We start from the raw sequence: 48691 nt of genomic DNA on the forward strand, positions 1-48691 counted from the left end.
AAGTTTCTATTGAAAAAGGATAAAGATACATCATTTAAAAATTTTGGTAAATTAGCATACATTTGATTAATGAGAGCATCTGCTTGTTCTTTCGGTACACCGTAAGGGGACTCTTGATTTTTAACGAAAGAGGGGGAGACAGCGTCAATTAATGCGAGCCTAGAAATGCGGCGCCCATTATAGCGAGACATATAGCGAATAGAAAGAGCACCACCAACTGAGAAACCGACTAATGTAGCGTTCTCTACTTGGAGTGCTTCTAGAACAATTGCGATATCATCGGCTAATCGATCATAGGTGTAACCAGTCCATGGCTTATCAGATTGCCCATTCCCTCGTATATCCATGGCAATACAGCGAAAGCCATGCTCTGGTAAAACATTGAGTTGATATTGATACATTTGATGATTTAAAGGCCATCCGTGAACGAAGAAAACAGTCTTACTACCTGGACCAGGATTAACATCTTGCACAAAAATATGCACATCTTTCTCGACAGTAACAAACATAAATGTCCCCCTATTTTATGAATATGCTCTATCCCAAAATCGTTGTTTTGTCATAGCTTTAATAAATTCATTTGCTAGTCGCGTAGGGTCTTGTTCTATTAAAACACCAGGCTTTCCTTTGATATTTAAAGATTGAATAATAGAAGAGCCGTTTTGGAAGAAGCCAATCGGCTTAAAGTGATTATATGATTCTACGACAAATGAACTTGCTTTGTTAAGAAAATGATCATCCATCTTTCCGCCGATAAGAAGTAATCCATCATAAAGGAGTGGTGAGCCTGTTAAGAAGGTATCATTTACTTCCCAATGTCCATTTGACGTTCCCTGCACTATGCCTAATCGTTCGGAAACGATCACTGGTTGAAGACCTACTTGTTTGAACTGATTTATTATATATTGTGCGCTTGGCCCATCATATCCATTTGCAACAATGACACCTACTCGTAATGTATTAGGACTAAAGGTCGTATTTGCCATACTGAGTGCTGGAGATGATTTTGTAACGTTGGATTCTTGCACATTTAGGACTTTTGCTCCCAGAGCTTCTGCAACTAAAGTAGCCAATTCTGTACTAATATGTCCAATCATATCAACGACTTGTTGGCGGACAGATTTACTTTTGACTTTTCCTAATTCAAAGGAGAAAGCCTGTATAATGTGGATTTTTTCGACGTGACTCATACTATTCCAAAATAAACGAGCTTGAGAGAAGTGGTCTTTGAAGCTAGCAGCAGTTTCCCTTGTTTTATGACCAGATACAGTAGAAGGATATGTAACGAATCCCCCCTTTGTCCCAGGTACAGTATAAGGAGAATTATTTGCTAAGGAATTGTTATGGTAGGCAACTTTTCCTTTGTCAATTATATATTTAGACGCACCATCTCTTTGGTTGTTATGAAATGGGCATATTGGACGGTTAATCGGTAGTTCTTGATAATTTGTACCAACGCGTGCTAATTGTGTGTCTGTATAAGAAAAGAGTCTACCTTGTAAGAGAGGGTCATTGGTAAAGTCAATACCACGAACGATACTTCCAGGGTGTAGTGCCACTTGTTCAGTTTCAGCGAATACATTATCTACATTGCGATTTAAGGTCATTTTCCCAATGATTTTAACGGGGAAATCTTCTTCAGGCCAAATTTTCGTTGCATCTAATATATCGAATCCGTATTTAAATTCGTCCTCTTCTTCTAAAATTTGAATGCCAAGTTCGTACTCAGGATAGTTTCCAGCATTAATATTTTCCCACAAATCACGGCGATGGTAATCTGGATCAGCACCACCTATTTTTTATGCTTCATCCCAAATTAACGAATGAACGCCGAGCTTTGGCTTCCAGTGGAATTTCACGAATCGTGACTTTCCATTTTTATTAACTAAACGAAATGTATGAACGCCAAATCCTTGCATCATTCGAAAGCTTCTTGGAATTGTACGATCGGACATAATCCACATCATCATTGCAGCTGATTCTTGATTATTGGCGATAAAGTCCCAAAAAGTATCATGTGCTGTTTGTCCCTGTGGAATTTCATTATGCGGCTCTGGTTTAAGGGCGTGAATAAGATCAGGAAATTTAATGCCATCTTGAATAAAGAAAATGGGAATATTGTTTCCTACTAAATCAAAATTTCCTTCTTCTGTATAAAATTTAACGGCGAATCCTCTTACATCTCGATTCGTTTCATTTGCTCCTTTTGATCCAGCTACTTCAGAGAAACGAATGAAAAGCGGTGTTTTTTTTGAAGGGTCTTGTAGAAAGTGGGCCATTGTTAGCTCTTCTAAAGATTCATATAACTCAAAAATGCCATGTGCTCCGTATCCTCGTGCGTGAACGACTCGTTCTGGAATTCGTTCACGGTCAAAGTGAGAAAGTTTTTCTCGCATAAGGAAATCTTCTAGAAGGGTAGGGCCACGATCACTGGCAGTTAAAGAGTTTTCATCATTTGAAATTTTAACACCTGTATTTGTTGTCATCTCCTTTCCTTCATTTTCACGCGTGAAAGATTGGAGTTGTTCTGTCTTTTTATTTTTTTTGCCGTCCATAAAAAACACCTCCCATAATATACGTATTATTGTTTATGTTTTTTATGCTTGTATATAGCATGAAGATATTGCATGGTTGGGAGGATTTTCCTCAAATGTTCGATTTATCTTTGTTTGTCTATGAAAATCATTTATTATAATAAATGGTATTCTTCGAGATATTATTTTGAAGGGGTGTTGAAGTGAAAGAAAGTTTTCTATCATATAAAGAAGAAGAAAGAAATGCAAAAATCCTTTTATGGGTGTTATATGTCATTGTTATTGTATATCAAATTTTCTATGCAATCGTATTAGAAGATAAATCAATAATGGATAAGGGATACAACATAATATGGCAAGTTATTTGCGGAGTAGCAATACTGTGCGTGAATATATATCTAGTGAAAAAAGAGAAGGCAAACCTTGTTAAATATGCATGGATATTTGCATACATAGGGATAGAAATCGCTAATATATTTTCGTATATTTTTTATAATAAGGCGGCGTTTGATGCGACAAATATAATAGAAATTATTCTCATTTTCTTTGTACCCATATTTTTAAATAAAAAATTTTATGTAATCTTACTTTCTTCTATTGTAGGAAAATATTTAATTTATTTATTTGTATTAGAGGAAATAAAAGCATTTATGTTCCTTATTATGTGTACACTTATGTTAATAGCTGCATATATCATTTTAAACCGATTTTTACAATATCTTTCAGCTGTAAAGGAAAGTATTGCGATTGCTAGTGAATCACAGAAATTAGCAGTAATCGGAAAAATGGCAGCGACGGTTGGACATGAAATTAAAAATCCACTCGCTTCATTAAAAGGATTTACGCAATTACAAAGAGAGAAGCATGAAGAGGATCCTGTTTATAAACGTATGATCTTTGAAATAGAAAATATGAATAATATGATAAGTGAGTTGATGGAAGTTGCTACATGCAAGCCTTCTATTTATAAGAAACATGATCTAGGAAAAATTGTATTACAAGCAACAACAACTCTTCGCGAAAAAATGAATGAATTAAATGTGCAGCTTATTTCTAATGTGGGAGAACAAACAATAGAAGTTGAATGTGATGAACGAAGAATAAGAGGAGTCTTTCTATATACGATAAAAAATGCTTTAGAAGCAATGGAGCAAGGTGGCATATTACATTTACGGTTAGAAAATAAAGGGAAAGAGTATGTGATGATCAGCTTAATTGATAATGGTCATGGTATTAAGCAAGAAAACTTAGCCCGTGTTACAGAGGCCTTTTATACAACGAAACAAGATAAAATTGGTCTGGGACTTACGGTAGCGAATCGAATTGTCGCCGAGCACCTTGGTGAGCTGCATATTTCAAGTGAAAGAGATACTGGAACGAGAATAGACATCATTCTCCCAAGGAAGTGTGGAAATACTGAAATCCAAGTGGAAGAAAAGCTAGGAGTTACCATATGAATAAAGGCTATATATTTAAAAATGAAGAAATAAAGGCGTTGAAAGTATTTTTAAGTTTATTTTTTATTATATTTTTTGTGTATGATCTTGCCTATGAATTTATCGTACCTTTAATCGCGGGAGAGCAAGAAGGCGTAGGAAAGTTTGAAGATGGTTTAGGTTTATGGCTTTACTTTTTGACGGTAGTATTGTTTTGCATTGGAATATACTTTATGAAATGGAAGAATGTTTTTGTGGTAAAGTATATTATTCTAATTGGCTATAATGTATTAGATTGTATCCATAACATTATGATTTATTATGGTAGCGATGCGGAATTTGACGGTGGAAATATAGTAGAAGTATTTTTTATTTTGTTCGCACCAATCTTTGTGAACAAAAGATATTTCTGGCTAGTTCCAGCGATACTTGTCGGGAAGTACGCTCTTACAGGAATCATTATTCAATCTTCTCTCGTTTTAATCCCAATGGCATTATATAGTGTATTTACTATCATATGTTGGATTATATTTTTGAGGGTTCAGTCTTACGTTCGTACGCTTGAGATGATGGACAAAGAAATAAAACAGACAGAAAAACTAGCAGCTGTTGGAAAAATGGCGACGGTTATTGGTTATAAGATTAGAAGACCTTTAGCAAACTTAAAAAAACTTGTGAATAAACAAGCAGACAAGCATCCAGAGGATAAAATTTATAGTGATATTATGAAACAAGAAGTAGATCGGATTCATATAATTGCTACAGAACTTAGTGGATTTGAGAAATCTAAATCACTAGAATCAGAAACTCATAACATACAAGAAATTATCTCTTATGTTATTCGAGTTATGGAAAAGCCAGCTTTAAAACAAGGAGTCCACATACAAGGTATTTACAGTAAAGACTTACCATCAATTACATGTGATGAAAAACGATTAAAACAGGTCTTTTTTAATTTAATTAAAAATGCAATTGAAGCAATGTCAGTTGGCGGAACAATTACGATTAAAGTTACTGTAAAAGATGGAATCATCATTCAAGTGAAAGATGAGGGATGCGGCATTCCGAAAGATAAAATTCCAAAGTTAAATGAAGCCTTTTATACAACGAAAGAAACAGGAACTGGTCTAGGTTTAGTAGTTACAGAAAAAATTATTAAAGACCACAACGGTAAAATGAGTTTTGAAAGTGAAGTTGGGGTTGGAACGACGGTTGAGGTTATGTTACCACTGCATTAAATAGAAAAAACATCACTTCCAAATAAGTGATGTTTTTCTATTTTATCTTGCTATTTGTGGATAGTAAAAATCTCATTTTATCGATAAAGAATGTATGATGTATTTCTAAGATCAAAATGTTTTTTTTAGTTTTTATTATGGATTTTCCAGTGGAAAATTTAGACTATAAAAATTAATTGTTTTTTTCTAAAAAAACTATTTTCTTTTTTGGGTTTTAATGGTATATTCAAAACACGATAAATAAATACCTATTTTTGGCACACTATTCGAAAGGATAGGTCGCAAAGCTAAGAGTCTAAAGTAATGAAAATTACTATGATAGTCTGGTTGCAGTTTGGATTTTCACACATAGTTGTATGTATGAAAATCGAAGAGGCAACCGGATTTTTTATTGTCTCAAAAAGAAAAAATAAATGGGCACACTATTCGAAAGGATAGGTCGCAAAGCTAAGAGTCTAAGGTAATGAAAATTACTATGATAGTCTGGTTGCAGTTTGGATTTTCACACATAGTTGTATGTATGAAAATCGAAAAGGCAACCAGGCTTTTTATTTTTTAGGAATACACATTATGATTGTAAACTTAGTCGATTAATACATTTAATGTTCGGAATATTCGGTAAATAGAAAGCGAGGGAGGGAAGTACATTGCAAAATCAAATAGGGAAATTTGGGCGTATACTTCTCGCTGGAGGAATATTATTTACACAAGTTGGTGTGCTAGACTACTCTGCAACGAAAGTTTATGCGGTTACAAACGACGAGCAAGGACGTTTTATCGTTCATATGGATAAACAAGAAATAAAAGTTGATGAAAATGTAGTATTAAAGATTACAAATACAAATAAACAAGATGCTAATATCGAGCTGAAATTATCTAATGAACAGCTCTTTAATGAAGAAGAAACGAAAAAAAAGAATGAAAATAATAAAGCGATTCAAAACATTTCAGTAACAGAAGATCACATTGTAAAAATTGAAAAGAATGAACAAAGTAATTCTATCGGTGACGTATATGTAGTCATTCAAATGAAAAAAGCTGGAGAGTACAAATTTGAACCGATAGTGAAGTTTGAAGGGAATGAAAAGAAAATTGAATCTCCTTCTTTGCATGTTGTAGAGAAACAAGAGGCTTTAAATGTAGCTATTTCTGATAAAAATCCAAAGGCTTCAGAGGAAGTTGTGAAACAAGAAATAAGTGAAAAAGTGAAAGTATCGGAAGAAAATAAAAAACAAGAAATAAATCCTACTAATGCTGAAGTTCCAAAAGAAACGAAGATTTTAGAGAAAGAAAAGGTTAATGAAGAACTCGTATCAAAGGAAAATGAATTAAAAGAAAGCAATAAGGTAAACGAAAATAATCAGGAATTACCTGCTATTCAAGCTGAGAAGGTATTAAAGAGCCAATCTCTACTAGCTGCTAGTCCTGTTACAAGTATTCTTAAATATCCAAATGTAAAGGTAATAAATAATAGAACAGGTGAAGGGCCTTCTATCTCGGGTAAATATGCTTTTAGATTTGTTTGGAGCCCACAAGTAACATATGAGGTAAAGGGTAGTAGCAATGATAGAAATGGTCAAAGTCAATATACATTTAGAAATTCAAATAGAGAACAGTATGTATTAGTCAAAAAAGCTGGTGAATATCAAGGGAAATGGATCGATGTCCGTATTAATATTCACTCTATGACAGCTTCATCTGTAGATGTTAAAACACCAATAACTAAAGCTGATGCAAAAAACTTCTTACAATTATATGGGAACGGAAGATCAGGGCAAACTTATAATGCTTCCTTTGAATTTTATGAGCACGGAACAAGTAAAAAAGTACCATTAACAGCAATGTGGAATTTCAAAAGGATAAACAGTTATAAAAATGTTACTTTACGTAATGATGGTAGTCATTTAACGAATTTATACGTGTATGATACGAGTTCAATTAGGTATCAAGACAAAGGGAATAATAAAATAGAGTTTTCTGGAACAGCAGGCCCAGTAGCTACTCCAGAAGCAGATATGACAATTACATTTGATAATTTAACAGAATTACCGCTAGAAGTTAGATTAAATGCTTCAGGTGTTAATGTATCATACGACCAATTAGCGATTGCACAAATTGAAATTCCAGCTCCAAGTGTAATAGGAGATATCGTGGAAGATAATTCCCGTCAACTTTCTTATAAGGTATATCAAAATATGCCTGCTCAATCGAAAGAGATTCACTATGCGAAATCTTTCGTATTAGAAAGTGAAGTGAATAAGGATTTTACTGTGAATGATGTTTCCATTCAAGATGTGGAGAGTGGAGATGATGTAAGTAGCTTCTTTGATATTAGCAGGAAAAACAATAAAGTCACTGCGGTTGCGAAAGCAAATGCGCTAAAAACAGAAGAATTCAACGGGAAAATTTACGAGATGACAATTACAGGTTCTCCTGTAAAAGGTGCTGATGTAATGAAATATTACAAAAATGGTTATCTTGAAATACCGGTGTCAGCTAAAAATTATTTAGATGGCGATAAGAATGGGCAAGATAGTAATCGAGATGGAGTCGCAAAAATAAGCTATAAAGGTATTCCAACTGGGAAACCAGTCCCACAAAAAGTAGTGCAAGGAACAGATTTAACAAAAATGGATATTTCTAAATTTGTGACAGATTTATCTGTAGATACGAATTTGGATGTAGATAAACCAATATCAGTAGTGAAGTTAATCAATATTCCGGATACCAAAATAATAGGGAATCATACTGTAACGGTTGTAATTGAAACGAAGCAAGGTGTACAAGCGGAGATTCAAGTGCCGGTTACTGTCGTTGATGGGACTTTAAAGTTAGTAGACGTACCAAAAGAAATTACATTTGGAGATGTAACAATTCCATCGAAAACAACGACATACGCACCGAAGGCGATTTCAAATCCTTTAAAGGTAACCGATGATCGTGTTAAAAAGCAAAAATGGAGTGTATATGTAAAGGAAATCACACCATTAACTTCAGCGCAAAATGACACATTGACAGGAGCATTGATTTACAAACGAAATGGAAAGGATACAACTTTAAGTACTTCTAGTATAGAAGCATTCTCGTATACTTCTAAAAACGACGAGGAGGTTTCATTAAATTGGAAGGAAAACGAGGGAATCCATTTACAAGTAAAACCAGGGCCGAATGTCAAAGCAAATACAAAATATGCTGGACAGCTAGAATGGACATTAACCGATGCTCCTCTCTAAAAATATATGAAATATATAAATTTTAGAAAGGAGAGAGTAATGAAAAAAATAGTTGGTATTATCGTTTCCGCAGTTATATGTGTGCCGTTTCTTATGGCAAATGTAGTAACGGCTACAAGTACGAATTCAAAAGCGGGTATTACATTTTCGAATAGCTATACACCAAATACCTCAACTGACCCGACAAAGATAAATACAAAAAAAGAGACAGTTGATAAAAATAAAAATGGAGATAAATATTTACCGAAAACAGGAGGCCAGACACGGGACTTCAAACAATATATAGGATTGTTTTCGATTGTTTTATCTCTATATGTATTCAAAAGAATTAGGGGAAAGCAAGTGTATTCAAAATAAAAAATAGATGAAAACAGAGAAAAGGGGAAGGTACATATGAAACTAGCAAAATTAGCATTAATCGGTGCAGTATCATTAACATCAGTTGCAGCAGTAGGAACTTCAGCATTTGCGGAAGAGAAAGCAAATATGAAATCTAAAACAGATGTAACGTTTATTGAAGATACAAGCACAACAGATCCAAACAATCCAGAAAATCCAAATGAAAAAGTTACACCAGAAAACCCTGATGACCATGAAAAAGGAACAAAAGGTCCATTAAGTATTAACTATGTTTCTAACTTACACTTCGGCGAGCAAGTTATCTCTGGTAATGATCAAACGTACTTTGCAAAATTGGATAAAGTAAAACAAGGGAGCAAAACAGTTGAAGTACCTAACTTCGTATCTGTAACAGATAATCGTGGTACAAATGCAGGATGGAAATTGAAAGTAAAGCAAAATGCACAATTTAAAAGTGGTAATAGTGAGTTAACAAATGCAGCTTTAAGCTTAAGTAACCCAGCTGTAAATTCTGTAACTGATGCACAATATGCACCTACAACATTTAAAAATAAAGTAACGCTAGCTCCAGGTGGAGATGCGGTGGAAATTACTACTGCCGCAAAGAATAAAGGTATGGGTGATTGGACGACTGCATTCGGTAAAGGAACAGAACAAGGTAAACAGAGTGTGAGCTTATTCGTACCAGGTACGACAGCGAAAGAAAAAGGTGCGAAATATTCAGCTGAGTTAACTTGGACTTTAGAAGATACACCAAACTAAGTTTATAAAAGATTTAAAATTAAGAATGACTGAATTTTAAAAATGATTATAAAGGGGTATAAAATTATGAAACTAGCAAAAATAGCATTAATTGGAGCGGTAACATTATCATCAGTATCAGTAGGGACGTCTGCATTTGCAGCTGAGAAAGATGGCGGGAAATTAGACTCAAAAGCATTCATTAAATTCGAGAAAAATACAGATACAATTGATGTTGTTAATCCAGAAAATCCAGATGAAACTGTAGATCCAGTTGATCCAGATAAAAAAGGTACAGATGGTCCACTAAGTATTGATTATGTATCTAACTTCAACTTTAAAACACAAAAAGCATCAGGTAATAACGAAATCTACTTTGCAGAATTAGATAAAGTAAAGAAAAAAGCAGACGGTTCTGTAATTGACGTGCCAAACTACGTTCAAGTAACAGATAATCGTGGTACAAATGCTGGATGGCATTTAACAGTAAAACAAAATGGTCAATTCAAAACTGCAGATGATAAAGCGTTGGATGGCGCGGCATTAACATTAAAAAATTCAGCTTTGAAATCAAACGCAGGTAGCGACGCACCAACAGCAGAACAATCTATCACATTAAATCCAAGTGGTGCATCATCTGATTTAATCGATGCAAAAGAAAACCAAGGTATGGGTACATGGGTAAATACGTTCGGTAAAGATGCAGCAGAAGCGAAACAAAGCGTAGAGTTATCTGTACCAGGTAAAACGAAAAAAGAACAAACACAATACACAACTTCACTAACTTGGGAACTAACAGATGCTCCTATGTAAGTAAGAGGGATTTTAAGATAAAAGAGGAAAATGAGAAGAGATAAGGGAATGGCTTTAACCTTATCTCTTTCTTGTCTATAAAATGGATATGAAGGGGACTATATAAGAGATGGTAAAAAAACTATTTACTAGCTTACTATTAATTACATTCTTCATGATAAACGCTTTTTCAGTATATGCAGCTGAAATGAAATTTGCTGTGACAGCAGTTATACCAGAAAATCAAATTGATAAAAATCAAACGTACTTTGATTTGAAAATGCAACCTGGACAAAAGCAAACAATTCAAGTCCAAATGAAAAATGATACGAATAAAGAAGTTGTGGTAGAATCGTTTGCTAATACAGCAATTACGAATAGCAATGGTATTACAGATTATAGTACAGTAGAACCAAAAACGGATTCTACTTTGAAATATCCGTTTTCTAAAATTGCTAAAATGCCAAAAGAAACGAAAGTCCCAGCTAACAGCATAGTAACGGTTGATATAAACCTAGAAATGCCAAGTGAGTCGTTTGATGGTGTTATTCTAGGTGGTTTATACTTTAAAGAAAAAGAAGATGAGAATGCAAAGAAAAAAGATGAAGGTGTGCAAATTGAAAATAAATATGCATACGCAATTGGTGTTGTTTTAAAAGAGACAGATGCTGAAGTAAAACCAGACATGAAATTAAACGAAGTAAAGCCAACACAAATTAACGGGCGTAACGTTGCTACTGCAAATTTACAAAACGTAAAGCCAGCAATGTTAAAAAATTTAAGTGTTGATGCAAAAGTATATAAAGAAAAAGGTAGAGACGTTTTATTTGAAGCGAAAAAAGAAAATTTAAGAATGGCGCCAAACTCAAACTTTGATTATGCTATTAGCTGGGAAAACAAAGCATTTGATCCAGGAACGTACCGAGTAGAAGTGAAAGCCACTGATGGCGATCAAAAATGGGAATGGACGAAGAAATTTACAATTGAAGGAAAGACAGCCGATAAGTTAAATGATACAGCGGTAGAAACGAAAAAAGACTACAAGCTATATTACATTATCGGCGGAGTACTACTGGTAATTATATTATTAGTTCTTGTGTTCTTCTTAGGTAGACGTTCTAAAAAAGAGGACGATAACAAAAAATAATATATTGATAGTGTAAAAAGAAAATAATGGATGTTTTACTATGAAAAATATATAATGGCTTTGTCTGTTATTTGTTGTAGTTCATTTATATTTCTATTTGTTGACCCGAATATCGGGTCTTTTTTTATGGAATGAATTGCTATATGTTAGTAATTAGAAAAATAGAATATACAGCACTCGCAGTAATTCCAGGGGTAATATAAAGGGATATAGCATCTCCTCTTGCAACTGGGTTTCCAGTTGTAATGCTATTCCGAGTTACAGTAGCGGGACCTACTGCTGGAGTAGGATTAAATACTTGAATTTGTCCTGCTCCGCTATCCGTTGGTTTAATGGAAAATACCATAGTTCCGGTAATTTTGTCAGTAGTAGTTAATGTAATAGTAGATAGGATGTAGCTAGAAGTAGGGGTTGTGAGGTTTGTTGGGACATTTCTGCAAATATTAATCGTATAAACAGCAGCAGGTAAATTATTTATATTTATAGACGCAGAAAAGCCAACAATACTACCGGCTCCAGCAGTGACATATGGAATAACATTGGAGTCAATTCCAGGAGAACCCGCTATACGTTGAAAACCAGCATTTGTTCCTTGAAAAACAATACTTTTTGCTGAAGCACTATCGGCAGATTCCGTAGGCCCAGTAATGCCGGTAGGCCCAGTGTTCCCCATAGGACCAGTGATGCCGGTAGGCCCAGTGTTCCCCATAGGACCAGTGATGCCGGTAGGCCCAGTGTTCCCCGTAGGCCCAGTGATACCGGTAGGAGAATTAAGTAGCGTTAGAGCCACCATTTCTCCTGCGGAAGCAAAATAACATCCACATCAAAATTCTCTTTAAACCAATCATACATCAATGTCTCTTTCACTAAATATTCAGAGGCAGAGTGTGACACGCCAATTAGAGACATATTCGTTTCTTTTACATAATCCATAATGAGCGAGTATTTATGTCGGCCGTAATTATTGTCGATATGGCAATGGATTTCTCCTGTAATATATGCTTCAGCACCTTTTTCTTCTGCTTCCTTCATTAAAGATACAACATCGCCACATCCAGCGATAATTGCGATTTTTTTGATGGAATCATGTCGTTTACCTTCGAAGTCTGTGTAAGGAATCTGGAAGAGTTGTTTTAGATGTTTTTGGAGTGCTTTTGTTGATGTTTCATCTATTTCACAAATAAGGCCAACTGGTTCTTGTTCTGGACCTCCATATGCAAAGTCGTCCACTACAGTAGCGTTTAATGCTTTTGCAATTGAAATACTCGTTCCATGCGTTTGATGAAAATCCATTGGTACGTGACATGTATATATAGAAAGTTGTTTTTCTTTTATTCCTTGCAAATATTTTTCAGGAATTGGTATGAAACCGCGGCCTGATCTTCCAATTGGATCACCGCACTCCATTACAAGGGGATGGTGCATAAAGAGTAAATCACCGGGTGTGGATTGTGAAATGAATGTTTCAAGAACGTCATCTGTAGGGAATACAGCTAAAAATACTTTGTTTACATTTTCAGATCCGTGTATCATAAGACCGTTAAATAAATCTACAAAAGTTGCTTCGAAAAATTGTTGCCAAGGAAATTTGATAGGATCATATACGGCTGGGATAAATCGACTAAAAGCACTATCTTTTCCGTATTTTTCAATTTGAAATAAGTGATCGAGTGATTGCTCTATTTTTTTTAAGGCTGGCATGTTTGATAATCCTCCTTAAGATGATTCTTGCTTTATGAGTTGTTTGTATTCTTCGTAGCAAAATAAGAAGCGGATAGGAAACAAGTAAAACCTAGAATCCAGCCGATAGAAGGAGAATAGGGAAGTACATGCTGTAATAGCATTCCGCTAGAAATGAAGAAAATACTAAATAGACCTAATAACATAGGATAGCGTTGTAGTTTGAACACAGATAGTAAACATCCTTTCACCTGCATGAACTACTCATAAAAGCTCGATTGCTGAAACTTTATCACATACATTGTATATTAGTCTTAATTTTCTGTATATAACTTTTAAGAAAAATGGTGATACAATATATGAATGATAAGAGAAGAGAGGATGAAGATTAACATATGTACGTTACTGTAACAGAAGCAGCATATAAAAAGATTATGGATACGATTCCAAGTGAAGCGAAATATATAAAGTTATTTTACGATAATGAGGGTTGCGGTTGTGTCATGAGCGGAATCATCGATTTAGTAGCTGTAGCAGAGAAAGATGAGCGCGATGTGGATATTGAATCAAGCACAATGAACTTTATCGCTGATCGTACAAAGCTTGTATTTATGGACGATAAGTTAACGGTTGATTGGCATGAAGGTGGAGGAACTTTTCAGTTAAAGAGCCCAAGCCAGTTTTATAATCCAAATATGAAGTTACACGTTCGAATATAGTAAAGGAAAGGTGATTCCAAAATGTATTTTGGAATCACCTTTTTTATTTTATAAGTCGCTATTATTGTCGATTTTTGTTGATAAGTCGATATATTTGGGAAATCGCTGATATAAATGGAGTTGCGCTGATATATTTGGGAAATCGCCGATATAAATGGAGTTGCGCCGATATATTCAGAAAATCGCCGATATAATTTCATTTACCAAAACGTTTCAATAGTAAAAAGATTTTTTCACATAATGAAATGTACATGTGATTGAATTTTCTGTATAATCTTCTTTGCGGAGGGGATACGCATGAGAAGATGGGGAATTGAGTTGTTAATTTTAAGTGTTGTTATTATTTGGGGGATTAACTATACAATTGCGAAGTATGGACTTTTAGAATTTACAGCAATTGAGTTTACTGCACTTCGCATGATGGCGGCGGCACCGCTTCTGTTACTCCTTACCTTTTTTATTGAAAAGTCGGTTTATATGGAGCGAAAGGATATACCTAGATTAATTATCGTTAGCATTGTAGGTATTGTACTGTATCAAACGTTATTTATGGAAACTGTCAAATATACATCTGCTACAAATGCCTCTTTACTCATTTCTATTTCACCTATTTTTACAACTGCATTTGCGATTTTCTTGAAACAAGAAAAGTTTTCTTCTCGAAAGTTAATCGGTTCTATGACTGCCTTTGTTGGTGCAGCATTAGTTTTAGTAGCAGGACATTCGCTTACTAGTTCTTTTTATGGCAATGGAATTGGACTTATTACATCAATATGCTGGGGGATTTATCCTGTTTTAGCAGGACCATTAATTAAAAAATATTCAGCATTACGTGTTACAGCATGGTCTGCATTAGTGGGTGCGATTCCGCTATTATTGTTAAGTGGTCCACATGTGTTTGTCATGCTATTTCACATTACTCACGAAATGACACTATTTGCTTTACTATATTCTATTTTCTTTGTAACAGTATTTGGTCTAGTAATGTGGTATGTTGGTGTTCAAAAAATTGGGGCGTCACATACGATGGTATATATGTATATAACGCCGCTTGTAGCTGTTTTATTTGCAGCTGTCTGGGCAAATGAATATGTATCGTTTCAACAGATCATCGGTGGAATTATCATTTTTGTCGGTCTATGGTTTGTGAAATCGGAGAAAGTAAAAGTTCATTCTATTGCAGGGGAACCTATATCAAAATAGGAAAACAGATCACCTATGATCTGCTTTCCTATTTTTTTATTTTTGGTAAGAAGATGAGAAATAAGATAGCAGTAATAAGTGGAATTAAGTTTAAAAATGGAATACGGAAGAGTGTAATAAGAATAATACCTGGAAGAAGAACACCGAGGACAGCGTAAAAAATGCTATGGTTTTTCGTGTACCAATACAATGAAAGTCCGATAAGTGCAGGGATAATGAGGTGAATGAGAGCCATTAAAAAATAAATCATTAGACGCCCCCTTTATTTGTGTGCTTATTACATCATATCCGTATGTTCATAAATTGATATCATTTTTTTCATAAATGGACGAAAAAAGTTTGAAAAACCGTCACAAAATATGAGAATATGATGTTTGAAATCTTGTATAATATTATTTTCTAAAAGCATTTAAACAACATAAACATACTGTTTATGTTGTTTTTAATTTGAGTGAAATGGATGTAAGGAATATGAATTTGAAAGAAATTTTTTGTTGGATAGATAAGAACGAATGAAGAGAGGTACAGCATGATTAGTATGTCACTAAGATCATTTAAAATCCAATCGTATTATATACTAGGTATTTTGTTACTAGGTTGGATGTTAACACCGTTTTCAGCACACTTTTTAGGCGCTGGAATTGGGCTTATTGTAAGTATGTATTGCGTTTGGCTTCTAGGGAGAAGAATTGAGAAGCTTGGAGATAGTATTGTAAAGAAGACGAAAGCACCGACACTCGGTATGTTTAACCGTTTTGCAGCTGCCATTTTGGGTGCTATTATTATGTACGAAATTGAGCACCACATGGTTATGTGGGCATTTGCAGTAGGGATTATGGGTGGTTATTTCTTAATCGTTGTGAATTTAGGATACTATAGCATGAAAGATGAGAAAGAACTAACAAAGAGCTAAAAGAGATAAAAAGATAAAAGACTTCTTTTTAGATGGAATAGATGATCCAGCCACGAATAGAAGCGGTCAGGGCCTTTTTTAACCCCATACGATGTGAAACTCGAGAGATGTAGCGAGTAGTGATATAATGTATATATTCGAAGCTGTAATTTTATAATCTAAGTCACAGATGAAGAGATTAGCGTTTCACTTTATATAAGATATAGAAAGAAGCTTGCGTTTTCACGTAAGCTTCTTTTTTATGTAAGTGTGTGTAACCGTTAAGCCGCATTGGGTTTTGTCGGTGAGTACGCGAAACTTTACGGTTACACGACACTTATTCATATGAGTAAAGGGTCATTCCAACAGAAAGTTTTAATTTAAGCGATTGGACCGCCTAAGTTAATAATATCTTCAGAAACGCTTTCGAACTTTTTGAAGTTCTCTTTGAATTCATTTGCAAGCTCGATTGCTTTTGCTTTGTAAGCAGCTTTATCAGCCCAAGTTTGTTCAGGCATTAACACTTCGTCAGGTACACCTGGTACGTGAAGTGGAACTTCAAGACCGAAGATGTCATGTTTAGCTGTTTCAGTTTTTGCAAGTTCGCCGCTTAATGCTGCTTGAATCATTGCACGAGTATAACCTAAGTTCATACGTTTACCAACGCCGTATTCGCCGCCAGTCCAGCCAGTATTTACTAGGAATACTTTTGCATCGTGTTTCTCGATTTTTTCACCAAGCATTTCAGCGTAGCGAGATGCATCAAGTGGTAAGAATGGTGAACCGAAGCAAGTTGAGAATGTAGCTTGCGGAGATGTAACGCCGCGCTCTGTTCCTGCTAGTTTACTAGTGTAACCACTTAAGAAATGATACATAGCTTGCTCTTTTGATAACTTACTGATTGGAGGCAATACGCCAGATGCATCAGCAGTTAAGAAAATGATTGTATTTGGGTGTCCAGCAACACTTGGTAGTACGATATTGTCGATCGCATGCATAGGGTATGCAGCACGAGTATTTTCTGTTAAAGTAGTATCGTTGTAGTCTGCGATACGCGTTTGGTTATTAATGATAACGTTTTCTAAAACAGATCCAAATTTGATTGCATCGAAAATTTGTGGTTCTTTCTCGTGAGAAAGGTTTACACATTTTGCATAGCAACCGCCTTCAATATTGAATACACCGTTATCAGACCAACCGTGCTCATCATCACCGATTAATTTACGGTTCGGATCAGCAGATAAAGTTGTTTTACCTGTTCCAGATAAACCGAAGAATAGTGCTACGTCACCTTCTTCACCTACGTTTGCAGAGCAATGCATAGAAAGAATATCTTGTTCAGGTAGTAAGAAGTTCATAATAGAGAAGATTGATTTTTTCATTTCTCCAGCGTATTCTGTACCACCAATTAGTACAATACGTTTTTCGAATGAAACCATAATGAATGCTTCAGAGTTTGTACCGTCAACAGCTGGATCAGCTTTGAAGTTCGGTGCAGAAACAATTGTGAACCCTGACTCATGAGTTGTTAATTCTTCTTCAGTTGGACGAATGAATAATTGATGTACAAATAAATTGTGCCATGCATATTCATTAATAACTTGAATTGGTAGGCGGTAATTGCGGTCAGCGCCTGCAAATCCTTTGAAGACGAATAACTCTTCTTTTTCTTTTAAGTATTCTAAAACTTTAGTATATAATTTATTAAAATGTTCTTCAGAAATCGGTTGGTTCACAGCTCCCCAAGCAATTTTGTCAGCAACCGATGCTTCTTTCACAATAAATTTATCTTTAGGAGAACGTCCTGTATATTTTCCTGTTGAAGCAGAAACGGCACCAGTAGAAGTTAATTTCCCTTCATTTCGCATTAATACTTTTTCCACTAATTGCGGAACACTTAGTTGAATCTGTGCATTGCTTCCGTTCAATAATTCGTGTAAACCAATTTGGACATTCACAGTACTCATATTTATATACCATCCTTTTCATTTAATGAAATATTTCTCGTAATCCCCAACAAGAGTATAACACAATTATATAAATAATGTATACTATTTATTTCTTTTTGTTTGTGTGAATGCATTATTTCCCTATTAATATTTCATTTCAGGCGTATTGAGAAAAACTTTCAGGAAAATGTGAATATTAATTGACAAATGAATATCATTTCTTTAGTATAGGTTGGGACGGATACTCTCTTATCCCGAGCTGGCGGAGGGACAGGCCCGATGAAGCCCAGCAACCTCACTTGTATTGATAAATGCAGGTGAATAGGTGCTAAAACCTGTGCGAGGCTACAGGTCTCGAACGATAAGAGCGAAGGGCAAAAAGCAGTATGCAAGTAGCAAATTAAACCTTTCCTCTATGTAAAGTAGGAAAGGTTTTTCTGTATGCTTGTGTGGGAGAATAAATGTATGTCGCAGTTTGTGGCAAATTAAGGATGAGTTCCGTACAATATATACAATTACTGTAGGGAGGTTTACCACATGACAAAAAAACGTCATCTGTTCACATCTGAGTCTGTAACTGAAGGACATCCAGATAAAATTTGTGACCAAATTTCTGATTCAATTTTAGATGCGATCTTATCAAAAGACGCAAATGCACGTGTAGCTTGTGAAACAACTGTAACAACTGGTTTAGTATTGGTAGCGGGGGAAATTACGACTTCTACTTACGTAGATATTCCGAAAATCGTTCGTGAAACAATTCAAGGCATTGGTTACACACGCGCAAAATACGGATTCGATGCAGAAACTTGTGCTGTTTTAACATCTATCGATGAGCAGTCTGCTGACATCGCTATGGGTGTTGACCAAGCGCTAGAAGCACGCGAAGGTCAAATGACTGACGCTGAGATTGAGGCAATTGGTGCAGGAGACCAAGGTTTAATGTTTGGTTTTGCATGTAATGAAACACAAGAATTAATGCCACTTCCAATCTCGCTTGCTCACAAATTAGCTCGCCGTTTAACTGAAGTACGTAAAGATGATACATTATCATACTTACGTCCAGATGGAAAAACGCAAGTTACAGTTGAGTATGATGAAAATGGTAAACCAGTACGTGTTGATACTATCGTAATTTCTACACAACATCACCCAGATGTTACATGGGAAGAAATCGATCGCGACTTAAAAGAGCACGTAATTAAAGCTGTAGTACCAGCAGAATTAATGGATGGAGAAACAAAATTCTTCATTAATCCAACTGGCCGCTTCGTAATTGGTGGACCACAAGGTGATGCTGGTTTAACAGGACGTAAAATCATCGTTGATACTTACGGTGGATACGCTCGCCACGGTGGCGGTGCATTCTCTGGTAAAGATGCAACAAAAGTTGACCGTTCTGCAGCATATGCAGCTCGTTATGTTGCGAAAAACATCGTAGCAGCTGGTCTTGCTGACAAAGCAGAAGTACAACTTGCATACGCAATCGGTGTAGCACAACCAGTATCAATTTCAGTTGATACATTCGGCACAGGTAAAGTATCTGAAGACGTATTAGTAGAACTAGTTCGTAACAACTTCGATCTTCGCCCAGCTGGTATTATTAAAATGCTAGACTTACGTCGCCCAATTTACAAACAAACAGCAGCTTACGGCCACTTCGGACGTACTGATGTAGATCTATCATGGGAACGTACAGACAAAGCTGCAGCTTTAAAAGAGCAAGCTGGTCTATAATATATGAAAAAAAGCTTTGCGCGGTGAGCGCAAAGCTTTTTTTATTTTGTTTTACTTACAATTTGAATACATGAACTACAATATACTCCTCCATCTAGCTCAATATATTTTTTCATATTAGTCATGCCACTTGTTGGAAATGGCATATGAATCCAAGCCTTTTCATACGTTTGTATTTCCTTTTTACATGATTTACAAAGGGTGGGTTTCTTCTGGAACATATGTAATCAACCGTTCATTTGACGTGCTTTACCTGCGCAAAAGGCACTGCTTAGTAAAAATAGTGTGGCGAATATAATGCTTACTAATGTAGCGTATGGAATTGCGCCTTTTAAGGAAAAGCCGACAGTGATTGAAGCGATGAATAAGAGGATAAATGTTGTTGTTAATTTTTTATATAGTTCCATAATATGTAGACCTCCAATTTAATTTTTAGTACAAGTTTTAAAATTGAATTCTATTATGTAGAAAATATAAGGAGTAGCTAAAGATGTGTAGTCTAGGAGTATAAGAAAGTGTACTTTCCTTTTTGTGGGTTAGTATACTTATATTGTATCATGGCGCATGATTGGCTTCATACATAATTGTGTAAAGATATGTATGATAAAATGAAGAAAAGTCTTTAAGAAAGGAAAGATAAAAAATGAGTGTAACTGAACATAAAAAACAAGCTCCAAAAGAAGTGCGTTGCAAGATTGTTACGATTTCCGATACACGTACGGAGGAAACGGATAAGAGCGGACAACTATTACATGAATTGTTAAAAGAAGCGGGCCATACAGTGACCTCTTATGAAATTGTAAAAGATGATAAAGAAAGTATTCAGCAAGCAGTGTTAGCTGGTTATCATAAGGAAGATGTAGATGTTGTATTAACAAATGGCGGTACTGGTATTACGAAACGCGATGTCACAATTGAAGCAGTATCAGCGTTATTAGATAAAGAAATTGTTGGATTTGGTGAGCTGTTCCGTATGATTAGTTATTTAGAAGACATCGGAAGCAGCGCAATGTTAAGTAGAGCGATCGGCGGTACAATTGGGCGCAAAGTAGTTTTCTCGATGCCAGGATCGAGCGGAGCAGTTCGCCTTGCGATGAATAAATTAATTTTACCGGAATTAGGCCATATTACATTTGAGCTGCATCGCCAATGAGTAAGTGGGCTGGAATTGTATTAGCAGGTGGTATGTCGAGTAGATTCGGTGAGCCGAAAGCGTTAGCAATTTGGAAGGGAACTACTTTTGTTGAGCATATTGTGAAAGTGATGGGAAATACCTTGCAAGACATTGTAGTAATCAGCCATACTGATATAAAAGAGCGAGTAGAGCAATTCGTACAAGTTCCTGTTATAGAAGACATTCCGCACTATAAAGGAAATGGACCGCTTGCCGGTATTGTATCAGGTATGGAATACATAGAAGCAGATTGGTACGCTATTATGCCTTGCGATGCACCAAACGTTTCGCATGAATGGTTTGCCATTTTACTAGAGCAAACGAGCAATGAATATGATGCGGTTGTACCTATTATTAATGGAAGAAAACAACCGCTACTTGCGGCGTATCATAACCGCGTGAAAGAAAAGATTTATGCTTTACTTCAGGAAGAAAAAAGAAGTATGGGCCAGCTTTTATCACAATGTAATGTGAAGTATGTTTCTGGAGAAGATGTACAAGCGAATGCGGATTGGTTTATAAATGTAAATACGAAAGAAGAATATGTGCAGGCTCAAAAAGACCTTTCAAATGAATGAAAGGTTTTTTGATATACAGAATTGGGGAACAATTGCTGTATAAAGGTATGTGAGTAAGTTGATTTTAAGGGGAATTCTTAAAATCATTATACAGTTTAAAATACTGTATAACCATATATTAATTTTTATGGGTTTTTATTACAAGTCTGTTTAGTTATGTTTATTTTTGATATAATTAATATAGAAATAAAACAATGTTTAACCTTATGTATCATTTATTAAACTAAAATTTATGACCATGTAATAAACTCCCTTCGTTTTTTGAAGGGAGTTTTTCTATTTAAGCAAGCAACTCTGATGCGTTATGCTGCAGGACTTCTTCATATTGGTTAAGCAAACCGCGAAAGATCTCATCCCAGCTCTTTGATTTCGCAAAAGATGAAGCTGCTATTCCCATCTGCTCAAGTTTTTCTTCATTTTGTAATAAAAAATAAATGGATGATAGAAATGCATCTTCATTTTTAGGCGGACAAAGAACTCCCGTTTTTCCATCTGTAATAATATTTTTAACCCCGCCACTATTTGCACCAATGACAGGTGTACCGCATGCGAGTGATTCAAGTACGGCATTTCCGAATGTTTCAGTAGCTGATGGAAACACCATTATGTTAGAACAAGCATATGCTTCAGCTAAATCTGCACTTTGTAAATAGCCAGTAAAAGTGATATTTGTTTTCGGAACAGCTTCACGTAAACTTGTTGCTAGAGGACCGTCTCCTGCGATGAGCCAATGAATATCGTTTCGAGTATGTGCTGTTTTAACGATAAGGTATTGCAGTGTATCAATATCTTTTTCAGGAGCAATTCGTCCAACATAGGAAAGGACATACTTCGCTGTAATATTATATTTTTTTCGGAATAGGTCTGTATTGTAAGCAGGATGAAAGAGTGTGCAATCTACACCACGTCCCCATATAGAGAGGGTCTGAAAGCCTTTGTTTTTTAATTGATGTAATGTTTCAAAGGAAGGTACAAAATTTTTTTGCATATGACTATGAAACCATTTTAAATAGTTCCACAGCATATTGGAGAGGAATTCGATTTTGTAATAACGTAAATAGGCATCGAAATCAGTATGATAAGAACCGACAACTGGGATGTTTAACTTTTTTGCATAATACAATCCACAAAGTCCCATGTTGAAAGGTGTGGCAATGTGAATAATGTCAGGTTTAAAGGAAAGTAGTTCCCGTTTAATGCGCGGAGTAGGAAAAGAAAAACGACATTCTGGATATAATATTGTTAACGGGATACTTCTCATCTTATTCACATTCGCTACAAAATTATCTTCAGCTGTATGCTGAGGGGCGAAAACAGAATAGGCGATCTGTTCTTTCTGAAAATATTGTGTTAATCGCTCTAACGTTTTCGCAACCCCATTAATTTGTGGCGTAAAAGTATCGGTAAAAATGGCGACTCTCATCATATCACTCCTTTATGTGAAAAGTGGGATGAATTGATAAAAAGAGATGATGCCAGAGCAAGTGCCAAGGCACATACCGACGAATACATCTGACGGATAGTGAAGCCCTAAATAAATACGTGAAATACCGACGCATAATGCTAACGGTAATAGGAAAGCAAGTAAGCTTGGATTATAGCAAATAAATGGAATGAAGACAGAGAAAACGGCTGTTGTATGACCAGACGGGAAAGAGTGGTCTTTTAATGGATGGACTGGATATTTTGCATCCTGAATTGTTAAATAAGGACGTTTTCGCGGATACCACCTTTTTAATATTTGCACAGGAATATGGCTAATTGCTAACGAAATAGCAGTTGCAATTGCAGCTTGATGCAAAGTTCCCTTTGCGAAAATTAAAAAGAAAAGTGTGAGTGCGATGGAGAAAGTCGCGCCACCGATATGAGTAATATTGCTGAAAAAGATATTTAATGTTTTTTGATCAAAGTAGCGGTTAATTCCTCTGAAAATGTAACATTCTATTTTATATAATCCACTGACCTTCATGAAAATTCTCCTCCCTCATCTACATATATATGGAGATATTAGCTTTTATTTTAATAAGATTTTGTTGAGGGAGTAATAATGTTTTGTAAAGAAAAAGTTAGATTTTATATAAAAAAAGCTGCCAATCTTATGGCAGCGGAAATTTACTTCTGTAATGATTTATAATATTGACCTTTTTCAACGTATTGCGTGCGAATACGCTCCATATCTTTACGGTCTTCTTCTGTTAATTCACGAATGACTTTCGCGGGACGACCGAAAGCTAACGTGTTCGGCGGAATTTTCTTTCCTTGTGAAACGAGGCTTCCAGCGCCGATAAAAGCTCCTTCGCCAATTTCAGCACCATCTAATATAATAGATCCCATTCCAATTAAAGCATCTTTCTTAATATGGCAACTATGTAAAATGACTTGATGCCCAATTGTTACGTCGTTTTCTAAAATAAGAGGATACTGCGGGCTTTGGTGAAGTGTACATTGGTCTTGTACATTTACTCGGTCTCCAATGATTGTCGGTGACACATCACCACGGATGACTGTATTAAACCAAATACTTGATTCCTCGCCAACGGAAACATCGCCTGTAATCGTAACATAGTCAGCGATAAAAGCACTACTCGCAATTTTCGGTTTTTTTTCTTTGTAAGGATATATCATGTAAAGTCTTCCTTTCCTAGAGACTAGTTTTAGTGTATCAAATTATGAGAAAGAGTGAAATGGAGGAGAGCCGTATGTGGAATTATGAAGCGGAGGAAGCAAAAGCTGTCATTGTTATTGTGCACGGCGCAATGGAATATCACGGACGTTACGAAGCAGTTGCGGAAATGTGGAATCATATCGGCTACCACGTCGTGATGGGGGATCTTCCGTCACATGGAACGACTTCAAGAAATAGAGGACATATTGATTCATTTGATGAATACATAGAGGAAGTTAAATTATGGGTGAAAGAAGCAAGAAAGTATAGGTTACCTATTTTTCTATTCGGTCATAGTATGGGTGGTCTTATTGTCATTCGTATGATGCAAGAAACGAAGAGAGAAGATGTAGAAGGTATTATTTTGAGTTCGCCTTGTTTAGGGGTAGTGACTGGACCCTCTGCTCCGCTTCAATTTGCTTCAAGAATATTAAATGTTGTGGCTCCAAAATTGCAATTTGCAACGAATCTTACGGTGGAAATGTCAACACGTAACCATGAAGTGAGAGATGCAATGGAGAATGATTCTTTGTTCTTGCGCAAAGTATCAGTACGTTGGTATAGTGAATTGATTAAGTCTATCGAAATTGCTCATAAAAAAATAGATGATTTTCCAGATGTTCCGCTCTTGCTAATGCAAGCTTGTGAGGATAAACTTGTAGATAAAACACGTGTCCGCACTTGGTTTGATAATGTTAAAATAAGTGATAAGGCTTTTAAAGAATGGCGGAATTGTTATCACGAGCTATTAAATGAGTATGAGCGTGATGAAATTTTGAGTTATATTCAGTCATTTACTGAAATGCATGTCAATAATATAGTAAAAACAAACAAATAAATCATTATTTGTACATTTAATAGAGGAGATGAAGGAAGAAGTGAACGTACCGAGTAATCCCATAACGCTCATGGCGAAAGTATACCGTGATGTGTTTCCGGTTGTACACCATGAGCTAGCGATGTGGAAAGAGCGTGCCTACCATATTCCGAATGATGAGCTTCATAGTCAGGCAATCGCAAGTATTGAGCATAAAACGTTTCATTGTGAGGGCGGTGGCATTTTAGCTCTGCTAGCAAATGAACACCGAGAAGAATGTATTCGTTTTATCGTAGCGTATCAAACGATCAGCGACTATTTAGATAATTTATGTGATCGCAGTACATCACTTGATCCAAATGATTTTGCCGCACTGCATGAATCGATGTTAATGGCATTATCACCTGAAGTAGAAGGTGGCGGTAATTATTATCGTTATCGTGATGATCAAGATGATGGTGGTTATTTAGATGAACTTGTTGAAACATGCCAAGATGTTTTAAAGAAAACGAAGCACTATGACAAAATTGCTCCTGTTCTGCATGAACTTGCTTGTTATTATTGTGATTTGCAAATTCATAAACACGTGAAGTTAGAAGAAAGAGAGCCGCGCCTGAAAACTTGGTTTGAAGCACATAAAGAAAACTTACCTGAGATGAGTTGGTTTGAATTTTCAGCATGTGCCGGTTCTACACTTGGAATTTTCTGTCTTGTAGCATATGCATTTCATGATGAATTACATGATGAAGATATTGCGAAAATTAGACAAGGGTACTTCCCTTACGTACAAGGACTTCATATCTTACTTGATTATTTCATCGATCAAGAAGAAGACCGCATAGGCGGGGATTTGAATTTCTGTAGTTATTATGAAAACGAGCAAGCTATATTAGATCGTATGAAACACTTTGTAGAAGAAGCAGAGAAGAGCATTGGTGATTTGCCTCATGCGAAGTTTCATCGTCTCATAAGCCGAGGATTACTTGGTATTTATTTATCAGATCAAAAAGTATCAGCACAAAAGAATATGCACAAAATGGCACGGCGCATTGTAAAATACGGAGGCCTCACTTCACGATTCTTCTATTGGAACGGGAAGATGTACCGAAAGAAAATGGCGCAGTGACGAAGAAAACCACTCATGTAGAGTGGTTTTCTTTTCATTATGATCGTATTTTTGAAAATACATATATAAGAAGTTCAATTGCGAAAATAACTAAAACAGATAGTCCGAATAAAGGCATGACAGCGCCTAGTATAACCATCAGGATAAAGAAAACGAGTACGCTTTTCTTATCTCTTTGCTTTGGAGGTGCTGCTAATTTTCCTTTCGGCTTTCTTGCTAACCACATTTTTACTCCGTAATAAATAAGAAGTAGTAGAGATAATGTCGTTAGTAAGCATAATATTTTATTTGGCCATCCAAATAAATGTCCTTCGTGAAGTGGGATACCGTAAGTGAACCATTGTGCAAGTAATCCATAATCACGATAGTCCGTTTTTGAAATGAGTTTCCCGCTATATTGATCAAAGTAAGCTGTTATCTCTTCATTTGGTGCAACATGCATACCTGTAATACCAGAACCGCTCGATTTCGAAATAGTAAATACACCTTTCGTATCAGCTGGTAGTGAGATCACATATGGCTTCTTTATTTCAATTCCTTTTTGTAATTCATCGATAGAAATTGCTTTCGGTTCATTTGAATTCGATTCAGGTGGAGCTTCTTTTCTTGTTGCCCACGGCAATTCTTTTACCTTTGATTCAGGCGGTGCCATGTACAATTTTGGATATCCCAGTGATTCATTAGAAGATGCAATTTTATAAATTTGGTTCCCCATAAATCCTGACCACGGCAATCCAGATGCGACTAGCAGAAAGAGAGGAATTGTAAATATAATACCGATAATAGAATGACGTCTTTTTGCTTTTTCTCGCTTATTGGATGATGGTGTATTTTTGAATTGGCGTATACTCATGTACAATCCGGTTACGATTAAAAAGATTGTCCAGCATGCCGCAAGTTCTACAGTATAGTTGACGACAGTGCCACCAACTAAAAGAGAACTATGTAATTCCCGCATGATATTGGCAAACGTTTCACTTGCGTTTTGATCCCCAACAATTTGATTATTACTATCTAAATACACATATTTTTGTTGCCCAGTATACTCATTTGCAATCGTAAGTCTTGTATTATAATCCCCATTAAATTCACTAATTTTCGCCACGCTATAATGGGGATATTTTTTCTCTGTTAAGAGAAGCGAATCAGCCATCGAAATAGACTCTGTTTGGGCACTCTTCCCAAAATATAAATCTTTATAGATGAAATCTTCAACCTCTTCCCGAAATAAATACCCAATTCCGCTCAGTGACAAAGTAATAAGAAGCGGTGTAATAAAAAGCCCTGCATAAAAATGCCAACGCCAAAAAATGTAATGAAGCGAACGATTTACTTTCATACTTTCAGTTCCCCTAACCTTCCCTATATGAATAACTACTTATTTAATATAGCGAGATTAAGTGTGGATACTTTGAAAGAATTGTGAAGAATGTTAAAAGTTTTTAGGGGTTTCAACAAACATAAAACACATTTCAAAAGGAAGGTGTTCAATGTTTATAAATGTTTCTTCTTATTTGATAAATACATTTCAACAACCGCATCAGCAAGACATTGAGCAGAATCAACAAAATCCTCATCCGCCACAACGTTCAAATCAGTACATGCGATAATAGCGGTATCTACTTCAGCTTTTAACTGTACAACGAGCACACTCCATAATTTTCGAGCTTCTTCAATTTCTCCGCCTTTAATACAAGTAATAATTTGATTAATGCTTTCCTGCCATTGTTCGTTATGAATGTACTCTATATTACGCTTTGCAATCCCGTCTTGATAAATACCAGCTTGGATTGTCGCTTCTGTTGCGAGAAGCGTGACTCTTTTTATATTTTCAGGAATTGTTTGTAACGTCTCATCGACGATATTTAAAATCGGAATGGAAAGAGAATGTTGTAATTCCTCAAAATAAAGATGCGCCGTATTGCACGGCATAGCAATAAATTCTACGCCAGTACTTTCAAGTTTTTGTGCTCCTTCAATAATCGCTTTTTTCATCGCTTCGTGATCAATAGGGCGATCCATGTAAAACGGTGTTGGGCACGAATAGATCATCATATGAGGAAAGTCCATATCATGTTTTGCTCCGTATATTGTTTGACACTTTGCTACAACTGTATCGACGAATGGCCCAGTCGATTTTGGTCCCATTCCTGCTAGTATTCCGATCATTGTTTTGTCTCCTTTAATATGTAATTAAAAACGTTTTTTGCGAACGATAAAAAGAAATAAAGTAAGTAATAAAAATGAATATAGGATAGCCCAAGCTGTGAGCCATAGTGTGTGAGTCAGTATATTAAATTTGTATTGTCCAAGCATTAGAAAGCTTTCGACAGGTGGTAAAAACCATAGTAACTCTTTTTTAAACCGGATGGAGGCGATCGTTATAAGTAATATAAATGTCAGGCTAAGCCAAGCTGTGCTTGCTTTTTGAATCATATTTCTAGTAAATAAAGTTGCAATTGAAATTCCTAGTATAGAGAAAGACATGTGAGCGAGAAATCCGACTAGAAATAAAGAAACTGTCATTTCTTCATTAAACATTTGCAAAATAATTGGGTAGATTATGGATATAAAAGATAAAACAGTACAAATGAGAAGAGCCGTAATGTATTTACCAACATATAGTGCAGAAATATTATTTGTGTGAGAAATAGTAATTTGTTCTTGTACAGGGTCTTCCGTATGAAAAATTGTGACTGTAATCCAAGCAGATAATAAATAAAGTGCGAGTGCCGTTTCTAAGTATGTCGGTACAATAGGAGTCGGTTTATATGTATATACAAAAAGTAAGCTCACAAAGTACATCGCAATAGGAGGGACGTACTTATACGATTTTGTATAGTCGAGAAAATGGTAACGAATAAGCGCGAACATAATAAACCTTCTTTCGATTTAAAAGTTAGGTTGTAGCAGTGTGATAGATGCTTTTTTATGTAATAAAAACTGAAGCATTTCGTTTGTATATTCTTTTTCGATTTGTAATTGAATAAGGTTTTGATTTGAATTGTATGCAACGTGTATAAAACCAGATTGCTTTTGTAGTTCTATCGCTGAAAATGTGTCGTGAACGATTGCCTCAATATAGATTTGTTCCGTTAATTTTTGTACAAAAGTATCTGCTGTGATTGTATGATTTGCTAACATCACAATTCTATCGGCGAAGTTTTCTAATAGTTGTTTTTCATGACATGTGAAGAGTATAGATATACCTTGTTGTTTTAATGATAGTAAAATATGTTCTAATTCTTGCTGAGAGTTAGGATCGAGCCCAGAAAGCGGTTCGTCTAAAATTAATAAATGTACGTCCGTAAGTAATGCTTGCATAATGCCTGTTTTTTGTTTCATACCTTTTGATAAGTTTCGTACAACGGAATGCCTTGCATGATGTAAGTGAAAAGACTCAAGGAGCATCGGAATTTTATTTCTTACATATGTTGTTGATAAACCGTGAATGCAGCCGAGATGATATAAATAATCTTCTAATGTAAAACGAATACCTTCAGGAAAATATTCAGGTACATAACCGATTTGTATATGTTCTTTCCTTTGAATTGTCCCTGTTGTAGGTGAAATAAAGCCTGCAATTATTTTGAGTAGAGTACTTTTTCCAGTCCCGTTCCCGCCAACAATGGCGAGTGCTTCTCCTTCTGGAATGGATAAATCAATGTTGTCTAGTATAAGTGATTTGCCATACTTCTTTTGAATTCCCCGTAGTTCTACTAGCAAAGTTCTACCCTTCTTTCTTCGGATATTGTATATATCCATTATATAGGAGGATAACAAAAAGACGTGCGGTGAATGCACGTCTTTTTTTGTTACGTTTTGTCGAACAATCGATATATCCGAGAAATCGTTGATATATTGTAAGTTATGATAGATATATCGAAAAAATCGTTGATATATTATCGCTTTTCAATCGCCACAATAAATGGCGGGTTATTTTGCTGGTTAATGAAGCCATATCGTAGTACGTGAGCTTGTTTTTGGTCTAGTTTTTCAGCAAATGTAAGTACAGCGTCGCGTTCTAATTGTCCTTCTGGATGTCCGTGGTAAATGACAAGAACGATGATACCTTCAGGTGCCATTACTTCTAATAGTTGTTCGATCGCTGAGATTGTTGAGTTCGGTTTTGTAACGATATGCTTGTCTCCGCCTGGAAGGTAACCTAAGTTGAAAATTGCGCCTGTTACTTTTCCTTTTGCATCTTCTGGTAATACGGATAGAAGAGTATCGTGACTATCGTGAACTAAAACAGTACGTTCAAAAAGTTCTTTTTCTTTTAGACGAGTTGTTGAGCTTTCGATTGCCTCTTTTTGAATATCAAATCCAAATACTTTTCCGCTATCTCCAACGATTTCAGCTAGGAAGCAAGTGTCATGGCCGTTTCCTAAAGTTGCATCTACAGCGTAATCGCCTTCTTTTACTGCCGTTTGCAGAAGCGAGCGAGCAAACGGTAATACACGTTCTAATTTCATTTTTGTTTCTCCTCATTTGCATATTTTCCTTGCCAGCTTCCGCGGCGTACAAATTCTGCATCGATGGAATTTAATACTTCCCATTTATTTAAGCTCCACATTGGACCGATCATTAAATCAGGTGGACCGTCACCTGTGATACGGTGCACAATTACGTCTTTTGGAATAATTTCAAGTTGATCAACAACGAGACTTACGTAATCCTCAAGAGAAAGGAATTCTAGTTGTCCTTTTTCATATTGCTTCACCATTGGCGTTCCTTTTAATAAGTGAAGTAAGTGGATTTTAATTCCTTGAACATCAAGCTTGGCTACTTCACGAGCTGTTTCCATCATCATGTCGTAATCTTCAAGTGGAAGACCGTTAATAATATGAGAGCAAACTTTAATGCCGTGCTTACGTAATTTATTTACACCTTCCACATAAGACGGATAATCGTGAGCGCGATTAATAAGATTTGCAGTACGTTCATGAACGGTTTGTAGTCCGAGTTCAACCCAAAGGTACGTACGTTTATTTAAGTCCGCTAAATATTCAACAACATCGTCCGGTAAACAATCTGGACGAGTTGCGATAGAAAGACCGACAACGTCTTTTTCTGCTAGAAGCGGTTCGAATTTTTCTTTTAACACTTCAAGTGGAGCATGTGTATTTGTGTACGCCTGGAAATAAGCTATACATTTTCCGTCTTTCCACTTTGAGCGCATTTTTTCTTTCATTTCATGATATTGCGTTATAACATCATCGCGGCGATCGCCAGCGAAGTCACCAGATCCAGCAGCACTGCAAAATGTACAACCGCCATAAGCAACTGTACCGTCACGGTTCGGGCAATCGAAGCCAGCATCTAATGAAACTTTAAAGATTTTTTCACCAAATTCATTTCGTAAATGATAATTCCATGTATGATAACGTTTATTATCGTTTGTATATGGAAAAGGGTTTTGAACCTTCATTACTTTCCCTCCTAAGCCGAGTCAAAATAACACAAAATCCATTATAACATACTCATAAGGTTCATAAGGAAGGGACACACTAAAGGGGAATTGAAGCAAGGAGGGACAATTATGGCAGAGCGTCAATCACTTGAATCGTATATTACACAAGCGGAACAAGCGGTGGAATATGCGAAAGAACAATTAGACCAAGGTATGAGACAAGAGCATTATAATACGATGGAGTATTCGGATGCGCAGTTGCAATTAGAACAAGCATATAATGATTTACAAACGATGCAACAACATGCAAATGATGAGCAACGTGAGCAGCTAAATAGAGCACGCATGGCAATTCGCCAACTGCAACATCAAATGATTATTACACCGCACTAATAAGGAGTGAATGTAATGGCGAAACGTTCAGATCAAAATAATCCAGAGCAAAAAACGCAAAATGGACATAACGCTGAATTTTCGAATGAACTTGATCCGATTGTTCAAGTAAAACAGCGTAATAGTAAAAAAGGACAACCGCAAAAATCGAAGCAATCAGAGTAAACCAGGTCGCAATATGACCTGGTTTTATTTTGTTATATGACAATAATGTAAGATTACCGTAAGGTTTGTCGATAGTTGTGAGCAACTTTCTTCAGTAGAGTAAGGAAGGATTAAATTTTATACAAGGAGTTGCTTTATGGGGAACAATATTACAAACAAGCGAATTGATGAGTTAGATTACATTCGTGGCTTTGCACTACTAGGGATTATTTTAGTAAATATTCTCGCACTACTTAACATTAAAATTCCAGATCCTAATACAGTGAATGCTAGCTATCAAAGATTTTTATACTTATTTGTAGAAGGTCGTTTCTTCTCAATCTTCTCATTCTTATTTGGAGTGGGATTCTATATCTTTATTTCAAGAGCGATTGCGAAAGGGAAGAATGGCTATGTTTTATTTTTACGTCGCTTAGTAGCATTATTTATTTTTGGTCTAATTCATCAAATGTTTCAGCCTGGAGAAGCATTAGCATTATACGCAATTTGCGGGTTAATCGTTTTACCGTTTTATAAAGCGAAAAAAGAAGTGAACTTAGTACTAGGACTTATTTTGACAATTGCCTTCAGTGTAATGGGAGTTAAAGAGTTATTACCACTTGGCTTAATTTTATTGGGGCTTGCTGCAGGACAATATCGTGTATTTGAAAATCTCACGCAAAATATAAAGAAAGTCGCTATTTTTACAGGTATTATGTTTGTTTTAAGTGTCATAGCTGTATGGTATCAATATGGGCACGTTCCTGCTGAACCATTTATAAATATGATACTTGAGAATGAGGATGGAACAATGAATGCTGCAAGCCAATTTTTAAAAATTGGTGTTACAGTTGGACCGATTATTTCAGCTTTCTATGTTGGAGCATTAATTTTATTACTTCAATTAAAACCAATTCAAACATTGTTAGCACCACTGAAATATTATGGCCGAATGGCTTTAACGAATTATATTGGACAAACTGCAATGATTTTAATCGCAGGAAGTGTATTTAACTTTGCAGAAAACTTAACGTACATGCAGACGTTATATGTGTGTATTGCAATTTATGCAATTCAAATTGTATTTAGTGTAATTTGGATGAAGGTCTTTAAAATGGGGCCATTAGAATGGATTTGGCGAGTTGTTACGTATTGGACGGTAACACCTTTAAAGAAATAAAGAGAAAAGTGGGCTGTTCCTTTTGTGGAGCAGCCTATTTTTTATTGTCATCTTATTCGGTAAGGCGATATTCCTTCGCGAATCGCTGATAAAAGTGGGGAAATCGCTAATAAAATTTTCATTTATCAACGAACCTTACACACTCATCTTTTTTATATTACAAAAGTGTAAGGTAAATGTAATGTTAACAAATAGCAGTTCACTTCCAAAAAGCGCAAAATAGGTAATGGAAAAACAAGCGTAGGAGGATATATATGACGAAACCAGTTGTAGACGTGAAAAACGTCCAAAAAGTGTACGGTAAAAAAGGTGAGAACCAATCACATGCGTTAAAAGGTGTTTCATTCTCAATTCAAGAGGGTGAGTTTGTAGGGATTATGGGACCATCTGGTTCTGGTAAAACGACATTATTAAACGTAATTTCAACACTTGATAAAGCAACGGGCGGCGTTGTTGAAATTGCGGGCACGGATATTACGAAAATGAAACAAGGTGAGCTTTCTGATTTTCGTTCACAAAAGTTAGGATTCATTTTCCAAGACTTCAACTTATTAGAGAACTTATCTATTTATGAAAATATTGCACTTCCACTTTCACTTCAAGGTGTTTCATCACGTAACATTGGACCAAAAGTAGAAAAAGTAGCGGGTATGTTAGGGATTACAGAAATTCTTCAAAAGTATCCATCTGAAGTATCTGGTGGGCAGAAACAACGTTCAGCAGCAGCGCGCGCACTTGTGCATGAGCCAGCAATTATTTTAGGGGATGAGCCAACAGGAGCTCTTGATTCTAAAAATGCAGCGAGCTTACTTGATGCGATGACAAACTTAAACGAAGAACAAGGCGTATCTATTATGATGGTTACACATGATCCGTATAGTGCAAGTTATTGTCAGCGAATTTTATTCATTCAAGATGGTGAGCTGTATAAAGAAATTCATCGCGGTGGTACACGTGAAGAGTTTTATAAAGAAATTCTAGATGTGCTTGCGGACCTAGGCACACAAAAAGCGTAAGAAAGGAGGTTCTAGAGCATGTTATTCAAACTTTCCATGTCGGGGCTGAAGAGTAAGCTGAAAGATTATATCGTCTTACTTGTTGGTCTTGTCATGTCTATCTCAATTTTTTATATGTTCCAAACGTTAGCGCTGAATAAAGCGTTTATCGAATCTAACTCAGTTATTCAATCAATTGGATTCGTATTCCAAGCAGGTTCATTTTTACTAGCTATTATAACGTTCTTCTATATTTTATATGCGAACTCGTTTCTACTATCTCTTCGTCAAAAAGAGTTTGGTATGTATATGATGTTAGGAGCAAAAAAGCATAAAGTTACATTACTTATGTTTATTGAAACGATTGTATTAGGTGCTGCGTCTCTTGCAATCGGAATTGCGGTTGGTGTAGGACTTGCAGAAGGTATTGGTCAATTATTAATGAAACAATTGGAATTTGCTGGTGAAGGCTATAAAGCATTTTACCTTCCATCTATGACTGTTACTTGCATCTTCTTCTTTGCGCTATTTGTATTATCAGCAATTATGAACAGTATTAAATTATCACGTATTTCTGTACTGCAACTTGTACATGCGGATGCACAAACAGAGCGTGTTGCGGTAAAAGGAAAAATGACAGGTGTCGTTGCAATCCTTGCTGTTATTTTATTAGGAATTGGCTATGCATCAATGATTTACATGGAAAAACTAAGAGAAATGGGAATCCTTATTGCATTAATTACAACAACAGCTGGTACTTACATGCTATTTGGATCACTTCTTCCAGTTATTATGAAAAAGTTAAAAAGTAATAAAAAGCGTAGTGAAAAAGGGCTTAACGCTTTTACATTTGCTCAATTAAATTTCCGCATTAATAGTTTAACGAAAGTACTTGCGACAGTAGCGATGTTAGTAGCGCTTGGAGCTGGTGCGATTTCAGGTGGTATGGCGTTTAAAAATAACGTTATAAAAATGGTTGATGGTTTAGTAATATATGATTCAGTAGTTCATAATCCAACAGCTGAAGAGAAGAAAATTTTAGATGGTATATCATTTAAAAATAAAGCTGAGTACCGTTATAAAGTAGACGACAAATATATTTATTATGTAAAAGAAGATTTAGAGAAACATAAGCCATTTATTCGAGATGGTGTAGGTAAAGAAAGTTTCGGTAAATATAAAGAAATTTCAGGAGAAGCTCCAGTAGGTACAGTAGCAGGAGTGAGATCAGAACAAGATAAAAATGAAAAAGCAATGCCTGAAGAATGGGATGAGGCATTTAGAACAATCCAACCATATTATATATACCAAGATCGTGCCATTAAAGTTGTAGATCAAAAAATGTACGATACTGTAAATGGTAAAGAAGGAATCGTATTTACTGGAAAAACAGACGATTTCGTAGCATACACAAAAGAATGGAAAAAAATTGACGAGTTGCAGCTAGCTAAATATAAAAATGTAAAAGCTGAACAAATGGATAGTAAATATCAAGCTTATAGTGGGTTCTATGGCATTGCGAGTGGAACAGTATTTATGGGATTCTTCCTTGGAATTGCGTTCTTAGCAATGATGGCAAGCTGTCTTATGTTTAAAATTCTTTCTGGTGCATCAAAAGATATTACGCGTTATCAAATGCTTCGTAAAATCGGTGTGCGCCGTGAGTTATTAACGAAATCGATTTATAAAGAGTTATTCTTAGTATTCTTATTCCCAGCAATTGTGGGTATCGCTCACGTATTAGTTGGTATGAATATTTTCGGATTTATTTTAATCGATCCGTACTTCCGTATTTGGGTACCAATCGTAATTTTCGTAGTTATTTATGCGATTTATTACTTCATTACAGTTCAATTGTATAAAGGAATTGTTCTTCCGAAAGAAGATTAATAATAAAAACCGAGCAAAAACGCTCGGTTTTTATTATTTTCAGAAAAAACACTTTAATGTTACTGAAATATATAATATAATGTAAATAAGTAACGTAATATGAAAGTGGAAGCAGCTGGATAAGGAAAGGAGGAATCCAATCTATAGAAAGAAGCTGAACTTTTATCCCCTATTTCTTTTCTAACCACAACGTATTTGTACAATCGTAAATTTCCAAATTGAAAATTGCTTGGATTACAAAAGTATATTGTGAAAATAATGGATAATACATGGAAATCTCATAGCATGATAAGGTAAAATGGACAACATGATGAGAAAATTACCGTTCATAAGATGAGGAGAATACATGTATGGAAGTTGTAGAGGCATTAAAAGATATAAGCCAAATTGAGGCTATGAAAAAATATTTAAAAGAGCACTCCCAGCGAGACTATCTTTTATTTGTTATTGGAATTAACACAGGATTAAAAATTACAGAACTACTTAGCATGAAATTTGAAGATGTATTAAATGAAGACGGGACTGTTAAAGAGTTTTATTCTCTTCCTGTGAAAGATGAAAAATTTAAACAAGATATTTATTTAAATACAAAAGTAAAAGAAGCGCTTTTAGATTACGTACAATCTATTGGCGTTAAAAGAGAAAATTACGTATTTCAATCTAATAAAACGCCAAATTCAATTACGCGCCAACAAGCGTATCGTGTAATTCATAATGCTGCAGAAGCAGTTGGAGTTGTTGGTAAGATCGGAACGAATTCAATGCGAAAAACGTTTGGATTTCATGCGTACAAAAGAGGGATAGCGATTGCGCTATTGCAAAAACATTTTCATCACGCGACTCCATCAGAGACGCTAAAGTATTTAGGTATCTCAAAGGATGAGACCTTTAAAACGGAGATTGATGTCGATTTATAAAAGCCGTAACTAAAAAAATTAGGAGGCGGAAAATATGAATATTAGAGAGAGTGAACTGCCGGGTATTGGATGTAAGTTTGAAGTGATTACAAAAGGTAATGAAAAGATGGTTATCGTTATTCATGATGATGGCCGAAGAGAAATGTACCATTTTGATGCTGATCATGAGGAGAGTATTTCAAGCGTCTCGCTTCGAGATTCCGAAGCGAGACAAATTGCAGCTATATTGGGCGGAATGGTATATAGACCACAAGCTTTAGATACGATTGAAATGGCTTTTGAAGGGTTATCAATTGAGTGGTTTAAGGTGGAAAATAATGCACCAGTCGTACAAAAAACAATTGGTAGTTTACATGTCCGAAACGCATATAACGTAACAATTATTGCCATTTTGAAAAAGAATATGAAGAAGTTCTTTAATCCAGGCCCAGATTCTATCATTGAAGCTGGCGATATGCTCGTATTATCAGGCGAAAGACATGAAGTAAAAAGAATTATTAATGAGTTGCTTTCAGTAGGAGGGGATTCATAATCGATGGATACTTTAATCTTTGAAGTTGGAACTGCGTTAGTATTAGTCGCTTTTGCAGCTATTCTCGCTGCAAAGTTAAAGTTCTCGATTATTCCGTTTCTCATTATACTCGGTATGTTAGTGGGGCCTCATGCCCCAGATTTAGGGCTTATCGATTTAAGATTTATTGAAAGCGGAGAAGTTATTTCCTTCCTCGGCCGTGTTGGCGTTATATTCCTCTTATTCTATTTAGGCTTAGAATTCTCAATTAAAAAATTAATTAAATCAGGAAAATCAATTGCTTTTGGGGGAACTGTTCATATATCGCTTAATTTTATATTAGGTTTACTTTACGGATATATAATGGGTTTCCCCTTATTAGAAACATTAATTATTGCTGGGATCATAACAATTTCATCGAGTGCAATTGTTGCGAAAGTAATTGTTGATTTAAGAAGATCTGGTAATAAAGAGACGGAGCTAATTTTAGGAATCATTATGTTTGATGATATCTTTTTAGCGGTATATTTATCAGTCGTTTCAGGATTAGTACTCGGAGGGGCAACGTCATTTGTAGGTGCTCTTCCATCTATTTTAATCGCGGTAGGGTATATGCTACTATTCTTTGTAGTTGCTAGAAAAGCTACGCGATTTTTAAATAAAATGTTAGATATTTCATCCAATGAAATTTTTATTATTGTAATATTCGCTATTTTGTTCTTTGTAGCAGGATTTTCAGAAACGATTCATGTTGCAGAGGCGATTGGAGCATTATTACTAGGACTCGTCTTTTCAGAAACGGAGCATAGTGATCGGATTGAACAGCTCGTTGTTCCGTTTCGTGATTTCTTTGGAGCTATATTCTTTTTCAGCTTCGGTTTAAGTATAGATCCATTTTCACTTGGAGGAGCAGTGTGGTTGGCATTAGGAGCAGTTTTCATTACTCTTATCGGTAATTTTACCGCTGGAATGGCTGCAGGGCGTAAAGCGGGATTATCGCATAAGGCTTCTACGAATATTGGTTTAACACTTGTATCACGCGGAGAGTTTTCCATTATCGTCGCGAATATTGGAATTGCGGGCGGCTTAATGGCAACGATTAAACCATTCTCAGCCCTGTATGTTTTAATATTGGCATCGTTAGGACCTTTGTTAACGAAAGAATCTGGGAGAATATATTCAGTATTAGATAAAATATTTAAATGGAGCGCTAAAGAACGTGCGAAGCGAGAAAAAGAAGTTGGATAATATAAATAAGGGAGACTGCATGAAGTTCATGCAGTCTCCCTTATTTATATATTGTTACTGATGTCGTTTTTTGTCAGTAAGTCGATATAATTGAAAAATCGCTGATATATTTTCATGCAGCAACCAATATAATTTCATTTACCGACGAACCATTATCTGAATTTCATCAACTATTAATCAGTTGCCTTCCTATTTAAAAACGACTACAATTTTACTGTTATATATATGAACGAAAAAAATAGAATAGGAGGGGAAACTATGCCAAGGAAAGTATGGCTATTAGTAGCTGGGATGATTATTAATGTCACGGGTGCTTCTTTTTTATGGCCTTTTAATACAATTTATTTGCATGATCACCTAGGAAAATCTTTATCTGTGGCCGGAATGGTATTAATGATCAACTCGCTTACTGGTGTAATCGGAAACTTGCTCGGTGGTGTTTTATTTGATAAATGGGGCGGCTATAAATCAATTTTAGTAGGGATTGTGATTACACTTGTATCAATTTTAGGTCTTGTGTTCTTCCACGGTTGGCCGTTATATGTTGTGTGGCTAGCGTTAATCGGCTTCGGTTCTGGAATGGTCTTCCCATCGATGTATGCGATGGTCGGTACGGTTTGGCCAGAAGGCGGCAGACGAGCATTTAATGCGATGTACGTTGGACAAAACGTTGGTATTGCGATCGGAACAGCATGTGGTGGATTAGTTGCTTCGTATCGTTTTGATTATATTTTCTTAGCGAACTTTATTTTATACTTTGTTTTCTTCTTAATTGCTTTTATTGGATTCCGTGGTATGGAAGACAAGAAGGATCCAGGAGTGCAAAAAGAAGTCGAAATGAAAAAAGGTTGGTCACTTACACCTGGATTTAAAGCACTTCTTATCGTGTGTGTAGCATATGCTTTATGCTGGGTTACATACGTACAGTGGCAAGGGGCGATTGCAACACATATGCAAGAATTGAATATTAGCCTTCGTCACTATAGTTTATTATGGACGATAAACGGAGCAATGATCGTTTGTGCGCAGCCGCTAGTTAGTATGCTAATTCGCTGGATGAAGCGTTCTTTAAAACAGCAAATTACGATTGGAATTATCATTTTTGCGGCGTCATTCGTTGTATTAAGTCAAGCGCAGCAATTTACGATGTTCCTCGTTGCGATGGTAACATTAACTATTGGTGAGTTATTTGTATGGCCTGCGGTTCCAACGATTGCAAATATACTTGCACCAAAAGATAAATTAGGGTTTTATCAAGGGATCGTAAATAGCGCGGCGACTGTAGGGAAAATGTTCGGGCCGGTCGTTGGCGGAGCGATTGTGGATTTATACAATATGGAAGTATTGTTTATAGCAATCATGGTAATGCTTGTAGTAGCGCTTATAGCAACGAGCATTTATGATAAACGAGTAAAAGTAGAAGAAACAGTTGAAGAAAAAATTGCAGTTTAGTTTGACGGAACATGTAACATGTTTTAGAATATATTTAAATAAAATAACCTTTTGAACAAGGGAGATAGCTCGGCTGTCTTAAGACGAATTCGTTAGTTATTAAAAGTAACGAATAACCGAGAAGCCCGCTTTAAGTAAGCTTTTTAGAGATACTAAGTGGAGGGTAGTTCACATTAACTCATATGTGTAATAACAGTGAGAAGGAGTAGTAGTAATAGAAGCGGGTTTAGAGAGTTGACGGTCGGTGCAAGTCAATCCACGTTTCGTTATGAACTCGCCTTTGAGTTGCAGTTGTGAAACTAATAGTAGCAATTGCCGTTAATCCACGTTACGGATCTAAGCGAATGTATATTTTTACATTAATTTAGGGTGGTACCGCGGGAATCTATAACCTCTCGTCCCTTTCTAGGGATGAGAGGTTTTTTGTATTTTGGGCGGTGAAAATAAATAGAATTTCAAGGAGGGTATCTCATGAGCTTTAATCATCAAGATATTGAGAAGAAGTGGCAAGGGTACTGGGAAGAGAATAAAACATTCCGTACGCCAGATGAAACAGAAAAACCAAAATTTTATGCACTAGATATGTTCCCATATCCATCAGGTGCAGGCCTACACGTAGGACATCCAGAAGGTTATACAGCGACAGATATTTTATCTCGTATGAAGCGTATGCAAGGATATAACGTTCTTCATCCAATGGGATGGGATGCATTCGGTCTTCCAGCAGAGCAATATGCACTTGATACTGGAAACAGCCCAGCTGAATTTACAGAGCATAATATTAATACGTTCCGTAACCAAATTAAATCACTAGGTTTCTCTTATGATTGGGACCGTGAAGTAAATACAACAGATCCAAACTACTATAAGTGGACACAATGGATCTTCTTAAAACTATTTGAAAAAGGCTTAGCTTACGTTGATGAAGTACCTGTAAACTGGTGTCCAGCACTTGGTACAGTACTTGCAAACGAAGAAATCATTGATGGTAAGAGTGAGCGTGGTGGACATCCAGTTGAGCGTCGTCCGATGAGACAGTGGATGTTAAAAATTACAGCTTACGGAGATCGTCTATTAGAAGATCTAGATGAACTTGATTGGCCAGAAAGTTTAAAAGATATGCAACGTAACTGGATCGGTCGTTCTGAAGGTGCAGAAGTACACTTCAATATCGATGGTACAGACGAGAAGTTCACAGTATTCACAACGCGCCCTGATACACTATTTGGTGCAACATACTGTGTACTAGCTCCGGAACATGCACTTGTTGCAGAAATTACAACAGCAGAACAAAAAGAAGCGGTAGAAGCTTACATTAACGCTGTAAAAATGAAGAGTGACCTAGAGCGTACAGAACTTGCGAAAGAGAAAACTGGTGTATTCACTGGTGCTTACGCAGTTAACCCAGTAAACGGTGAGAAATTACCAATCTGGATTGCTGACTATGTTCTTGCAACTTACGGAACAGGTGCTGTAATGGCAGTTCCAGCTCATGATGAGCGTGACTATGAATTCGCATCAGTATTCAATCTTCCGATGAAGGAAGTTGTAAAAGGCGGAGATATTACGAAAGAAGTGTACACAGGTGATGGTGCACACGTAAACTCAGCATTCCTTGATGGATTAAATAAAGAAGAGGCAATCGCAAAAATGATTGAATGGCTTGAAGTAACGAGCGCAGGAAATCAAAAAGTAACGTACCGTCTACGTGACTGGTTATTCAGCCGTCAACGTTACTGGGGTGAGCCAATTCCGGTAATTCACTGGGAAGATGGGACAATGACAGCTGTGAAGGAAGAAGAATTACCATTAGTTCTTCCGAAAACAGAAAACATCCGTCCTTCAGGTACAGGTGAATCACCACTTGCTAACATTGACGAGTGGGTAAATGTTGTAGATCCTGAAACGGGTAAAAAAGGTCGTCGTGAAACAAATACAATGCCGCAATGGGCTGGTAGCTGCTGGTATTACCTACGCTACATCGATCCAAACAATAGCGAAGCACTTGTAGATCCTGAAAAAGTAAAACAATGGCTTCCAGTTGATATTTATATCGGCGGTGCAGAGCACGCTGTACTTCACTTACTATATGCTCGTTTCTGGCATAAAGTATTATACGATATCGGTGTAGTTCCAACGAAAGAACCGTTCCAACAATTATTTAACCAAGGTATGATTCTAGGTGAAAACAACGAGAAAATGAGTAAATCAAAAGGTAACGTTGTAAATCCTGATGATATCGTAGCAAGCCACGGTGCAGATACACTTCGTCTATACGAAATGTTTATGGGACCATTAGACGCTTCAATCGCTTGGTCTGAAAATGGTCTTGATGGAGCTCGTCGTTTCCTAGACCGCGTATGGCGTCTATTCATTCAAGATAACGGTGAATTAAGCGAGAAAATTACTGATGCACCAAATAAAGAGCTTGAAAAAGCTTATCACCAAACAGTGAAGAAAGTAACAGAAGACTATGCAGAGCTTCGCTTCAATACAGCGATTTCTCAAATGATGGTATTCATCAACGATGCATACAAAGCTGAAACACTTCCGAAAGAATATGTAGAAGGTTTCGTAAAAATGATCGCACCAGTTGCACCTCATATCGGGGAAGAGCTATGGAGCAAACTTGGATACAATGAGACAATCACATATGCAAGCTGGCCAACATTTGATGAGTCTAAACTTGTAGAAGATGAAGTTGAAATCGTTGTTCAAGTTATGGGTAAAGTTCGCACAAAACTAACAATGAGTAAAGACGCATCAAAAGAAGAAATGGAACAACTTGCACTTGAAGCAATTCAAGACCAAATTGAAGGGAAAACAGTTCGTAAAGTAATTGTTGTTCCTGGAAAACTTGTTAACGTTGTTGCAAACTAATTAACGCTAAATAAAAGCTCAGAGCATTTAGGCTCTGAGCTTTTTTGTGTAGAAAATCATCTATGGATTAGATTAGTCTAAGTTTTTAATTATTCCATTACGTACAAATAAAAGAGCGGAATTCCCATACAGACAAACACCTATTTTTCTATAGGAAATATGATAAAAAAGGTAGGCTAAATTGAGTAGAAGAGGTGAAAGGAATGAAAGGGATGGACAATAATGCACCACATGGCTTCTTCGGAGGTGGATCGGATAGTTATGAACAAATGATGTTAATGGGAGAAGGACAACAAGGATACGGTGGAATTCCGAGCTGGATGGGGGGAGGCGCGGGCGGATTTCCAACATCGGTAGCTGGCATGCAAACTGAAATGCCTACATCAATGGGAGGCTTTTCGACATCAGGGGCTGGAATGCCTACAATAACAGGGGGATTTCCAACATCAGTAGCTGGTGTACAGACAGGAATTCCAGTAGGAGCACCAACTACATTTCCTTCTTTCGTTGGAGGAGTGCAGACAGGATTTCCGGTACCAGGAATAGGTGTTGTAGCTGGAGGAATAGGTGGGTATCCGCAAGTTGTTCACGGACATCATGGACATCACCACCATCAAGGTCAACATGGACATCATGGACACCATCAGCACCAAGGGCACCAAGGACACCAAGGACATCATGGACACCATCATCATCAAGGCCAACACGGTCACCATGGACACTATCATCACCAAGACCACCAGGGTCATCAGCAACAAGTACACCACCATGGACACCACCACATTCATCCGCAAGCTGTTCTTTATCAAACGCACCAAGGCCAGCACGCTCATCATGGTCACCAAGGGCAACACGGTCATCAAGGGCAACACGGTCACCATGGTCACCAAGGGCAACACGGTCATCAAGGACAACACGGTCATCAAGGGCAACATGGTCACCATGGTCAACATGGTCAACAGCACCAACAATACCAACAATATCAACAATATCAACAGCAACAATCTTCTCCTTGGACAGGTGGAATTGGAGCAGGAGGAGCAGGGGCAGCAGCAGGAGCGGCTAGCATTAGTGGAGCAGCAGGACACGCGGGACACGTGGGTCATTAATAAATTGCAGAAAAAAAGAAATAATAAAAAACTGCTAGGAAATCCTAGCAGTTTTTTTCAGCTTCTTGGCGTTGACGTTCGATTTCAGCACGAAGTTGTGGCTCTGGCGCTTGCCAGCCTTCTGGTTTTAGAATTTTGCCATCGCCTTCGCGGAATCGAGGTTTCCCATCAGGGAATAATTTTGCCATGTTTGCGTTATTTACAATTTCGAATCCTTTATCTGGACGTACGCCCATTTCGGCAAACGTTCCAAATGCAAAGTAAATAAGGTCAATCAGTGCATCATATTGATCTTCAACAGTCGTTGCTTCTAGAAATTCTTCTAGCTCTTCTTGCATAAAACTCGCACGGATTTTTGCGCGCTCTTCTGTTAATTTTGTTGGGGTATTTGTTACAGGATGTCCGAATACTTCATGCATTTTCGCAACGAGTTCGTATCCTTTATCTAAACCTTTTTCGTTTGTCATGTTGTTTCATCCTTTCTTACGTTATGCCGAAGTTTATTGTAACATAAGGTGATTATGAAATGAAAAGAACATCTTATAGAAATAAGATGTTCGCTCGTTATTCTTCTTTCTTAATTAAAATAGATAAAATAAGATCAATGCCGAATATACCGATCAGTAACATTGGTATAACGGCAAGCAAGTAACGTGTGAAGGAAACATTTTTCAAGTATGTATGAGCAAATAAAAAGACGCCGAGAAATAAAATACCATTTAAAATAGGCTTTACTAATTTTTTAGACATAAGCTCCCCCATAAATATCTTCTCTCTCTATTTGATAATAAAAAACTCCTCTCTCCGTTGTATCATGCTGGAGAGAGGAGTTCAATCATTTCTCATTCAATTACACCAGAATTTGTAATATCAACGGTGTACTTTACTTTAATTGGCACATCTTTGTACATTTTTCGCCACTCTTCTAATTTAAATGGGCGATAATGTTGTCTATATTTTGCTCCAAGTCCAAGGGGATCAACATTTAAGGATTTAAACTGTTTAATTAGTTTTGTAGCTTTTGCATCTAACTGTTTCTCAACCGCTTTCGCTATTTTTTGCGTGTTCTTTTTATTTTCTAAGTTGAATTTTCGAGATAATTCTTGAATACGAGCTTCCATTTTTACATGAATATAGAAAGAAGGTTTTCCATTTTTTATATTTACTTCGTAGGTAGGAACGGAACGAATGTTATTAATCATTGCATAGCCAGGATTGGTTTTAAATTCATGTGAGTCCAAGCGGTGTTTTTCTAGCAGTCCTTTGAAAACAAACATATCGTGATACTTAATTGTTCCGACCAACTTATCCTTTTTCAAAAGACCGATACCAGTAATTTTTATTTTATCACCATGTTTTTTTAGGATAGGCATATAAGAATCTTGTCCTTCACGGTAGTACCTGAAGGCACCTAAATATAAATTGTCAGTTGGCAAAGGCCCAGTGTCCATATTATGTTCTAACATTTTTTTTATATAAATCGCAACATTGTAAGAGGTACTATATTTTCCTTTAAATAGTTCAGTACCACTGCCTTCTAATAGTCCAACATACAGTGAGTTACCAATATTCACATCACGAATTAATGTGTCAAAGGAAGTTGATAATCCTTTTTTAGCAATCTTTGTTGTGAATAAGGCAACACGCATTTGCCCGCTTGCGAACGGTTGCGAAGATTCTAAAGATGTATCTGCCTTTACTTGTTTTACTGCGTTTCCTGTTCCTTCATAAACTTGAACTTTATTTCCCTTTTTTTGTATGGGACAAACAAATGTAACTTTTACTTTATTATCTTTTGCTGTATCGAAGGCAGCTCCTTGAATGAGCTGAACATCATCAATAATATTTTTTTGTAAACAACCAGTTAGACTGAAGATACTGATGCAAATAAGAAGTATTAATTTTTTTTTGGTTTTGTCCATTTTTTTTTCACCCACACAATAATAAATAGAATTGGGATATATATATATATAAGCCAAAAACTAACTTTAGATGTATTACTAATAAAATCATTAATATCATGCCTATTTGTTAAAAGTTGTGAAACAACTAAGGTAATAAGCATAAATGCAATTAAAATACCTCGTTGTTTTACACGAAAGATTTCATGCGTTCCTCGAGTAGCGGCCCATAAAGGTAGAATAAAGCTTGTAATAATAACGAGAGCATAACCGGAAATAGCAATATACTCAAGTCGCTCAATAAAAGGAAGCTTAATAACTTGTGTCATTGAGAGTTGAGACCAAATTGTTTTGAGTAGTTGTTTTTCGCTAAAGAATGTAAAAGCGAGAATCGTACTAAATAAATATAAGAAGTTAGAGAATAATGCACCATATTGTACAAATTTATGAGATTTTTCTGGTTCTTTAACAAACGGATAAACCATAAGGAAAATTTCAAATCCTGTCATACTATAAATGGATAGTTGAGCTGCTTTCAAAATATCTGTAAAAGAATGTGAAAACATTGGAAGTAAATTATCCCAATGTGAGAATTTCAAAATGAAAAGACTTAGAAAAAGATAACCTAATGTTCCACCAACGGAAATAACACAAATTCCTGTAATGACGCGGAATCCTGATGAAATAATGTAATAACTTATTAAACATAAAAAGAAAGTGAGCATCCAGGTGGATGCGCTAGGAAACATCCACACTTGAATAATTTCGACATAGGTTCGAACGACAGAAATACTTACAATAAAAAAATAAGCCATAAAGATGAGACTAATACCATTTCCAATCCATTTTCCAAAAATCTGTTTGTGTAAATCAATTAAGTTTCCTTCTGTATTTTTTAATGAATAATACATCATCCAGATGAGAATATGAATGATAATTCCTGTGAGGAGAACTCCTATCCAGCCGTCGTATCCGGCGGCTTTTGCTATAATTCGAGCGAAGCCGAGAACGCCAGCTCCAAATTGTGCACCGTGAATTAAGAAGAAAACAAAGATAGGAGATATTTGATATTTTTCTTGAACTTTACTCATCAATGCACCTCATTTCTTAATCATCAAAGTCCGATCTATGTTTTGTTGAAATCCCTTTTGCTGATTTTTTTACATGTTGTGGTCTTGCTTGTACATCTCTTGTATCAATCATTGTTAAAGGAAAACGAATCCAAGAGTCCTTAACGGATTGTTGTCTTGTCGGATAAAACAAAGCGTACGGCTTACGTAAGGAAGTAAGCCTGAATAGATGCGTAAATAAGAAGATAAATCCAAGAGAAATACCGAAGAGCCCTCCTACTTCTGCGAATGCTAGAAATGGGAAGCGTAGTAATCGAACGGCGTTACCCATTTTATAAATAGGCGTAATAAAGGAAGCAAGTGCTGATAAGGCAACGATAATTAATAAAATATTACTCGTTAAACCAGCTTGTACAGATGCTTGCCCGATTACGATACCGCCTACAATACCGAGAGTTTGACCAACTTTCATCGGTAACCTTGCGCCAGCTTCTCTTAATAAATCAATTGCGAGTTCTAAAAAGAGCGCTTCAATTAAAGGTGGAAACGGTACTTGTGCCCTTGATAAAATTAAAGTTTCAAGTAAATCACTTGGAATGAGTTCATAATGATAATTTAAAACTGCAACGTATAACGGTGTAGCACAAATTGAAAATAGAACAGCGATAAGGCGTAAAATGCGTGAAAATGTAGCGTATAGCCAAGAGACGTTATAGTCTTCTGGTGAAATGAAAAAATCAAAATATGATACTGGTGTAAGTAACACGCTTGGGGAACCATCAACAAAAATAGCGATTTTTCCATCAATTAGTGCTTTTGTAACTCTATCAGTACGCTCTGTATTGATATAGAGAGGGAAAATCGACTTTTCTCCCATTAATTCTTGGATATAAGCACTATCATTAATTTGATCATATTCAAGAGCACGCAATGATTCTTCTAGAAAATCTACATTCTCTTTTTCAGCGAGGTTGTCCAAATACATCATGACAACCTTTGTTTTTGAAAACTCTCCAACAATCATTTCTTTTGTCTGTAGCTCTAAAACAGGAAGGCGTTTTCGTACTAAATTAATATTCGTATCGATAGCTTCTACGAAACCTTCCTGAGGACCAATAACTGTCGATTCATTTAATGGAGGACTTGGCGCCCGGTAATTATCAATTGCAATGTTTGCAAGCATGCACTTTTGATCTTGCTGGTTCAGTTGAATAATCGCATGCCCCTTTAAAACCATGTCTTCAATTTTTTGTAAGTCATTCGTAATTGTAATGCCGCTCATCGGAATATGTTCTTTTAGTTGTTCTAGAGAAGCACAATGTTTTTCTAAAAGAGTGGGCATTAAATATTTCTGTAATTTCTCTCCATCAAGTGAAGGGCGATAGTAAGAAATCCAATAAGGCATCGTTTCATCGTCAGATGTATGGTAATTAATAAAATCACTAGACTTTTTAAGTTTCTCTATTAAATCTTGTAGAGAATGAATACGGTCTTTTTCTGGTTTGGTAAAGTCATAAATACTATTACCTCCAGAGCTTTGTTGCTTACTTTGAGAAGAATCATCTTG

47 protein-coding genes, 2 pseudogenes, 3 riboswitches and 1 other annotated feature (1 of these 53 cut by a window edge) are annotated in these 48691 nt (G+C 36.2%); of the genes and pseudogenes, 26 read left to right on the plus strand and 23 right to left on the minus strand.

What is annotated here, in order from left to right:
* Both C4S65_RS00690 and C4S65_RS00695 read right to left on the minus strand, forming a co-directional pair.
* Positions 1–509 carry the 5' portion of an alpha/beta hydrolase gene (locus C4S65_RS00690; protein WP_086405783.1) on the minus strand. Its footprint begins 301 nt before the window's first position, so 509 of the gene's 810 nt are visible here — the first part of the coding sequence; the start codon lies at positions 507–509; its stop codon lies beyond the left edge, outside the window.
* Between the two features lie 15 nt (positions 510–524).
* A pseudogene (locus C4S65_RS00695) lies at positions 525–2555 on the minus strand (catalase).
* 182 nt (positions 2556–2737) lie between these two features.
* On the opposite strand from C4S65_RS00695, the gene C4S65_RS00700 reads away from it, so the two are divergent.
* The 7 genes from C4S65_RS00700 to C4S65_RS00730 all read left to right on the plus strand — a co-directional run bounded on the left by C4S65_RS00700 (position 2738) and on the right by C4S65_RS00730 (position 11481).
* Positions 2738–3991 carry an ATP-binding protein gene (locus C4S65_RS00700; RefSeq protein ID WP_000664893.1) on the plus strand — a complete coding sequence of 418 codons (1254 nt, stop codon included), beginning with the start codon at positions 2738–2740 and terminating at the stop codon, positions 3989–3991.
* Entirely contained in the window at positions 3988–5208 is a 1221-nt protein-coding gene (locus C4S65_RS00705) for an ATP-binding protein (RefSeq protein ID WP_001032634.1), read from the plus strand. The genes C4S65_RS00700 and C4S65_RS00705 overlap by 4 nt, the downstream gene beginning before the upstream one ends.
* Before the next feature lie 246 nt (positions 5209–5454).
* Positions 5455–5543, plus strand: a riboswitch (cyclic di-GMP riboswitch).
* A 71-nt stretch (positions 5544–5614) separates the two neighbouring features.
* Positions 5615–5703, plus strand: a riboswitch (cyclic di-GMP riboswitch).
* Between the two features lie 152 nt (positions 5704–5855).
* Positions 5856–8441 carry a WxL domain-containing protein gene (locus tag C4S65_RS00710; RefSeq protein WP_086405785.1) on the plus strand — a complete coding sequence of 862 codons (2586 nt, stop codon included), beginning with the start codon at positions 5856–5858 and terminating at the stop codon, positions 8439–8441.
* A gap of 39 nt (positions 8442–8480) precedes the next feature.
* Positions 8481–8798: a cell wall anchor protein gene (locus C4S65_RS00715; protein WP_086405786.1), complete on the plus strand. Its 318-nt coding sequence runs from the start codon at positions 8481–8483 to the stop codon at positions 8796–8798.
* A 36-nt stretch (positions 8799–8834) separates the two neighbouring features.
* Positions 8835–9563 (plus strand): WxL domain-containing protein, encoded by a 729-nt coding sequence (locus tag C4S65_RS00720; protein WP_000761529.1) that lies wholly within the window; start codon positions 8835–8837, stop codon positions 9561–9563.
* Between the two features lie 66 nt (positions 9564–9629).
* The gene (locus tag C4S65_RS00725; protein WP_000761508.1) at positions 9630–10355 is read left to right on the plus strand and encodes a WxL domain-containing protein; all 726 of its coding nucleotides are present in this window, start codon (positions 9630–9632) and stop codon (positions 10353–10355) included.
* A gap of 109 nt (positions 10356–10464) precedes the next feature.
* Complete coding sequence (locus C4S65_RS00730; RefSeq protein WP_086405787.1) at positions 10465–11481, plus strand: DUF916 and DUF3324 domain-containing protein; 1017 nt, start codon at positions 10465–10467, stop codon at positions 11479–11481.
* Positions 11482–11620: 139 nt separating this feature from the next.
* Here the strand turns inward: C4S65_RS00730 and C4S65_RS00735 are convergent.
* The 3 genes and pseudogenes from C4S65_RS00735 to C4S65_RS34195 form a co-directional block, all read right to left on the minus strand.
* A pseudogene (locus C4S65_RS00735) lies at positions 11621–12247 on the minus strand (collagen-like protein); the annotation flags it as partial.
* Between the two features lie 14 nt (positions 12248–12261).
* Positions 12262–13182: a Nif3-like dinuclear metal center hexameric protein gene (locus C4S65_RS00740; protein ID WP_098838563.1), complete on the minus strand. Its 921-nt coding sequence runs from the start codon at positions 13180–13182 to the stop codon at positions 12262–12264.
* A gap of 32 nt (positions 13183–13214) precedes the next feature.
* Positions 13215–13391, minus strand: a complete 177-nt coding sequence (locus C4S65_RS34195) for a hypothetical protein (RefSeq protein ID WP_080546889.1) — start codon at positions 13389–13391, stop codon at positions 13215–13217.
* A gap of 165 nt (positions 13392–13556) precedes the next feature.
* Here C4S65_RS34195 and C4S65_RS00750 point away from each other — a divergent pair, with 165 nt between their 5' ends.
* Positions 13557–13880, plus strand: coding sequence for an iron-sulfur cluster biosynthesis family protein (locus tag C4S65_RS00750; RefSeq protein WP_000289569.1), 324 nt, complete (start codon positions 13557–13559; stop codon positions 13878–13880).
* Between the two features lie 297 nt (positions 13881–14177).
* On the plus strand, positions 14178–15083 hold the full coding sequence (locus C4S65_RS00755) for an EamA family transporter (RefSeq protein ID WP_098379450.1): 906 nt from the start codon (positions 14178–14180) through the stop codon (positions 15081–15083).
* A 28-nt stretch (positions 15084–15111) separates the two neighbouring features.
* On the opposite strand, the gene C4S65_RS00760 is transcribed toward C4S65_RS00755, so the two are convergent.
* Positions 15112–15333: a hypothetical protein gene (locus C4S65_RS00760; RefSeq protein ID WP_000639042.1), complete on the minus strand. Its 222-nt coding sequence runs from the start codon at positions 15331–15333 to the stop codon at positions 15112–15114.
* 279 nt (positions 15334–15612) lie between these two features.
* Between C4S65_RS00760 and C4S65_RS00765 the strand changes: the two genes are divergently transcribed.
* Positions 15613–15996 (plus strand): ATP synthase subunit I, encoded by a 384-nt coding sequence (locus C4S65_RS00765; RefSeq protein ID WP_000624926.1) that lies wholly within the window; start codon positions 15613–15615, stop codon positions 15994–15996.
* 359 nt (positions 15997–16355) lie between these two features.
* Here C4S65_RS00765 and pckA read toward each other — a convergent pair whose 3' ends face one another.
* Positions 16356–17942: a phosphoenolpyruvate carboxykinase (ATP) gene (gene pckA, locus C4S65_RS00770; RefSeq protein ID WP_000108813.1), complete on the minus strand. Its 1587-nt coding sequence runs from the start codon at positions 17940–17942 to the stop codon at positions 16356–16358.
* A 228-nt stretch (positions 17943–18170) separates the two neighbouring features.
* Positions 18171–18292: riboswitch (SAM riboswitch) on the plus strand.
* A 169-nt stretch (positions 18293–18461) separates the two neighbouring features.
* Between pckA and metK the strand changes: the two genes are divergently transcribed.
* Positions 18462–19661, plus strand: coding sequence for a methionine adenosyltransferase (metK, locus tag C4S65_RS00780; RefSeq protein ID WP_000163117.1), 1200 nt, complete (start codon positions 18462–18464; stop codon positions 19659–19661).
* 41 nt (positions 19662–19702) lie between these two features.
* Here metK and C4S65_RS00785 read toward each other — a convergent pair whose 3' ends face one another.
* Positions 19703–19882 (minus strand): hypothetical protein, encoded by a 180-nt coding sequence (locus C4S65_RS00785; RefSeq protein ID WP_098838562.1) that lies wholly within the window; start codon positions 19880–19882, stop codon positions 19703–19705.
* A gap of 6 nt (positions 19883–19888) precedes the next feature.
* Positions 19889–20068, minus strand: a complete 180-nt coding sequence (locus C4S65_RS00790) for a hypothetical protein (protein ID WP_000424798.1) — start codon at positions 20066–20068, stop codon at positions 19889–19891.
* Between the two features lie 236 nt (positions 20069–20304).
* On the opposite strand from C4S65_RS00790, the gene C4S65_RS00795 reads away from it, so the two are divergent.
* Both C4S65_RS00795 and C4S65_RS00800 read left to right on the plus strand, forming a co-directional pair.
* The gene (locus C4S65_RS00795) at positions 20305–20814 is read left to right on the plus strand and encodes a molybdenum cofactor biosynthesis protein B (RefSeq protein ID WP_000117130.1); all 510 of its coding nucleotides are present in this window, start codon (positions 20305–20307) and stop codon (positions 20812–20814) included.
* On the plus strand, positions 20811–21413 hold the full coding sequence (locus C4S65_RS00800; protein WP_086405791.1) for a molybdenum cofactor guanylyltransferase: 603 nt from the start codon (positions 20811–20813) through the stop codon (positions 21411–21413). Before C4S65_RS00795 ends, C4S65_RS00800 begins: the two co-directional genes overlap by 4 nt.
* Positions 21414–21693: 280 nt before the next feature.
* On the opposite strand, the gene C4S65_RS00805 is transcribed toward C4S65_RS00800, so the two are convergent.
* The 3 genes from C4S65_RS00805 to C4S65_RS00815 form a co-directional block, all read right to left on the minus strand.
* Entirely contained in the window at positions 21694–22836 is a 1143-nt protein-coding gene (locus C4S65_RS00805) for a glycosyltransferase family 1 protein (RefSeq protein ID WP_103945090.1), read from the minus strand.
* A gap of 12 nt (positions 22837–22848) precedes the next feature.
* The gene (locus C4S65_RS00810) at positions 22849–23382 is read right to left on the minus strand and encodes a phosphatase PAP2 family protein (protein WP_000868592.1); all 534 of its coding nucleotides are present in this window, start codon (positions 23380–23382) and stop codon (positions 22849–22851) included.
* Between the two features lie 143 nt (positions 23383–23525).
* Positions 23526–24038, minus strand: coding sequence for a gamma carbonic anhydrase family protein (locus C4S65_RS00815; RefSeq protein ID WP_000640186.1), 513 nt, complete (start codon positions 24036–24038; stop codon positions 23526–23528).
* 74 nt (positions 24039–24112) lie between these two features.
* Between C4S65_RS00815 and C4S65_RS00820 the strand changes: the two genes are divergently transcribed.
* Both C4S65_RS00820 and C4S65_RS00825 read left to right on the plus strand, forming a co-directional pair.
* Positions 24113–24916: an alpha/beta hydrolase gene (locus C4S65_RS00820; RefSeq protein WP_142391517.1), complete on the plus strand. Its 804-nt coding sequence runs from the start codon at positions 24113–24115 to the stop codon at positions 24914–24916.
* A 40-nt stretch (positions 24917–24956) separates the two neighbouring features.
* Positions 24957–26021, plus strand: coding sequence for a tetraprenyl-beta-curcumene synthase family protein (locus C4S65_RS00825; RefSeq protein WP_061667136.1), 1065 nt, complete (start codon positions 24957–24959; stop codon positions 26019–26021).
* A 37-nt stretch (positions 26022–26058) separates the two neighbouring features.
* Here C4S65_RS00825 and C4S65_RS00830 read toward each other — a convergent pair whose 3' ends face one another.
* The 6 genes from C4S65_RS00830 to C4S65_RS00860 all read right to left on the minus strand — a co-directional run bounded on the left by C4S65_RS00830 (position 26059) and on the right by C4S65_RS00860 (position 31452).
* Positions 26059–27360 carry a PepSY domain-containing protein gene (locus C4S65_RS00830; protein WP_000867819.1) on the minus strand — a complete coding sequence of 434 codons (1302 nt, stop codon included), beginning with the start codon at positions 27358–27360 and terminating at the stop codon, positions 26059–26061.
* A 155-nt stretch (positions 27361–27515) separates the two neighbouring features.
* A complete protein-coding gene (locus tag C4S65_RS00840; RefSeq protein ID WP_061667137.1) occupies positions 27516–28190 on the minus strand; it encodes an amino acid racemase in 675 nt (224 codons plus the stop codon).
* Between the two features lie 24 nt (positions 28191–28214).
* On the minus strand, positions 28215–28895 hold the full coding sequence (locus C4S65_RS00845; RefSeq protein ID WP_000457772.1) for a hypothetical protein: 681 nt from the start codon (positions 28893–28895) through the stop codon (positions 28215–28217).
* Between the two features lie 18 nt (positions 28896–28913).
* A complete protein-coding gene (locus C4S65_RS00850) occupies positions 28914–29747 on the minus strand; it encodes an ABC transporter ATP-binding protein (RefSeq protein ID WP_086405793.1) in 834 nt (277 codons plus the stop codon).
* Positions 29748–29923: 176 nt separating this feature from the next.
* The gene (locus C4S65_RS00855; RefSeq protein ID WP_086405794.1) at positions 29924–30496 is read right to left on the minus strand and encodes a class I SAM-dependent methyltransferase; all 573 of its coding nucleotides are present in this window, start codon (positions 30494–30496) and stop codon (positions 29924–29926) included.
* Positions 30493–31452: a TIGR01212 family radical SAM protein gene (locus tag C4S65_RS00860; protein WP_061667139.1), complete on the minus strand. Its 960-nt coding sequence runs from the start codon at positions 31450–31452 to the stop codon at positions 30493–30495. The genes C4S65_RS00855 and C4S65_RS00860 overlap by 4 nt, the downstream gene beginning before the upstream one ends.
* A gap of 111 nt (positions 31453–31563) precedes the next feature.
* Here C4S65_RS00860 and C4S65_RS00865 point away from each other — a divergent pair, with 111 nt between their 5' ends.
* The 11 genes from C4S65_RS00865 (at position 31564) to C4S65_RS00915 (ending at position 44153) form a co-directional block, all read left to right on the plus strand.
* Positions 31564–31827, plus strand: coding sequence for a YtzC family protein (locus C4S65_RS00865; RefSeq protein WP_000840869.1), 264 nt, complete (start codon positions 31564–31566; stop codon positions 31825–31827).
* Positions 31828–31842: 15 nt separating this feature from the next.
* Positions 31843–31992, plus strand: a complete 150-nt coding sequence (locus C4S65_RS00870) for a hypothetical protein (RefSeq protein WP_001129340.1) — start codon at positions 31843–31845, stop codon at positions 31990–31992.
* A 136-nt stretch (positions 31993–32128) separates the two neighbouring features.
* A complete protein-coding gene (locus C4S65_RS00875; protein ID WP_061667140.1) occupies positions 32129–33151 on the plus strand; it encodes a DUF418 domain-containing protein in 1023 nt (340 codons plus the stop codon).
* A gap of 254 nt (positions 33152–33405) precedes the next feature.
* Positions 33406–34167, plus strand: a complete 762-nt coding sequence (locus tag C4S65_RS00880) for an ABC transporter ATP-binding protein (protein WP_000165855.1) — start codon at positions 33406–33408, stop codon at positions 34165–34167.
* Positions 34168–34185: 18 nt separating this feature from the next.
* Positions 34186–36036 carry an ABC transporter permease gene (locus tag C4S65_RS00885; protein ID WP_000897773.1) on the plus strand — a complete coding sequence of 617 codons (1851 nt, stop codon included), beginning with the start codon at positions 34186–34188 and terminating at the stop codon, positions 36034–36036.
* Positions 36037–36386: 350 nt separating this feature from the next.
* Entirely contained in the window at positions 36387–36953 is a 567-nt protein-coding gene (locus C4S65_RS00890) for a tyrosine-type recombinase/integrase (RefSeq protein WP_000454208.1), read from the plus strand.
* Positions 36954–36987: 34 nt separating this feature from the next.
* Positions 36988–37485, plus strand: coding sequence for a cation:proton antiporter regulatory subunit (locus C4S65_RS00895; protein WP_061667141.1), 498 nt, complete (start codon positions 36988–36990; stop codon positions 37483–37485).
* 3 nt (positions 37486–37488) lie between these two features.
* Positions 37489–38712 (plus strand): cation:proton antiporter, encoded by a 1224-nt coding sequence (locus tag C4S65_RS00900; RefSeq protein ID WP_098838560.1) that lies wholly within the window; start codon positions 37489–37491, stop codon positions 38710–38712.
* A 258-nt stretch (positions 38713–38970) separates the two neighbouring features.
* The gene (locus C4S65_RS00905; protein WP_098285321.1) at positions 38971–40164 is read left to right on the plus strand and encodes an MFS transporter; all 1194 of its coding nucleotides are present in this window, start codon (positions 38971–38973) and stop codon (positions 40162–40164) included.
* A gap of 186 nt (positions 40165–40350) precedes the next feature.
* Positions 40351–40570 (plus strand) — a binding site (T-box leader).
* A 65-nt stretch (positions 40571–40635) separates the two neighbouring features.
* A complete protein-coding gene (leuS, locus tag C4S65_RS00910) occupies positions 40636–43044 on the plus strand; it encodes a leucine--tRNA ligase (RefSeq protein WP_000009440.1) in 2409 nt (802 codons plus the stop codon).
* A gap of 203 nt (positions 43045–43247) precedes the next feature.
* Entirely contained in the window at positions 43248–44153 is a 906-nt protein-coding gene (locus C4S65_RS00915) for a hypothetical protein (protein WP_103945091.1), read from the plus strand.
* Positions 44154–44197: 44 nt separating this feature from the next.
* Here the strand turns inward: C4S65_RS00915 and C4S65_RS00920 are convergent, their stop codons facing one another.
* From C4S65_RS00920 to C4S65_RS00940, 5 genes are all read right to left on the minus strand, one after another.
* Positions 44198–44620 (minus strand): hypothetical protein, encoded by a 423-nt coding sequence (locus tag C4S65_RS00920; protein WP_000180554.1) that lies wholly within the window; start codon positions 44618–44620, stop codon positions 44198–44200.
* A 97-nt stretch (positions 44621–44717) separates the two neighbouring features.
* Positions 44718–44903, minus strand: a complete 186-nt coding sequence (locus tag C4S65_RS00925) for a hypothetical protein (protein WP_000038776.1) — start codon at positions 44901–44903, stop codon at positions 44718–44720.
* A gap of 92 nt (positions 44904–44995) precedes the next feature.
* Complete coding sequence (locus tag C4S65_RS00930; protein ID WP_061667144.1) at positions 44996–46075, minus strand: Ger(x)C family spore germination protein; 1080 nt, start codon at positions 46073–46075, stop codon at positions 44996–44998.
* Positions 46051–47145: a spore germination protein gene (locus C4S65_RS00935; protein ID WP_142391518.1), complete on the minus strand. Its 1095-nt coding sequence runs from the start codon at positions 47143–47145 to the stop codon at positions 46051–46053. The genes C4S65_RS00930 and C4S65_RS00935 overlap by 25 nt, the downstream gene beginning before the upstream one ends.
* A 16-nt stretch (positions 47146–47161) precedes the next feature.
* On the minus strand, positions 47162–48691 hold a 1530-nt coding region (locus C4S65_RS00940; protein ID WP_103945093.1), incomplete at its 5' end, for a spore germination protein.

The organism is Bacillus sp. ok061, from assembly GCF_900108285.1.
Classification (GTDB): domain Bacteria; phylum Bacillota; class Bacilli; order Bacillales; family Bacillaceae_G; genus Bacillus_A; species Bacillus_A thuringiensis_S.

Coding starts and splice junctions, on each gene's coding strand:
- C4S65_RS00730 (WP_086405787.1), top strand. CDS start 10,465: ATGGTAAAAAAACTATTTACTAGCTTACTATTAATTACATTCTTCATG.
- C4S65_RS00925 (WP_000038776.1), bottom strand. CDS start 44,903: ATGTCTAAAAAATTAGTAAAGCCTATTTTAAATGGTATTTTATTTCTC.
- C4S65_RS00810 (WP_000868592.1), bottom strand. CDS start 23,382: ATGAAGGTCAGTGGATTATATAAAATAGAATGTTACATTTTCAGAGGA.
- C4S65_RS00795 (WP_000117130.1), top strand. CDS start 20,305: ATGAGTGTAACTGAACATAAAAAACAAGCTCCAAAAGAAGTGCGTTGC.
- C4S65_RS00885 (WP_000897773.1), top strand. CDS start 34,186: ATGTTATTCAAACTTTCCATGTCGGGGCTGAAGAGTAAGCTGAAAGAT.
- C4S65_RS00880 (WP_000165855.1), top strand. CDS start 33,406: ATGACGAAACCAGTTGTAGACGTGAAAAACGTCCAAAAAGTGTACGGT.
- C4S65_RS00705 (WP_001032634.1), top strand. CDS start 3,988: ATGAATAAAGGCTATATATTTAAAAATGAAGAAATAAAGGCGTTGAAA.
- C4S65_RS00755 (WP_098379450.1), top strand. CDS start 14,178: ATGAGAAGATGGGGAATTGAGTTGTTAATTTTAAGTGTTGTTATTATT.
- C4S65_RS00715 (WP_086405786.1), top strand. CDS start 8,481: ATGAAAAAAATAGTTGGTATTATCGTTTCCGCAGTTATATGTGTGCCG.
- C4S65_RS00785 (WP_098838562.1), bottom strand. CDS start 19,882: ATGTTCCAGAAGAAACCCACCCTTTGTAAATCATGTAAAAAGGAAATA.
- C4S65_RS00905 (WP_098285321.1), top strand. CDS start 38,971: ATGCCAAGGAAAGTATGGCTATTAGTAGCTGGGATGATTATTAATGTC.
- C4S65_RS00740 (WP_098838563.1), bottom strand. CDS start 13,182: ATGCCAGCCTTAAAAAAAATAGAGCAATCACTCGATCACTTATTTCAA.
- C4S65_RS00895 (WP_061667141.1), top strand. CDS start 36,988: ATGAATATTAGAGAGAGTGAACTGCCGGGTATTGGATGTAAGTTTGAA.
- leuS (WP_000009440.1), top strand. CDS start 40,636: ATGAGCTTTAATCATCAAGATATTGAGAAGAAGTGGCAAGGGTACTGG.
- C4S65_RS00930 (WP_061667144.1), bottom strand. CDS start 46,075: ATGGACAAAACCAAAAAAAAATTAATACTTCTTATTTGCATCAGTATC.
- C4S65_RS00875 (WP_061667140.1), top strand. CDS start 32,129: ATGGGGAACAATATTACAAACAAGCGAATTGATGAGTTAGATTACATT.
- C4S65_RS00750 (WP_000289569.1), top strand. CDS start 13,557: ATGTACGTTACTGTAACAGAAGCAGCATATAAAAAGATTATGGATACG.
- C4S65_RS00915 (WP_103945091.1), top strand. CDS start 43,248: ATGAAAGGGATGGACAATAATGCACCACATGGCTTCTTCGGAGGTGGA.
- C4S65_RS00800 (WP_086405791.1), top strand. CDS start 20,811: ATGAGTAAGTGGGCTGGAATTGTATTAGCAGGTGGTATGTCGAGTAGA.
- C4S65_RS00855 (WP_086405794.1), bottom strand. CDS start 30,496: ATGAAATTAGAACGTGTATTACCGTTTGCTCGCTCGCTTCTGCAAACG.
- C4S65_RS00845 (WP_000457772.1), bottom strand. CDS start 28,895: ATGTTCGCGCTTATTCGTTACCATTTTCTCGACTATACAAAATCGTAT.
- C4S65_RS00935 (WP_142391518.1), bottom strand. CDS start 47,145: ATGAGTAAAGTTCAAGAAAAATATCAAATATCTCCTATCTTTGTTTTC.
- C4S65_RS00790 (WP_000424798.1), bottom strand. CDS start 20,068: ATGGAACTATATAAAAAATTAACAACAACATTTATCCTCTTATTCATC.
- C4S65_RS00860 (WP_061667139.1), bottom strand. CDS start 31,452: ATGAAGGTTCAAAACCCTTTTCCATATACAAACGATAATAAACGTTAT.
- C4S65_RS00720 (WP_000761529.1), top strand. CDS start 8,835: ATGAAACTAGCAAAATTAGCATTAATCGGTGCAGTATCATTAACATCA.
- C4S65_RS00920 (WP_000180554.1), bottom strand. CDS start 44,620: ATGACAAACGAAAAAGGTTTAGATAAAGGATACGAACTCGTTGCGAAA.
- pckA (WP_000108813.1), bottom strand. CDS start 17,942: ATGAGTACTGTGAATGTCCAAATTGGTTTACACGAATTATTGAACGGA.
- C4S65_RS00900 (WP_098838560.1), top strand. CDS start 37,489: ATGGATACTTTAATCTTTGAAGTTGGAACTGCGTTAGTATTAGTCGCT.
- C4S65_RS00870 (WP_001129340.1), top strand. CDS start 31,843: ATGGCGAAACGTTCAGATCAAAATAATCCAGAGCAAAAAACGCAAAAT.
- C4S65_RS00815 (WP_000640186.1), bottom strand. CDS start 24,038: ATGATATATCCTTACAAAGAAAAAAAACCGAAAATTGCGAGTAGTGCT.
- C4S65_RS00805 (WP_103945090.1), bottom strand. CDS start 22,836: ATGAGAGTCGCCATTTTTACCGATACTTTTACGCCACAAATTAATGGG.
- C4S65_RS00760 (WP_000639042.1), bottom strand. CDS start 15,333: ATGATTTATTTTTTAATGGCTCTCATTCACCTCATTATCCCTGCACTT.
- C4S65_RS00765 (WP_000624926.1), top strand. CDS start 15,613: ATGATTAGTATGTCACTAAGATCATTTAAAATCCAATCGTATTATATA.
- C4S65_RS00890 (WP_000454208.1), top strand. CDS start 36,387: ATGGAAGTTGTAGAGGCATTAAAAGATATAAGCCAAATTGAGGCTATG.
- C4S65_RS00865 (WP_000840869.1), top strand. CDS start 31,564: ATGGCAGAGCGTCAATCACTTGAATCGTATATTACACAAGCGGAACAA.
- C4S65_RS00820 (WP_142391517.1), top strand. CDS start 24,113: ATGTGGAATTATGAAGCGGAGGAAGCAAAAGCTGTCATTGTTATTGTG.
- C4S65_RS00840 (WP_061667137.1), bottom strand. CDS start 28,190: ATGATCGGAATACTAGCAGGAATGGGACCAAAATCGACTGGGCCATTC.
- C4S65_RS00725 (WP_000761508.1), top strand. CDS start 9,630: ATGAAACTAGCAAAAATAGCATTAATTGGAGCGGTAACATTATCATCA.
- C4S65_RS00830 (WP_000867819.1), bottom strand. CDS start 27,360: ATGAAAGTAAATCGTTCGCTTCATTACATTTTTTGGCGTTGGCATTTT.
- metK (WP_000163117.1), top strand. CDS start 18,462: ATGACAAAAAAACGTCATCTGTTCACATCTGAGTCTGTAACTGAAGGA.